The organism is Streptomyces sp. NPDC058701 (genome assembly GCF_042715295.1).
Lineage (GTDB): Bacteria > Actinomycetota > Actinomycetes > Streptomycetales > Streptomycetaceae > Streptomyces.
Genome location: NZ_JBHXSY010000014.1, coordinates 66001 through 123671 on the forward strand (window position 1 = coordinate 66001; position 57671 = coordinate 123671).

Genomic DNA, 57671 nt, shown 5'->3' on the forward strand with positions numbered 1-57671 from the left:
ATCATGCTCGTCACCAGGCGGGAGTCCGCGCAGGTCAGGAAGAGCTGCGAGGGTCGTTGACCCTCGCGGGCCAGCCGCGCCAGTTCGTCCCGTACGTGGGGCGCCGTGTCGCGCTGGAAGGCGCCGATCCCGCTGGCCAGCTGGCCGGCGCCGCGCCTGCGGGGCGCCGCGGGCGGGGACTGCGAGGTCCCCGCCGTCGCCGCCCCGGCGGTCTTCGCCGTCTCCGCGGCGGTCGGGGCCGTACGGCTTCCCGTGGTCCGGTGGTCGCAGTGGTTCTGCCAGGGCGTCCAGGGCCGGCAGCACTGGTGCCCCCCGCGCTGGGGCGAGCGCCGGGTCCGGTCCCGCTGGATGCGGTCGGCGAGACCCGCGCGGTCCGAGCGGTCGGTACGGCCCGCACGCCCGTCTGTGTCGCCGCCGGGGGCGTCGCCGTTGCCGTCGCCGTCGATACCGCCGTCGATGCCGGTGCCGGCCAGGAGGCCGACCCGGTCGGCCCGGTCGTCCTCGGAGGCGTGTGCCGCCGCCCCGGAGCGGCCGCTGACCTCCAGCGACCCCCCGTGCGCGAGGTGGGAGTCCTGCCAGTCCTGCAGCGTCTCGTAGGCCGCGTGGTCCATGAACGAGCCGTCCAGCTCGATCACCGCGTGCCGGTCGTGCGGGATCTGGTTCAGCACCCGGCTCAGCCGCGGCACCGCCAGGAAGGTCAGCTGGCCGCGCGCGCAGACCCGGTGGGTTCCGTTCTCCAGGTGCTCCAGGGTGATCCGGGTCCGGGCCAGCCGGTGCAGGGCCAGCGCCACCGCCACCGCGATGCCGATGGCCACGCCCTCCAGGACGCCGCCGAGCACCACGGCCGCGATGGTCGTCCCGTAGACGAGGACCTCCCGGTGCCGGGTGACGCTGCGCAGGTGCGTGATGCTGACCATCTGCACGCCGACGGCCATGACCAGTGCGGCCAGCGCGGCCAAGGGGATGAGGTCGAGGACGGGCACCAGCAGTCCGGCCGCGAGGAGCAGCCAGAAGCCGTGCATCATCGAGGACCTGCGGCTGGTCGCACCGGACTTGACGTTGGCCACGCTACGGACGGCGACACCCGTGATGGGCAGCCCTCCCAGGGCCCCGGACACGATGTTCGCGGCGCCCTGGCCGCGCAGTTCCCGGTTGAGGTCGGCGCGCGGCGGGCGGTTGGTCGTGCCCCGCTCGGAGGCGATCAGCTTGTCGGTGGCGACCGCCGACAGCAGGGACTCCACACTGCCGACGAGGGTGATGGTCAGTACGGCGGCGATGAGGCCGAGGACGGGGCCCTCGGGAAGCTCGGGCAGGGCGTGGCTGCGCCAGGACGGCAGGTCGACCCGGGGGAGGCTGAGCCCGGCCAGGGCGGCGAAGGCGGTGGCCGTCGCGACGGCGGCGAGCGCGGCCGGAACCTTGCGCAGGGCGCGGCCCGCCCGACCGGGCAGCCGCGGCCAGCCGAGCAGGACCACCAGGGTCAGTGCGCTGACGCCGAGCGCGGCCGGGTGCAGGTCCGCCAACTGGGCCGGCAACCCCTGCACGTTGGCCACGGCGGAACTCTGCGGGGTGCCGCCCAGCACGATGTGCAGCTGGGCGAGCGCGATGGTCACGCCGATGCCCGCGAGCATGCCGTGCACGATGGCCGGACTGACCATGAGTGCCGACCGGGCGGTGCGCAGCGCGGCGAGCCCGAGCTGGCAGCAGCCCGCGAGCACGGTGATCGCGCAGGTGGTGCGCCACCCGTAGTGCTGGATCAACTCGGCTGTGACGACGGTGAGTCCGGCCGCGGGCCCGCTCACCTGGAGCGGCGCGCCGCCGAGGCGGCCGGCGACGATGCCGCCGACCGCCGCGGCGACCAGGCCCGCCTGGAGCGGCGCGCCGGTGGCCAGGGCGATGCCGAGCGAGAGCGGCAGGGCGATCAGGAAGACGGCGATGGAGGCGGACAGGTCCGCGGAGAAGTCCTTGCGGGCCTTCTCGCGGGTGGGGGTGGGGGCAATGGCTGTCATAAGGTCCCGTCTCCTCGGGGGAGGTGTGTAGCGGCGGGAGTCTCAACACTCGGTAAATGGATGGTAATGGAGAGTAAAGGAGGGAGGTGGGCAATTGGGGCAAATAGTCGCGGAATTAGCACGCAAGGGTGAATAAGCATTTTGTCCGGCTTGTCATACCTTCCTCACGGTGGACCGCGTGGGACGTTGCGGCGCGGAAGTCCTGCGATGGAACTGCGAGGGAGAGGTGGGGCGGATGATCGCCGCCACGAAGAAGATCGCCGGCGGCCTGGTCGCCACGGCGCTTGTGCTGGGGGTGGCCGGCTGCAGCTCCTCGGAGCCCGCCAAACCCCCGGCCCCCGGGGCCCAGAACGCCAAGAAGGGCGTCGCCGCCCCGGAGGCTCCGGGTAGCGTCAACCGGCTCATCGGTGACGGCTCGACCGCGTACACCGGATCGCAGCCGAACGTACAGAAGCCGCAGAAGCTGAAGCCGGGCGAGAAGCCGCCCCAGTTCGTGGTGTTCTCATGGGACGGCGCCGGCGAGGACAGCCAGAAACTGTTCTCGCACTTTCGCAAGGTCGGCAAGCAGTACAACGCCCGGATGACGTACTTCCTCAGCGGCGTGTACATGCTCCCGGAGGAGAAGCGCTCCCTCTACACCGCCCCGCAGCACCCGGCGGGCCGTTCGGACATCGGCTTCGGCGACCTCCAGGGCATCAAGGACACCGCCACCCAGGTGCGCGGGGCCTGGCTGGAGGGCAACGAGATCGGCACCCACTTCAACGGGCACTTCTGCGGCCCCGAGGGCGGCGTGGGCACCTGGTCGGTGGAGGAGTGGAAGAGCGAGATCAACCAGGCCAAGTCCTTCGTCAAGAACTGGAAGACGAACGCGGGCCTGAAGGGCATGGAGCCGCTCCCCTTCGACTACGACAAGGAGCTCATCGGGGCCCGCACGCCGTGCCTCGAAGGTCAGAAGAACTTCATGCTGGCGGCCAAGGACATGGGGTTCCGCTACGACTCCAGCGGCATCAGCAAGCAGATCTGGCCCAAGAAGACCGACGGCCTCTGGGACCTTCCGCTGCAGCTGGTCCCCATGCCCGGCCGGGCGTTCGACACCCTGAGCATGGACTACAACTACATGGTCAACCAGTCCGGGACGACCTCGCAGGGCGACCCCTCGCAGCACCAGTACTGGGGCGACCAGATGCGCGACGGCCTGCGGCAGGCCTTCGACCGGGTCTACCAGGGCAACCGCGCGCCGCTGATCATCGGCAACCACTTCGAGTCCTGGAACGGCGGCACCTACATGCGTGCCATCGAGGAGTCGATCAAGGGCATGTGCACCAAGCCGGAGGTCCGGTGCGTGCCGTTCCGCGAACTGGCGGACTGGCTGGACGCGCAGGACCCGAAGGTCCTGGAGTGGATGCGCACCCTCGACGTCGGCGAGACGCCGGAGCAGGGCTGGGAGAAGTTCCTGACCGCAGGGCCGCCGGCGAAGCCGACCGCCCCCACGGACGTCAAGCCGGCTGCGGAGCAGGCTGAAGCGGCAGCGGACGAGGGCTGACCAGGGCCTCGGCGTCCTCCGCGTGCTCCGCTCCCTCGCGGAGCACGAAACCGGGGTCGACCTGGTCCGCCAGGTCGACCCCGGTCTTGGCGTTCCCCCAGCTCTGGGCGTTCTTCAGGTGGAACCGGACCATCTGCTCGGTGTACCGGTCCCAGTCGCGCAGCGCGTACGAGTCGTCGGCCGCGTCCTGGAGGGCCTGCAGGGCGAGCCGGTTGGTCGCCTCCAGCAGCTCGAAGGCGGCCGGGCGGCCCTTCTCCATCGCCCGTACCCAGTCCGAGTGCCCGACGGTGACCAGCAGGTCCTCGCCGACCTCGTCCTGCAGGAACTCGATGTCCTCCGGCCCCTGCACCTTGTTCCCGACGACCTTGAGCGCCACCCCGAAGTCCCGCGCGTACTCCTTGTACTGGCGGTATACGGAGATCCCCTTGCGGGTCGGCTCGGCCACGAGGAAGGTCACGTCGAAGCGGGTGAACATGCCCGAGGCGAAGGAGTCCGACCCGGCCGTCATGTCGACGACCACGTACTCGTCGGGACCGTCGACGAGGTGGTTCAGGCAGAGCTCGACCGCCCCGACCTTCGAGTGGTAGCAGGCCACCCCCAGGTCGGCCTCGGTGAACGGCCCGGTGGCCATGAGCCGTACGGGGTCGCCGTCGAGCAGCAGCGTGCGCGCGCAGGCCTCGTACACCGGGTTGTCGCCGGTGACGCGCAGCAGGCGCGAACCGCGGCCCGGCGGGGTGGTCTTGATCATCGTGTCGGCGGACGCGATCCGCGGGTTGGACCCCCGCAGGTACTCCTTGATCAGGGGCAGGTGCGCGCCCAGCGCGGGCAGTTCGGCCGCCTCGGCGTCGCCGAGGCCGAGCGCGGCGCCCAGGTGTTGGTTGATGTCGGCGTCCACCGCGACGACGGGCGCTTCATTGGCGGCGAGGTGGCGGATGAAGAGGGAGGACAGCGTGGTCTTGCCGCTGCCTCCCTTTCCCACGAAAGCGATCTTCATGTTCACCAAGCGTAGTGGAACGGTAGCCGCGTGTGGTCGGGGTGAGTGAAGAAGACCACTCCAAGGAGGGGTCGGTGCTACGGGTGGGCAGTGCGTAGGCTCCCTACCTATGAGTAGCGCTGCTGACCCGCTGGCCCCGCTGGCCGGTCTTCCGGGTGTCACCGGTTCCGTCGATTCCGTACGCAAGGCCGTGGACCGGGTCTACGGGCACCGGGTGATGCGCCGGCGCAGTGCGGAGATCACCTCGGAGGCCGCGCTGCGCGGCGCCCGTGGGAGCGCGGCGCTGTCCGGTGCCGACTGGGCGCTGGAGGAGGTGCGCCGCCGCACCGACTTCGGGTCGGAGCCGGAGGCGCTGACGCTGGGCGCGGCGCTGCGGCTCACGGCGGAGGCCGGCCAGCTGCTGAGCATCTGGCGCCAGTCGCCGCTTCGGGTCCTGGCGCGCCTTCATCTGGTGGCGTCGGGGTCCACGGCCGACGGGGACGTCGTGGGACGGCCCCGGCTCGCGGGCGAACCGGTGAACGAACCCCTGGTGGACCTTCCGCTGCCGAGCGCGGAGGAGGTTGCGGGGCGCCTCGACGGGCTGTCCCGGCTGATCATCGCGGGCGGACCGGCCCCGGCGCTGATCACGGCCGCGGTGGTGCACGGCGAGCTGCTGGCGCTGCGGCCCTTCGCCTCGTACAACGGTCTGGTGGCCCGGGCCGCCGAGCGCATCGTCCTGATCAACAGCGGACTGGACCCGAAGGCGATCTGCCCGGCGGAGGCCGGACACGCGGAGCAGGGCGGCGAGGCGTACCTGGACGCCTTCGCGGGCTACGTCTCGGGGACTGCGGAGGGGATGGCCGCCTGGATCGGGCACTGCGGCCGCGCGGTCGAACTCGGCGTCCGCGAGTCGACGGCGGTCTGTGAAGCCCTGCAGCGGGGCGCGGCCTGACGTCTCCCGGCAGGGCCCGGCCCCACATCTCCCCCGGACAGGGGTTGCGGCGACACCGTCTTGCCTTGGTGTCGCCGCTGACATGTGCGTCCAGTTACCAAGCGTCCTCGATGATTGCCCATCAGGTCGGGACTTTGCCCGTCACCTGGTGCGGCTGGCCCGTAATCGACGGGTCGACGTCGCGTGGGTACTCGGCGCTCATGCATCGGTCCGTGGGCCTTACTGCGTTTTAAAGATGATCCTCTCGGATGTTCTTTGGTCTCGCGGGCCGTTGATTCCTTTGTACTCCGCTTCGGAGATATCCGGAACCCCCGGCCCCACTTCTTTACTTTCCGGGACGAGCGCGGACGAATGGGGCACGGGTCGGGTCATTGGGAAGTGGCCAGGGCGCGCACGTCGGCCCGACGCCGGCTCGCGTACCAGACGAGCCCCGCGGCCGCCGCCGCTCCCACGGCCGCCGCTGCGACGAGTGCGGGGCGCGGCGGCATCGACAGTCCGGGGAACCGCTGCTTGAGCCGTACGGGGCGGTTGAAGACCAGGACGGGCCATTCTCGGGCCACGGCCTCCCGGCGGAGCGCCCGGTCGGGGTTGACCGCGTGCGGGTGTCCGACCGCCTCCAGCATCGGGACGTCGGTGGCGGAGTCGCTGTAGGCGTAGCACCGGGAGAGGTCGTAGCCCTCGGACTCCGCCAGCTCGCGGACGGCTTCCGCCTTGGTGGGTCCGTAGGCGTAGTAATCGATCTCGCCGGTGAAGCAGCCGTCGTCGCCCACGACCATGCGGGTGGCGACGACCCGGTCGGCACCGAGCATCTCCCCGATGGGCTCGACGACTTCCGCTCCGGAGGTCGAGACGATCACGACGTCGCGGCCGGCCGTGTGATGGGCCTCGATGAGGGACGCGGCCTCGTCGTAGATGATCGGGTCGATGAGGTCGTGCAGGGCTTCCGCGACGATCTCCCGCACCTGCTGCACGTTCCACCCCTTGCAGAGGGCGGACAGGTACTCCCGCATCCGTTCCATCTGGTCGTGGTCGGCTCCGCCGGCCAGGAAGATGAACTGCGTGTACGCGGTGCGCAGTACGGCTCGCCGGTTGATCAGGCCGCCCTGGTAGAAGGACTTGCTGAACGTCAGGGTGCTCGACTTCGCAATGACCGTCTTGTCCAGGTCGAAGAAGGCTGCGGTGCGAGGCGAGGAGTGCGGCAAGGGCTGATTTTCCACGCCCCGAGCATATGCGCCCACCATTCGGCGTAAGGTGTGGCGCGTGGGTTTGCCTGAGAAGGCTATCGGGTACACCATGGAAGTCACGGATCGTTCGCGACCGTGCTAACCCGGTCTGGCTCCTCCCCCCCGAGTCGGACCGTGGGGACGACCCCCGCTCTCCCCCCCGGCGGGGGTCGTCGCATGTCCGGACGCGGTTCGCGTCCCTGCCTTCGGCCCCAGATGACATCTCGCAACCCCTTTCCTGGCGACGGGGCCCGCGTGGCGAAGGCCCTCATCCCCCCCAACCGGTGACGCTGCGTAGTGGTTCCGCCGCGCTCTGGAACTCACCTCTGAGGGTGACCGGGATATCCACAGTCGGACCGGTGTCCACAGTTTTTCAGCAAGATCCACTTGATTTCCCCGATGGCTGCACCGTGATGAGGGCCGCGAAGTCCGCGGCGCTCGGATTTGTGGCGAGAAGGGGGCGGAGATCGTGGCGCGATCGAAGTCGTGTGAAGTGTCGGAAAACGCGGTGGCCGGGAAGCGGACCGGTTCGGGGCCCCGCTGGAAAGCGGGTGCGGCGGGCGGCGCCGTGCGGGGTCCGGCGAGCCGGCCCGCGAGCGGCCGGCCGCTGATCATCACCGAGGATCCCCTGCTGCTCGACGACCTGTTGCGGCTGTGCGCCGCGGCGGGGGCCGAGCCCCACGTGCACCACGCGCTGCCGGAGCGAACCGGCGCGCCGGGCGGGGCACGGGACGCGGACGGAGGCCGGGCCGACGCGGACGACGGGGGCGTCGGCTGGGAGTCGGCTCCGCTGGTGCTGGTCGGGGACGACGCGGCCCGGCGGGTGCGGGGCGCCCCGCGCCGCGACGGGGTGCTGCTCGTCGGCAGGGACCTGGACGACCCCCTGGTGTGGCAACGCGCGCTGGAGATCGGCGCCGAGGAGGTGCTCCGGCTCCCCGACGCGGAGAGCCGGCTCGTCGACCGCATCGCCGACGTGGTGGAAGGGGCCGGACGGCCGGCCCTCACCGTCGGGGTGATCGGCGGCAGCGGCGGCGCGGGGGCTTCCACCCTCGCGTGCGCGCTGGCCTTACGGGCGGCCCGTGCCGGGGAGCGGACCATCCTCATCGACGGCGACCCGCTCGGCGGGGGCATCGACGTCCTGCTCGGCGGCGAGTCCGTATAGGGTCTGCGCTGGCCGGACTTCGCGGCCTCGCGGGGCCGGGTCGCTGCCGGAGCGCTGGAGGAGTCCCTGCCCGAACTGCACGCGCTGCGGGTGCTCAGCTGGGACCGGGGGGACCGGGTGGCGGTGCCGCCCGCCGCGACGCGGTCGGTGGTCGCCGCCGCGCGCCGCCGGGGCGGGGTCGTCGTGGTCGACCTGCCCCGGCGCGTGGACGAGGCGGTCGCCGAGGTACTGGCCCAGCTGGACCTGGTGCTGATGGTGGTGCCGGGCGAGCTGCGTGCGGTCGCCGCCGCGGGGCGGGTCGCGGCCGGGGTGCGGATGGCGGCCCGGGACGTGCGCGTCGTCGTACGGGGCCGCTGTCCGGCGGGCCTCGATCCGCAGGACGTGGCCGGGCTGTTGGGGGTGCCGCTGGCCGGCGAGGTGCCGGTGGAGGTGGGGCTCCCCGGGCGGGTGGCCGAGGGGGAACCGCCGGGGGCGCAGGGGCGCGGAGCGCTGGCCCGGTTCTGCGACGGCTTCTGGCAGCGGGCGCTCGGTCCCGCCCAGGGGGTGCCGGCATGAGCGCCGTACTGCTGGACGCGGTGCGCCGGCGGCTCGCCGAGAGCGGGGCGGAGCCGACGCCGGCCAGGGTGGCGGCGGCCCTGCGGGCCCAGGGGCGGCTGCTGGGTGACGCGGAAGTGCTCGGTGTCGCGGCAGAGTTGCGATCCGAACTGGTCGGTGCGGGCCCGCTGGAGGCCCTGCTCGCCGACCCCGAGGTCACCGACGTGCTGGTCGCGGCTCCCGACCGGGTGTGGGTGGACCGGGGCGGTGGCCTGGAACTGACCGGAGTGACCTTCACCGGCGCCGATGCCGTGCGCCGGCTCGCCCAGCGGCTGGCCTCCGTGGCGGGGCGGCGGCTGGACGACGCGCGGCCCTGGGTGGACGCCCGAATGCCGGACGGCACGCGGCTGCACGCCGTGCTGCCGCCGGTCGCCGTCGGATCGGCCTGCCTCTCCCTGCGGGTGGTCCGCCCGCGGGCCTTCACCCTGGAGGAGCTCGTCGCGGCCGGGACGCTGCCGCCCGGCGGGCACCGACTGCTCCGGGAGATGGTCGAGGCCCGCCTGTCGTTCCTGGTCTCCGGCGGAACGGGCACCGGCAAGACCACTCTGCTCAGTGCACTGTTGGGGCTGGTCGGACCCGGTGAGCGGATCGTGCTGGCCGAGGACTCGGCCGAACTGCGGCCGGACCACCCGCACGTGGTGCGGCTGGAGACCCGCCCGGCCAACCAGGAGGGGGCCGGCCTGGTCACCCTGGCGGACCTGGTCCGGCAGGCGCTGCGGATGAGGCCCGACCGGCTCGTGGTCGGAGAGGTGCGGGGCGCCGAGGTGGCGGACCTGCTGGCAGCCCTGAACACCGGTCACGAGGGAGGCTGCGGAACGGTCCACGCGAACGCCGCCGCCCACGTTCCGGCCCGGCTGGAGGCGCTGGGAACGGCAGCCGGACTGGACCGGGCCTCCCTGCACAGCCAGTTGGCGGCCGCGCTGACCCTGGTGGTCCATTTGATCCGGGACCGCGAAGGGCGCCGCCGGGTGGCCGAGGTACACGTACTGGAACGGGATGCCGCCGGGCTGGTGGTCACCGTGCCGGCGCTGCGCTGGGGTGCGCGCGGCTTCGTACGGGAGCGGGGCTGGGAGCGGCTGCGTCCGCTGCTGCGGGGTGCCCGGTGAGCGCGGGGGCGGTGCTGTCGGTCCCGGTGTTCTCGGGGGTGCTGTGTGCGGGAGCGGCGGCCTGGCTGCTCGCCGGGGCGGACCGGGTGTCCCGGCGGACCCGGGTGGTACTGGCCGGGATCGGCCCGGCACGGGTGCGCGGGCCCTCCCGCCGCGATCGGGTGGCGGCGGCCGTACGGGTGCGAGCGGCGGCCCGCTGGCCGGAGTGGGCATGCCTCGGGGCCGGGCTGCTGCTCGCGGTGGCCGGCGCGTCGGTGATCCCGCTGGCGGCGGGGGCGGCCGCGGTGCCCCTGGTGCGCCGGTGGCTGCGGAACCGGGCGCGGGAGCGGGCCCGGTCGGCGCGGGCCGCCGAGGTGGTGGCGCTGTGCGGCGCGGCGGTGGGCGAGTTGCGGGCGGGCGCCCAGCCCGGGCAGGCGCTGACGGCGGCGATGCGGCGTACGGCGGCCGGGCCGGGAGGTCCGGGCGCGTCGGAGGCGGGGGTGCTGGCCGCCGCGGCGTTCGGCGGCGACGTACCGGGGGCGCTGCGCCACGCGGCCCGGGAGCCGGGTGCGGAGGGGCTGGCGGGGATGGCGGCCTGCTGGCGGGTGTCGGTCGACGGGGGCGCCGGACTGGCCGCCGGGCTGGACCGGCTGGAAGGGGCCCTGCGGGCCGAGCGGGACCGGCGGGAGTCGTTGCGGGCCCAGTTGGCGGGCGCCCGGTCGACGGCGGTGGTGCTCGCCCTGCTGCCCTTGGTGGGCCTGTTGATCGGCACCGGCTTGGGGGCGGATCCGCTGCGGGTCCTGCTGCACACCCCGATGGGCTGGGGCTGCCTGCTGGCGGGCGGGGTGCTGGAGGGGCTGGGGATCCTGTGGTGCCGGCGGATCGTGCGGACGGGGGAGCGGTGACGGCCGCCGCCGAGGTCCACAGGCTGGGGACGGCACTGTGCCTCGTGCCGGTGGCGGTGTGCGCGGCGTCGGCACTGACGGCAGGGGTCCGCGCCCGGACGGTGCGCCGCCGGGTGGCAGCCCTGCTGGGCGCGGAGCGGGCCCGCCGGCCGGCGCCCGTGTCGCGGCCGCGGCTGCTGGGGCTGTGGACGGTGTGGGCCGCCCCGGCCGGGGTGTCCCTCGCGGCGTGGGTGTTGATCGGCGGGGTCTGGGGCCCGGTCGCGGGGGCCGTGGCGGCGGTCGGGCTCTGGCGTCGGCAGGCCGGGCCGCGGCCGCAGACCGACGTCGACCCGGAGGATGCCGAACGTCAGCTGCCCATGGCGGCCGATCTGCTGGCGGCGTGCCTGGCGGCCGGGGCGGGGCCGGTGGAGGCGGCGGAGGTGGTGGGCGAGTCGCTCGGCGGCCCGGTGGGCGAGGCGCTGGCCCGGTCCGGGGCGGAGCTGCGACTGGGCGGCGAACCGGGCTCCGCATGGGGGAGGTTGTCCGCCATACCGGGCGCCCGGGCGCTCGCGGACTGCCTGGAGCGGGCGGCCCGGACGGGGGCTCCCGCGGCCGAACCGGTGTCCCGGATCGCCTCGGGCCTCCGAGAGGACCGGGCGAGGCAGGCGGGCGCGCGGGCCCAGCGGGCGGCGGTCCTCGTCACCGCGCCGGTGGGGCTGTGTTTCCTCCCCGCATTTCTCGCGATCGGGGTGGCGCCGGTGGTGATCGGAATGGCCTCCGGACTTCTCTCCGGCACCTGAGAACACATGGGTCACGTACGTCTACAACGGAAATCAAAGGGAGTTGTCATGATGATCATCTGGTGCCGTGTGCGGACGGCTTGGAGTGGCCGCGGGGGCGATGAGGGGATGTCCACCTCGGAATACGCCATGGGCACGATCGCGGCCTGTGCGTTCGCCGCGGTTCTGTACAAGGTGGTGACGAGCGAGGTGGTCTCGACGGCCCTTCAGTCGACCATCGGGAAGGCGCTCGATGTGCCGTTCTGAGGAGAACTCCGCCGTACGCGGAAAAGGGGCCGACCGGGGATATGTGACGGCGGAGACCGCCTTGGTGATCCCGGCGCTGGTGTTGTTCGCGGCGCTGCTGGTGTGGGCGCTGATGGCGGCGGCCGCGCAGATCCGGTGCGTGGACGCGGCCCGGGCCGGCGCCCGGGCGGCGGCCCGTTCGGAGCCGGTGGAGGTGGCGGTGGCCGCGGCGCGCGCGGCCGCCCCGCCGGGGGCCGAGGTGGAGCTGGAGCGGAGGGGCGATCTGTGGCAGGTGCGGGTGGCGGCTCCGGCGCCGGGGCCGGGCGGCCTGCCGGTACGGCTCGGGGCCCGGGCGGTGGCGCTGGCGGAGGACAGCGTGGGGCCGCCGCCGTGAGCCGGGACCGGGGCTCCGCCACGGTGTGGGCGACGCTGGTGACGACCGTGCTCAGCGCCGTGTTCGGGGGCGTGCTCCTGCTGGGGCAGGCCGTCGTGGCCCGCCACCGGGCCGCGGCGGCGGCCGACCTGGCGGTCCTCGCGGCGGCCGCGTCCTGGGCCCACGGACCGGAGGCCGCCTGTGCCGCGGCCGGGCGGGTGGCGCGGGCCCAGGACGCGGCGGTGAGCTCCTGCCGGGTCCTGGGCGAGGAGGCCGAGGTGAGCGCGCAGCCGGCCACCGGCACCTTCACCCCGACGATCCGGGCCCGCGCGGGCCCGCCCGCCGACCCCGGCCGCACGGGAGCGGGGGAGCCGTGACGGGAGCGGGCGGATCACCCGGACGGCCGCTCGGGCCCGCGGTTACGGAGAGGAAGGCTCGGGGGCGACCTCGGGGAGGGGCCCGGCCGGCGGCTGCGGGGGCCCCAGGGGCTCCGGCGGCTCCGGGGACTCGGCGAGGAGGCGGGTGAGGAGACGGACGGCGCCGCGCTTGTGGAGGGGATCGTTGCCGTTTCCGCACTTGGGGGACTGGATGCAGGACGGGCAGCCGGCCTCGCACTCGCAGGCGGCGATGGCGTCGCGGGTCGCGGTCAGCCAGGCGCGGGCCGTGTGGAAGGCCCGCTCGGCGAAGCCAGCGCCGCCGGGGTGGCCGTCGTAGACGAAGACCGTGGGGAGGAGGGTGTCGGGGTGCAGCGGCACGGAGACGCCGCCGATGTCCCAGCGGTCGCAGGTGGCGAACAGCGGGAGCAGGCCGATGGAGGCGTGCTCGGCGGCGTGCAGGGCGCCGCCGAGGATCTCCGGGTTGATCCGGGCCTCGTCGAGCTGGTCCTCGGTGACGGTCCACCAGACGGCCCGGGTGCGCAGGGTGCGGGGCGGCAGGTCGAGCTTGGCCTCGCCCAGGACCTCGCCGGTGATCAGCTTGCGGCGCAGATAGGAGACGACCTGGTTGGTGACCTCGACGGAGCCGAAGCAGAGCCGGGCCGAGCCCCACGGGATCTCGGTCTCGGTCTCCAGGATCGAGATGGCGGTGGTGTCGCGGGCGGTGGTGGAGAAGGGGGGGTTCGCCTCCTCGACGAGGGCGGCCGAGTCCTCGAGGTCGAGGTGCCTGACCAGGTAGGTGCGGCCCTGGTGGAGGTGGACAGCGCCCTCGTGGACGGCCGTGTGGGCGGCTTCCTCGTCGACCGTGCCCAGCAGCCGGCCGGTCGAGGCCTCGACGATCTGCACCGGGCGCCCGCCGCCGCCCCGGATGTCGGTCAGGTCGGAGGCCCGCTCCCGGCGGGTCCAGTGCCAGGCCGTCGCCCGGCGCCGCAGCAGCCTGGCCGCCTCGAGCTGCGGGAGGAGGTCTTCGGTGGCCGGGCCGAAGAGCTCCAGGTCGGCGTCGGTCAGGGGCAGCTCCGCCGCCGCCGCGCACAGGTGGGGGGCGAGGACGTACGGGTTGTCGGGGTCCAGGACCGTGGCCTCCACGGGCTGCTGGAACAGCGCCTCCGGGTGGTGGACCAGATAGGTGTCCAGCGGATCGTCCCGGGCGATCAGCACGGCCAGGGCGCCCTGCCCCGAGCGCCCGGCGCGGCCGGCCTGCTGCCACAGGGAGGCCCGCGTACCGGGGTACCCGGTGATCAGGACGGCGTCCAGGCCGGAGACGTCCACGCCCAGCTCCAGTGCGGTCGTGGCGGCCAGCCCCAGCAGCTCACCGGAGTGCAGGGCCCGCTCCAGCGCCCGGCGCTCCTCGGGCAGGTAGCCGCCCCGGTAGGCGGCCACCCGCCGGACCAGCGAGCGGTCCACCCCCGCGAGGCGCTCCTGGGCGATCACGGCGATCAGTTCGGCGCCGCGCCGGGAGCGGACGAAGGCGACCGTCCGGACTCCCTGCACGACCAGGTCGGTGAGCAGGTCGGCGGTCTCGGCCGTGGCCGTGCGGCGTACGGGCGCGCCCCTCTCGCCCCGCAGATCGGTGAGCGGGGGCTCCCAGAGGGCGAAGACGACCTCGCCGCGCGGGGAGGCGTCGTCGGTGATCTCGATCACGCGGGTTCCGGTCAGCCGGGAGGCGGCCGTGGCCGGATCGCTGGAGGTGGCGGAGGCCAGCAGGAAGACGGGATCGGAGCCGTAGCGGGCGCACAGCCGCCGCAGCCGTCGCAGGACCTGGGCCACGTGGGAGCCGAACACACCGCGGTAGGTGTGGCACTCGTCGATGACCACGTAGCGCAGGGCCCGCAGGAAGGAGGACCAGCGGGGGTGGGCGGGGAGGATCCCCCGGTGCAGCATGTCGGGGTTGGTGAGGACGTAGTTGGCGTACTGCCTCACCCATTCGCGCTCCTCGACGGGGGTGTCCCCGTCGTACACGGCGGGGCGTACGGCGTTGCCGAGCGGCGCGGCCAGTTCCCGTACGGCGCGGCGCTGGTCGGCCGCCAGGGCCTTGGTGGGGGCCAGGTACAGGGCGGTGGCCCCCCTGCCGTTGGGGGCCTCGGCGCCGTCCGCGAGGGCGGAGAGCACGGGCGCGAGGTAGGCCAGGGACTTGCCCGAGGCGGTGCCCGTGGCGACCACGACCGACTCGCCGTCCAGGGCGTGCTCGGCGGCCGCGGCCTGGTGCTCCCACGGATGTTCGATGCCGGCGGCCTGAATGGCGGCTACGACATCCGTTCGGATGCGATCGGGCCAGACCGCATGACGACCCGCCCGGGGGGGCAAGTGCTCCGTATGGGTGATGCGCGCAGCTCGGGAAGGCCCCCGTGACAGGCGGTCCAAGACCGTGTCCGGAGTGGGTCGAGGGTCCGCGGGTGCCGTGGGCCGACCGGTGCGGTGAGTATTGGCCATTGGAACCGAGTGTGTCACCGACGTGCGGGACAATGGTCCCAAGGCGTCGTGCGTCCCTGCCGGTAAGTGATTGAATGCCCTCGCGGCAGCCAATCCCTCGCCTACCTTCGGGTGGCGAGGCCCCTGGGGGGCGCCGCTCGATAGCAAGGTGCTGGAGGATCCGTGGACCTGTCCCTGTCGACTCGCACTGTCGGCGACCGAACGGTCGTAGAGGTCGGTGGCGAGATTGATGTGTATACCGCGCCCAAGCTGCGCGAGCAGTTGGTGGAGTTGGTGAACGACGGCAGCTACCACCTGGTTGTCGACATGGAGCGAGTGGACTTCCTCGACTCCACCGGACTCGGTGTGCTCGTGGGAGGCCTCAAACGCGTCCGCGCGCACGAGGGTTCGCTGCGCCTCGTGTGCAACCAGGAGCGCATCCTGAAGATCTTCCGCATTACCGGTCTGACCAAGGTGTTTCCCATCCACACCTCGGTGGAAGACGCCGTCAGCGCCACTGACTGACCGCTCCCGACGGCGAGCAGCCGGCAGGGAGAACGGGGGTACCGGGCCACGGTCGGCCCGGTCCCCTGTCAAGGCACGCCCGTAGTCCGAGGGGGACGCGCATGGCCACCGTTGAACTGCGCTTCAGCGCCCAGCCCGAACACGTCCGGACGGCCCGCCTGGTCGCGGCCGCCGTGGCGCGCCGGGCCGGTGTCGAGGAAGCCGTCCTCGACGAGGTCCGCCTCGCCGTGGGCGAGGCCTGTTCGCGTGCCGTCGGCCTGCACCGCGGCAACGGGCTGACCGCGCCCGTCCGGGTCGTCCTGACCGACGAGGAGAAGATGTTCTCCATCGAGGTCGCCGACGAGGTTCCCGGCCCGGCCGGCGGTCCCGTCGACGCCGTGTCCGGCATCGACGCCGTCCTGGACCCCGACATCGAGGGGGAGGACGAGATGGGCCTCGCCGTGATCAGCGGGCTCGTCGACGACGTCGAGGTGAGCAGTGGTGAATCGGGCGGGACCATCCGGATGAGCTGGCCCGTTTCGGGGACGTCCGAGCCGCACTAGATCCACCGGATCGACATTCCCTCGTATCGTCTGATCTTCAGTCAAGGCCCTGCTGAGCAGGGCCTTTTTAATTTCCCTTGATCGGTGATCGGCCGTCAATGCTTTTGCCCCATTACCACTTTCGAGGGTAATGGAGTGACGTGATCTATTGCTGAGGGGCACGTGCAGGCCAATTGCGTTTCCCGCGTACTGTTTTGATCGGGACGCGCTCCCTACAATCCGTCCACATCTTGAGCTCATCACGTCAAGGAGGACGAATGACGGGGCTCTTTACCCCTATCGCGCCGGATCGCGCCACTGATCTGGCTGCCGCAGTACTCACCGACGACAACCGGCTCATCGTGATCGTCATCGCGGCCGTGGCCGTGGCCGCGCTCGTCGTCGCGCAGATCCTGGTCCGCCAGGTCCTCGCCGCCGACGAGGGAACCGACCGCATGAAGGAAATCGCCGCCGCCGTACAGGAAGGCGCCAACGCCTACCTCGGACGGCAGCTGCGCACCCTCGCCGTCTTCGCCGTCGTGGTCTTCTTCCTGCTCTTCCTGCTCCCCGCCGACGACTGGTCGCAGCGGGCGGGACGGTCCGCGTTCTTCCTCGTCGGCGCCCTCTTCTCGGCGGGCACCGGTTACATCGGCATGCGTCTGGCGGTCCGCGCCAACGTGCGCGTCGCCGCGGCCGCGCGCGAGGCCACCCCGGCCGAGGGGGAGCCCGCCAAGGACCTCACCGAGGTCTCCCACAAGGCGATGAGGATCGCCTTCCGGACGGGCGGTGTGGTCGGCATGTTCACCGTCGGTCTGGGGCTCCTCGGCGCCTCGTCCGTCGTCCTGGTCTACGCCGCCGACGCCCCCAAGGTGCTGGAGGGCTTCGGCCTCGGAGCCGCCCTGATCGCGATGTTCATGCGCGTGGGCGGCGGAATCTTCACCAAGGCCGCCGACGTCGGCGCCGACCTGGTCGGCAAGGTCGAACAGGGCATTCCGGAGGACGACCCGCGCAATGCCGCGACTATCGCCGACAACGTGGGCGACAACGTCGGAGACTGCGCGGGCATGGCCGCGGACCTCTTCGAGTCGTACGCCGTCACCCTCGTGGCCGCACTCATCCTCGGCAAGGTGGCCTTCGGCGACCTGGGCCTCGCCTTCCCGCTGATCGTCCCCGCCATCGGCGTCGTCACCGCGATGATCGGCATCTTCGCCGTGTCCCCGCGCCGCTCCGACCGCAACGGCATGACCGCGATCAACCGGGGCTTCTTCATCTCCGCCGTGATCTCGCTCGTCCTGGTCGCGGTCGCCGTCTACGCCTACCTGCCCGCCACCTACAAGGAGCTCGTCGGCGTCGAGGACGCCGCGATCGCCGCCCACCCGGGCGACCCGCGCGTGCTGGCCGTCGTCGCCGTCGCCATCGGCATCGTGCTCGCGGCCCTGATCCAGCAGCTCACGGGCTACTTCACCGAGACCAGCCGCCGGCCCGTCCGGGACATCGGCAAGTCCTCCCTCACCGGCGCGGCCACCGTCGTCCTCGCCGGGATCTCCGTCGGCCTGGAGTCCGCCGTCTACACGGCGCTCCTCATCGGCCTCGGCGTCTACGGCGCGTTCCTGCTCGGCGGTACCTCGATCATGCTCGCGCTCTTCGCGGTGGCCCTGGCCGGCACGGGGCTGCTCACGACCGTGGGCGTCATCGTCGCCATGGACACCTTCGGGCCCGTCTCCGACAACGCCCAGGGCATCGCCGAGATGTCCGGTGACGTCGAGGGCGCCGGCGCGCAGGTGCTCACCGACCTGGACGCCGTGGGCAACACCACCAAGGCCATCACCAAGGGAATCGCGATCGCCACGGCCGTGCTCGCCGCCGCCGCGCTCTTCGGCTCGTACAACGACGCGATCGCGACCGCCGTCAAGGAGGTCGGCGCCAAGGCCGGGGAGATGAACCTCAGCCTGGACATCGGCCAGCCCAACAACCTGGTCGGGCTGATCCTGGGCGCCGCGGTCGTGTTCCTGTTCTCGGGCCTGGCCATCAACGCGGTCTCCCGCTCCGCGGGCGCCGTGGTCTACGAGGTGCGGCGGCAGTTCCGCGAGCACCCCGGGATCATGGACTACACCGAGAAGCCCGAGTACGGGCGCGTCGTGGACATCTGCACCAAGGACGCGCTGCGCGAGCTCGCGACACCCGGTCTGCTCGCCGTGCTCACCCCGATTGCGGTGGGCTTCTCCCTCGGAGTCGGGGCCCTCGGGTCCTTCCTGGCCGGCGCCATCGGCACGGGCACGCTGATGGCGGTCTTCCTCGCCAACTCCGGCGGAGCCTGGGACAACGCGAAGAAGTTGGTCGAGGACGGCCACCACGGCGGCAAGGGCAGCGATGCGCACGCCGCCGTCGTCATCGGCGACACGGTCGGCGACCCGTTCAAGGACACCGCCGGCCCCGCGATCAACCCGCTGCTCAAGGTCATGAACCTGGTGGCGCTGCTGATCGCACCGGCCGTCGTGCAGTTCAGCTACGGCGACGACGCCAGCCCGGTCGTACGGGCCGTCGTCGCGATCCTCGCGATCGGCGTCATCATCGGCGCGGTGTACGTCTCCAAGCGCCGCGGCATCGCCGTCGGGGACGGGGCCGAGGACGGGGCCGCCGAGCGGGTGGCCCAGTCGCCCGGCACGGCGGCGGTCTCCTGACGCGAGCCCGGGCCCGAGCCCGGCCCGAGTCCCGGCCCGGCCCGGGCGGCGGACGGGCAGGGCCGGGCAGGGCAGGCCGTACGCCCGAACGGCGGACAGGCGGTGCGTACTGACGCGCCGCCTGTCCGCCTTTGTGCATCCCCCGATGGCAGGCGTGTATCTTCCGGGCCGAGAGCCTTCGAAGGGACCAATCCGGTGAACAAGAAGCTTGCGGCCGCCTTCTCGGGCGGTGCGGTGCTGATGCTCGTCCTGTCCGGCTGCGGCGGGGACGACGGCGACAAGAAGGCCGACGCCTGGGCCAAGAAGGTCTGCGACCAGTGGCAGCCCGAACTCAAGAAGATCGAGACGGCCAACGCCGAGATCAAGCGCGTGGCGACGGAGAGCAGCAAGCCAGACGAAGTGCAGAAGACCGACTCGGCTGCCTTCGCGACCATGTCCGAGTCGTACAAGACGATGGGGACCGCCCTGCAGCAGGCGGGAGTCCCGCCGGTCAAGGACGGCCAGACGACCCAGGCCGCGGCGGTCAAGGGCTTCGAGGAGACCTCGAAGGGCTACTTCGACCTGAAGACCCAGATGGACGCCCTGGACGTCAACGACCAGACCAAGTTCGCCGAGGGCCTCAAGACCCTCGCGGGCGGCCTGGAGAACGCGACCAAGGGCGGCAAGGACGCCCTCACCCAGCTCAACGCGGGCGGTCTGGACAAGGCCATGAACGGCCAGAAGGGCTGCCAGGTCACGGTGCCGTCGGCGTCGCCCAAGTAGCCGGGCCGGACGGCCGACGCCGGCCGACGCCGGCCGACGCCGGCCGAGCGCCGTACGGCCCGCCGCGCGGCGCGCCGACAGGGCGGCGACAGGGCGGCCGGGGTCCCGGGAGGGGCCGCGGCCGCCCTGCCGTACGCCCGGACGCGGCCGTCCGGGCGCCGGTCCGGGCCCGTGCCGGCGCCCGGACCGCGCCGAGGCTCGCGCGCAGCACGGATCGGCGCCGCCAGCGGACACAATGGGCGGGTGAGTACCACCAGCCTCCCCTCGTCCGATCACGCCGCCGAGCTGCGCACCGCCCTTCTGGCCGCCGGTTTCACCGCCGACGGCCTGCTCGACCTGCTCGGTGCCCCCGCCTATGCCGCGCTGGCGCGCAGTGAGACGGTTCCCGCCCTGCGCGCCACCCGGCGCGGCGGCGACGGTCCGCTCGCGAGCCTGGTCCTGCTGTTCCTGCTCCAGGGCTCCGTGCCGTACGCACACGCCGCCGCCGCGCTGCCCGTCGAGGCCGCCCTGGCCGACGGCTGGCTGCGGCGCGAGGGCGACGAGGTGCGCGCGACCGTCGACGTGCGCCCGTACGGCGGCCCGGACGGCGAGGACTGGTTCATCGTCTCCGACCTCGGCTGCGCCGTCGGCGGGGCCGGCGGGATCGGCAGCCGGGAGGAGGGGGTGGTCCTCGGCGTCGGGGGCGCCTCCACCACGCTGGCCGGGATCACCGTCCGGATCCCGGTCGGCTCCGCGCTCGACGTCGGCACCGGCTCGGGCATCCAGGCGCTGCACGCCGCCCAGCACGCGACCCGGGTCACGGCGACGGACGTCAACCCCAGGGCGCTGGAGTTCACCCGTCTGACGTTGGCGCTGTCCGGGGCCCCGGAGGCCGAGCTGCTCACCGGGTCGCTGTTCGAGCCGGTCGGCGACGCCACGTACGACCTGATCGTGTCCAACCCGCCGTTCGTGATCTCGCCGGGCGCGCGCCTCACGTACCGGGACGGCGGCATGGGCGGCGACGACCTGTGCCGGACCCTGGTCCAGGAGGCCGGGGCGCGGCTCAACCCGGGCGGGTACGCGCAGTTCCTCGGCAACTGGCAGCACGTGGACGGCGAGGACTGGCACGACCGGCTGCGCTCCTGGGTGCCCCGGGGCTGCGACGCGTGGATCGTGCAGCGTGACGTGCAGGACGTGACGCAGTACGCGGAGCTGTGGCTGCGCGACGCGGGCGACCACCGCGACGACCCCGAGGCGTACGCGCGGCGGTACGAGGAGTGGCTCGACGAGTTCGAGGCGCGCAAGACCAGGGCCGTCGGCTTCGGCTGGATCACCCTGCGCCGGTCGGACGCGGCCGAGCCCTCGATCGTGGTCGAGGAGTGGCCCCACACGGTCGAGCAGCCCCTCGGCGAGACGGTCCTGGCTCATTTCGCCCGCCAGGACTACCTGCGGGACCACGACGACGCCGCGCTGCTGGAGGGCCACTTCCTGCTCGCCGCCGAGGTCGTGCAGGAGCAGGTGGGAGCCCCCGGCGCGGAGGATCCGGAGCACGTGGTGCTCCGCCAGAACCTCGGGATGCGGCGCGCCACCAAGGTCGACACGGTCGGCGCCGGATTCGCGGGAGTGTGTGACGGCTCACTGAGCGCGGGGCGAATTCTGGACGCGATCGCGCAGCTGGTCCAGGAGGACCCGATCGTCCTGCGCGACCGCACGCCGGATGCCATCAGGATGCTCGTCGAGCAGGGCTTCCTGGAGCCGGTGAGGAACCCCGCGGGCTGATCGGACCCTGGATGTAACCCGGGGTTCGCCCCCCGTATCCCCGTGCCTGCCAGGCTCCTGCGCAGCGGGATCCGGGGGGATCCCGGGAGCAGCCCGGGGGTGAGGGGAGCGGCATGGAAAACGGTCCGGCGGTCTTCGCGGCGGTCGTGTTCCTGCTGTTCGGGGCCGCTCTTCTCTTCTGGGCGGGGGCGTGCGCCCTGTACCGCGCGCCGGTGGCCGAAGGTGTGCGCCCCGCCGTCGCCGTACCGGTGACCCTGCTCACCGCCGGGGTGTTCCTTGCGCTCGGGCTGTGGTGCCTCGCCCGGCTCTGACGGAACGGCGCGGGGCGGCGTCCCGGCTGGGCGAACGCCGACGTCGGGAGGGGTCCGGCAGCGGGGCCAGACGGCCCCGCGGCCACCCGGCCCGGTGACCGGGAACGGTCCGGCGCGGCATCCGGGCGGCAGAAACCGCACTTGTCGGGTTACCGTTCGAGTGGCCGTTGCGGGCTTGTGCCGTTTGACACGGGGGCGGGTTGTACCGTCACACTCCGCAGCGTCGCCGTACTGCGACCGAGTGCCGACCGGAGAGAAGAGCCAAGTTGTCCCCGACTAGCGAGACCGCAAAGGGCGGCCGCCGACTCGTCATCGTCGAGTCCCCTGCCAAGGCGAAGACGATCAAGGGCTATCTCGGCCCCGGGTACGTCGTCGAGGCGAGCGTCGGGCACATCCGCGACCTCCCCAGCGGCGCGGCCGAGGTCCCCGACAAGTACACCGGTGAGGTCCGCCGCCTCGGCGTGGACGTCGAGCACGACTTCGCGCCGATCTACGTCGTCAACGCCGACAAGAAGGCCCAGGTCAGGAAGCTCAAGGAGCTGCTGGCCGAGTCCGACGAACTCTTCCTCGCCACCGATGAGGACCGCGAGGGCGAAGCCATCGCGTGGCACCTGCAGGAAGTGCTCAAGCCCAAGGTCCCCGTCCACCGAATGGTCTTCCACGAGATCACCAAGGACGCGATCCGCGACGCCGTCGCCAACCCGCGCGAGCTCAACCAGCGCATGGTCGACGCCCAGGAGACCCGCCGCATCCTCGACCGCCTCTACGGCTACGAGGTCTCGCCGGTCCTGTGGAAGAAGGTCATGCCGAAGCTGTCGGCGGGCCGCGTCCAGTCGGTGGCCACGCGCATGGTCGTCGAGAAGGAACGCGAGCGCATCGCCTTCCGCACCGCCGAGTACTGGGACCTGACCGGCACCTTCTCCACCGGCCGGGCCGGCGACGCGTCCGACCCGTCGACGCTGGTCGCCCGCCTGAACACGGTGGACGGCAAGCGCGTCGCCCAGGGGCGCGACTTCGGCTCGACCGGGACGCTCAAGAGCGAGGTGCTGCACCTCGACGAGGCGGGCGCCCGGGCGCTGGCCGCAGCGCTGGAGAGCGCCTCGTTCGCCGTCCGGTCGGTCGAGTCCAAGCCGTACCGCCGCTCCCCGTACGCCCCGTTCCGTACGACGACGCTCCAGCAGGAGGCCTCGCGCAAGCTGGGCTTCGGTGCCAAGGCGACCATGCAGGTGGCCCAGAAGCTGTACGAGAACGGCTTCATCACCTATATGCGTACGGACTCCACGACGCTCTCCGAGACGGCCGTCACGGCGGCCCGCGCGCAGGTCACCCAGCTCTACGGGGCCGACTACCTGCCGGAGAAGCCGCGGGTCTACGCGGGCAAGGTCAAGAACGCGCAGGAGGCGCACGAGGCGATCCGGCCTTCGGGCGATCGTTTCCGCACTCCGGCCGAGACGGGTCTGACCGGCGACCAGTTCCGCCTGTACGAGCTCATCTGGAAGCGCACCGTCGCCTCCCAGATGAAGGACGCGGTCGGCAACTCGGTCACCGTGAAGATCGGCGGCCGCGCCGCGGACGGCCGCGACGCCGAGTTCTCTGCCTCCGGCAAGACGATCACCTTCCACGGCTTCATGAAGGCCTACGTCGAGGGCGCGGACGACCCGAACGCCGAGCTCGACGACCGCGAGAAGCGGCTGCCGCAGGTCGCCGAGGGCGACGCGCTCTCCGCCGAGGAGATCACGGCGGACGGGCACTCGACCAAGCCGCCGGCCCGCTACACCGAGGCCTCGCTGGTCAAGGAGCTCGAAGAGCGCGAGATCGGCCGCCCGTCGACCTACGCGTCGATCATCGGCACCATCCTCGACCGCGGCTACGTCTTCAAGAAGGGCACCGCGCTCGTGCCGTCCTTCCTGTCGTTCGCCGTGGTGAACCTCCTGGAGACGCACTTCGGGCGCCTGGTCGACTACGACTTCACCGCGAAGATGGAGGACGACCTCGACCGCATCGCGCGGGGCGAGGCCCAGTCCGTGCCGTGGCTGAAGCGGTTCTACTTCGGCGCGGAGGACGCCTCCGAGGTCGTACCGGCCGACGGCGACCACCTCGGCGGCCTGAAGGAGCTGGTCACGGACCTGGGCGCGATCGACGCCCGGGAGATCTCCTCCTTCCCCGTGGGCGACGGGGTCGTACTGCGCGTCGGCCGCTACGGGCCGTACGTGGAGCGCGGCGAGAAGGACGCGGAGGGCCACCAGCGGGCGGACGTACCGGAGGACATGGCTCCTGACGAGCTGACGGTCGCGTACGCCGAGGAACTGTTCGCGAAGCCGAGCGGTGAGTTCGAGCTGGGCAAGGACCCGGTCAGCGGGAACGAGATCGTCGCCAAGGACGGCCGCTACGGCCCGTACGTGACGGAGATCCTGCCCGAGGGCACGCCGAAGACGGGCAAGAACGCGGTCAAGCCGCGGACGGCCTCGCTCTTCCAGTCCATGTCCCTGGACACGGTCACGCTCGACGACGCGCTCAAGCTGATGTCGCTGCCGCGGGTCGTCGGGGTGGACGCGGAGGGCGTGGAGATCACGGCCCAGAACGGCCGCTACGGCCCGTACCTGAAGAAGGGCACGGACTCGCGGTCGCTGGAGACCGAGGACCAGCTGTTCTCGATCACGCTGGACGAGGCCCTCGCCATCTACGCGCAGCCGAAGCAGCGGGGCCGCGCGGCGGCCAAGCCGCCACTGAAGGAACTGGGCACCGACCCGGTGAGCGAGAAGCCGGTGGTGGTCAAGGACGGCCGCTTCGGACCGTACGTGACGGACGGCGAGACGAACGCGACGCTGCGGCGGGACGACGACGTCGAGACGATCACGCCGGAGCGGGGCTACGAGCTGCTCGCGGAGAAGCGGGCGAAGGGCCCGGCCAAGAAGGTCGCGAAGAAGGCCCCCGCGAAGAAGGCCCCGGCCGCGAAGAAGGCCCCTGCCAAGAAGGCGACGGCGAAGAAGACGACGGCGGCGACCAAGACCGCCGCCGCGAAGAAGACCACGGCGAAGAAGACGGTGGCGAAGAAGACGGCCACCGCCACGGCGGACGAATAGCCGCCCCGGTCGGGCGCGGGCTGTCGAGGCCCCGTCCGTCGGTTGCGTACGAGGGGCCCCGCGCGGAAGCGTGCGGGGCCCCTCGCCGTGTCCGGACCGGGCGGCGCCGGGGTCGGGACGGCGTGACGGCACGGTGCGGCGGGGGCTGCCGGACCCTCGGACGGGGCCGCGGACGGGGCCGCCGCGGGGGTTGTCCACAGGCCTTCCGCACCCCGCAGGCGCAGCGGATAGGCTGGGCGGATGACGCGAGCCGAGCAGCCAACGGTCGTGACCGCCCCGGCGAAGCCGACCTACGACGAAGCCCTAGCAGCGGACTCCCGCGAGCGGGCGGTGCGCGCACTGCTGCGCACCCCCAGGCTGCGGCGACTGTGGAGCGCCCAGCTGATGAGCGGCATCGGCGACGCCCTCGCCCTCCTGGTGCTGGTGCTGCTGGCCCTGCAGGCGGCCGTCTCCGAAGCGGCCTTCGGCGGCGGCTACCGCGGAGCGGCCCTCGCCGTCGCCACGGTCTTCGGCGTCCGGATCCTCGCGACCCTCCTCTTCGGCGCGGTCCTCCTCGGTCCCTTGGCCGGACTCGTCGGCTCCGGGGGCAGGCTCGACCGCCGCTGGACGATGATCGGCGCCGACGGGGTCCGCCTCGCGCTCTTCGTCGTCGCCCCGCTGTGGCTCGACTGGATCCCGGCCCACGCGCTCACGGCGCTGCTGGCCACCGTCTTCGTCTCCGGCGCCGCCGAGCGGCTGTGGACGCTGGCCAAGGAGAGCGCCGCGCCCGCGCTGTTGCCGGCGCCGCCGCCCGAGGGGGCGACCGTACGGCCGCTCCCGGACCACCTGGACGCCCTGCGCCGGCTGACGCTGCGGACGGCCTTCGCGGCGCTGCCCGTCGCCGCCGCCGCGCTGCTGGCCGCGACCCTGATCGGCAAGGCCCTCGGCCTCGGCATCGACTGGTTCGCCGGCAACCAGGCCGCCCTCGGCTCGTACGTGGCCGCCGGCCTGTTCGCCGCGTCGATCTCGCTGCTGCTCCCGCTGGTGTTGCCGGACGGCAAGACCCCGCGCCCCCGCTCGCCCCTGGAGGGCCTGCGGGCCCCCAAGGCGGCCGACCGCCCCGACACGGGCCGTACGGGCGCAGTCCCGCTGCTGGTGCTGGCCTGCGCCGCGGTCGCCGGTGCGGTGTCCTGCGCGGCCGCCGTGGCCGTGCTGCACGCCTTCGACCTCGGCGGCGGCCCCGCCGCCTTCGCGCTGTTCGTCCTCGCGCTGGTCGGCGGCACGGCCGCCGGGATCCGCGCCAACCAGGCCGGCAAGGTGCTCCCCGCCCTCTCCCGCCGCCGTCTGCTGGCGCTGGCCATAGCGGTGACCGGCGTCGCGCTGCTGCTGGCCGGCCTGGTGCCGGACACGGCGACCGTCCTGTTCCTGTCGCTGCTCGCCGGTACCGCCGCGGGCGTCGCGGCCAACACCGGGCACACCCTGATCGACCAGGAGACCGAGGAGTTCCGCCGGTCCCGGGTCACCGAGCACCTCCAGGCCGTCGTACGGGTGGCCGTGGCCGTCGGGTCGGTCGCCGCCCCCGTGCTGGCCGCCCTGATCGGCCCCCACCGCCTCACCGGTGGGGAGGTCGTCTTCGCCCACGGCGGCGCCGCCTTCACGCTGATGCTGGTCGGCGCCCTGCTGCTGCCGGTCGCCGCGGTGGTGCTGGCCAAGGCCGACGACCGCAGCGGCGTACCGCTGCGGCGCGACCTGCGCGAGGCGCTGCGCGGCGGCGAGCCGGTGCAGTCGGCCTCCGACGCCGGATTCTTCATCGCCCTGGAGGGCGGCGACGGCGCCGGCAAGTCCACCCAGGTGGAAGCGCTGGCCGACTGGATACGGAGCAAGGGCCACGAGGTCGTCGTGACCCGCGAGCCGGGGGCCACCCCGGTCGGCAAGCGGCTCCGCTCGATCCTGCTGGACGTGTCCTCCGCCGGGCTGTCGAACCGCGCCGAGGCCCTGCTGTACGCCGCCGACCGCGCGGAGCACGTGGACACCGTGGTGCGCCCGGCGCTGGAGCGCGGGGCGGTCGTCATCTCGGACCGTTACATCGACTCCTCGGTGGCCTACCAGGGCGCGGGCCGCGACCTGTCGCCGACCGAGATCGCCCGCATCTCGCGCTGGGCCACCGACGGGCTCGTACCGAACCTGACCGTGCTCCTCGACGTGTCGCCGGAGGCGGCGCGGGAGCGCTTCACGGAGGCGCCGGACCGGCTGGAGTCGGAGCCGGCGGAGTTCCACCAGCGGGTGCGGTCCGGCTTCCTGACACTGGCGGCCTCCGACCCCGGTCGCTACCTGGTGGTCGACGCGGGCCAGGACCCGGACGCGGTGACCACGGTCGTACGCCACCGGCTGGACCGGATGCTGCCGCTCTCCGAGACCGAGGTCGCCGCGCGTGCCGAGGCCCGGCGCCTCGCCGAGGAGGAGGCCCGGCGCAAGGCCGAGGAAGAAGCCGCGCGCAAAGCGGAGGAAGCGCGGCTGAAGGCCGAGGAGGAGGCCCGCCTGGCCCGCGAGGCCGAGGAGGCCCGCATCAAGGCCGAAGCGGAGGCCGCCCGCAGGGCCGCGGAGGAGCGGCAGCGCGCCGAGGAGGAGGCCCGGGCCCGGGCCGAGGCCGAGCGGCTGCGCGCGGAGGCCGAGGAGAAGGCCCGCGCCGCCGAGGCGGAGCGGCTGCGACGGCAGCACGAGGAGGAGGCCCGGCTGCGGGCCGAGGCCGAGGAGCGGCGGCTGGAGAAGCAGCGGCGCGCGGAGGAGTCCCTGCTGAAGGCGGAGGAGGCGCGCCGTCTGGCGGCGGCCGCCGCGGCCGAGGCGGCGGCGAGCGCGGCCGCGGCGGCGGCGGCATCCGAGGCGGCTTCGGCGAAGGCCGCGGCCGCGCCTCCCGCGCCCGCGCCGGCGGCTCCCTCCGCGCGTCCCGCGCCCGCGCCGGCTCCGGCGGCTCCCGCCGCGCATCCCGCGTCCCCCGCTCCTTCCGGGGCCGGAGCCGTGCCCCGGCACGCGGACGACGCGGTGACCGTGGAGACGCCCCTGATCAAGCGGGTCGTCCGGCCCGACGACGTCACCCAGACGGTCCCCGTGCCGAAGGTGGACCCGTCCGCGGCGCCCTCCGCGGACGCGGCGGAGACGGCGGTGCTGCCGCCGGTGCGCGCGACCGACGAGACGGCCGTGCTGCCGCCCGTACGGCCGGACGGCGGCCAGGAGGGCCGGGCCCGGTCGGACCGCGGCTCCCGCCCCGACGGCCCGCAGGCGGCGGCCGGACCGGCCCGGTCCGCGTCGCGGCCGACGGCCCAGCGCCCGCCGGAGAACCCGGCCGACCGGGTGCCCCCGGGCATCTTCCGGGACTCCGACAACGACCGGACGCGCGAGCTCCCGGTGGTCGGCGAGGACGGCGCCCCGGGCCGCCGGCGCTCGGACTGGGCCGAGGAGACCCCGCTGGACGACCTGCCGACGCTGGCCGACGAACTGCTGGGCCGCCACCACGAGCCCGGCGACGACGAGGACGACGGCAGGAGCCCGCGCCGCCGCCGCTGAGCGGCCGCGGGACTGGATTGTCGGTGGCGCCCGCCACAATGGGTGCACGGAGAGCGAAAGGTGGTGGGCGGGATGCCCGTATGGGACGACCTGGTGGGACAGGAGCGTGTCCAGACGCAGCTGGCCGCCGCCGCCCGCGATGCGGACGCCCTGGTCACGGCCGTCACGGACGGGACCGAGCCGCCCGCCGCGAACAAGATGACGCACGCCTGGCTGTTCACCGGCCCGCCCGGTTCCGGGCGGTCCACCGCCGCCCGCGCCTTCGCGGCCGCCCTGCAGTGCACCAGCCCCGACCGCGCCCTCGGCGGCGAACCGGGCTGCGGGTTCTGCGACGGCTGCCACACCACCGTGGTCGGCACCCACTCCGACGTGCAGATCATCCGTACCGACCTGCTGTCCATCGGTGTGAAGGAGACCCGCGACCTGGTCCGCAAGGCGCAGCTCTCCCCGGCCGTCGGCCGCTGGCAGGTCATCATCATGGAGGACGCCGACCGGCTCACGGAGGGCGCGGGCAACGTGCTCCTGAAGGCCGTCGAGGAACCCGCTCCGCGCACGGTGTGGCTGCTCTGCGCGCCCTCGCTGGAAGACGTACTGCCCACGATCCGCTCCCGTTGCCGGCACCTGACCCTGCGCACCCCCTCCGTCGAGGCGGTAGCGGAGGTCCTGGTCCGGCGCGACGGCATCGAACCCGCCGCCGCCGCGGCGGCCGCCCGCGCGACCCAGGGGCACATCGGCCGGGCCCGCCGGCTGGCCACCGACGCGGCCGCGCGCGCCCGCCGGGCCGCCGTGCTGAAGCTCCCGCTGCGCGTCGAGGACGTGGGCGGCTGCCTCAAGGCCGCGCAGGAGCTGGTCGACGCCGCCGCCGAGGACGCCAAGCAGGTCGCGGAAGAGGTCGACGGCAAGGAGACCGAGGACCTGCGGGCCGCGCTCGGCGCCGGAGCGGGCGCCGGGAGCCGGATGCCGCGCGGCACCGCGGGCGTGATGAAGGAGCTGGAGGACCGGCAGAAGCGCCGGCGCACGCGTACCCAGCGCGACAGCCTCGACCTGGCCCTCACCGAGCTGACCGGCTTCTACCGGGACGTGCTGGCCCTACAGCTCGGGTCTTCCGTGGCCATCGCCAACGAGGAGATACGACCGGACCTCGACCGGATCGCCCGTGCGTCGGGTCCGGAGCGGACCCTGCGGCGCATCGAGTCGATCATCGTCTGCCGGGACGCCCTCGACCGCAACGTGGCCCCGCTGCTGGCGGTCGAGGCGATGACGATGTCGCTGCGGGCGGGCTGACAGCCCACCGGAGCGGTACGCGTAGGGGCGTGCGGTTGACGGGCTCACCCGTACGGGCGGTCCGCCGCAGGGGCCGGGACGGGCCCGCCCCGTGCCCGGTCCGGCGCGGGCCACGGAAGGCGCGCGGCCGTCCGGGGCAGGAGCGCCCCTGGACCCCGGCCGGCAGGACGTAGGCTCCGGGAATGGACACCAGCCGCCTGCTGCGTACGACCGGGACCGTGATCGCAGCCGCCGGGCTGCTGCTCTCCGGGTGCACTTCCGGCGGGTCGGGGGAACCACAGGCCTCCGCGATCCCCGGGTCGTCATCGGGGGCCGGCTCCGCGACGGACCCGGCCCGTTCGGCGTCCCCCGCGGCGCGGCCGTCGCCCGACCCGGTCGCGCTGCGCCCGTACTACGAGCAGAAGCTGACCTGGCGCGACTGCGGTGTCCCCGGGTTCCAGTGCTCCACGATGAAGGCCCCGCTGGACTACGCCTCCCCCGGCTCCGGACAGGACGTAGACATCGCGGTGGCCCGCCGCAAGGCCACCGGTCCGGGCAAGCGGCTCGGCTCGCTGGTGGTCAACCCCGGCGGTCCCGGCGGCTCCGGGATCGGGTACCTCCAGGCGTACGCGGGCGTCGGCTATCCGGCGCCGGTCCGCGCCCAGTACGACATGGTCTCCTTCGACCCGCGGGGGGTGGACCGCAGCACCCCCGTGAAGTGTCTGAGCGGCCCCGCCATGGACAAGTTCACCCAGGTGGACCAGACGCCGGACGACGCGGCCGAGCGGGCCCGGCTGGTGGCCGCGTTCAAGGAGTTCGCGGCGGCCTGCAAGCAGCGATCGCAGCGGATCCTCCCGCACGTGTCCACCGTGGACGCCGCCCGCGACATGGACCTGCTGCGCGCGGTGCTGGGCGACGAGAAGCTCACGTACGTCGGGGCCTCGTACGGGACGTTCCTCGGCGCGACGTACGCGGACCTCTTCCCGAGCCGTGTCGGGCGCCTCGTCCTGGACGGGGCGATGGACCCCTCGCGTCCGGCGCTCGACCTGAACCGGGACCAGACGGCCGGCTTCGAGACCGCCTTCAACGCCTTCGCCGAGGACTGCGCGCAGCAGACCGACTGCCCGCTGGGTACGGGCGACCCGAAGGCGGTGGCGGCACGCCTGAAGGAGTTCTTCGCGAAGGTCGACGCGCAGCCCGTGCCGACCGGCGACGCGGGCCGCCCGCTCGGCGAGTCCCTGGCGACGACCGGGGTGATCGCCGCGCTGTACGACGAGAGCGCCTGGCCGCAGCTGCGCGATGCGCTCGGATCGGCCATGAACGGTGACGGGGCCTCCCTGCTGGCCCTCGCCGACAGCTACTACGAGCGTGCACCGGACGGTACGTACGCGAACCTGATGTTCGCCAACGCCGCCGTCAACTGCATCGACCAGCCCGCGGCGTTCAGCGGCCCGGAGGCGGTGGACGCGGCGCTCCCGTCGTTCCGCAAGGCGTCGCCGGTCTTCGGCGAGGGGCTGGCGTGGGCGTCGCTGAACTGCGGGTACTGGCCGGTGAAGGCGACGGGCACGGCGCAGAAGCTGGCGGCGAAGGGCGCCCCGCCGATCGTGGTGGTGGGCACGACCCGGGACCCGGCGACCCCGTACAAGTGGGCCCAGGCCCTGGCGGGGCAGCTCGAATCGGGCACCCTGCTGACGTACGAGGGCGACGGCCACACGGCGTACGGGCGCGGCAGCGACTGCATCGACACCTCGATCAACCGGTACCTGCTGGAGGGCAAGGCACCGGAGGACGGCAAACGATGCGAGCCTTCGGACGCGACCCAGTGAGCCGGACGCCCCGGACCCCTGCACGCCAGATGTCGCGATTTGTGACGTACGCCCCACTTCCGAAATCCTGGTTCGGGGCACCCGTCCACACCCTGTAGACTTGGCGCCGCTGCTGATGAGAGCACCTCTTCGAGGGAATACTTGTCTGACCAGCGGTGCCGCCTTAGCTCAGTTGGCCAGAGCAACGCACTCGTAATGCGTAGGTCTCGGGTTCGAATCCCGAAGGCGGCTCTGTAGAACCCCCAGGACTCACTCGCCGTGACCTGGGGGTTTTGCTATTTACCGGATCTTGCGCCGCCGCCGCGCGCGGGCGGCCCGGGTGCTCTCGGTCTCAGTTCTGGTCTCAGACACGGGATCGGGGCCCGGCATGAACGCCTCTCCCATGCGCCGCATCGCCTCGCGGGAGGGCTCGGAGCGGCCCTTCACGTAACGCCGGGTCTGGCTGATCTGGGTGTGCCGGAGGATCTCCATGATGGTGGGCATGTCGACCCCCGGCTCGTTCAGGATCGTGCCGGCCGTGTGACGGCTCCCGTCGTGCTGGGGCCGGTCGCTGATGCCCGCCTCGTCGAACAGTTCCTCCTCCCATAGCTCCCCGGCGGCCTGGCGCTGCTCGTCCTGCTTCGCCCGGTGCTCCAGGAGATAGGGCAGCGGGCCTCACCGTGGGGCACCGTGGCGGCGGTTGCCTCGGAGGCGTCGGCCACCTGCGTGGTCATTATGGACTGAGGATGTGGTGGGTGACGGAGGCCTCACTGTGGCCGAGGGTCTCATACGCGATCTTGACGTCGAGGTCGACGTCGACGATGAGCGAGGCGGCGATGTGCCGCAGGTCGGGCAGCCGGATCTGCGGCAGTCCGGCGAGCTCGACGAGCTTCGCGAACTGTTCCGTCAGCCAAGCCGGGTTGATCCACTTCCCACATTCAGGAAGAGGCACTTAATCAAGCGCTTGAGCTGATCGGCACGTCCCCTGACAGTTCGGCGATGCTTGCGTGGCGGGCGGTCGAGGCCGAGTTGCGACGAGTTACCGGCACGCTGGCACGCGAAATCGACCTCCGTATCTGGAGCACGGCTGAGGTGCTTCGTGAGGCTGCACGCCGCGGCTCCCTGCCCGCGCCGAATCGCTGACACGGCGTTGCGGCTAGTACTCCAGCTGTAGATCGTGATCTTTGCGTTGTTGGGCTGCTTGGCGCTGGTAGTGGCCGGCACGGGCTGGCTCGGTCTGGTGCGGTCGCGCCAGTCGTCGGCGGGTCACGCCGTCGTGTCCGCCGGATGGCCGGACTCGGCGAAGGGCCCCCGGTCGGGGCGCAGCGAATAGAGCACCTCGTACACCTCGCGGCGGACCTCTACCGCTTCGTACGCGGCAGGGATTGTGCGGGCGAGCTCGGTCTCCCGGAACGCGTCGAGCGCCTCGCGGCTCTCGAAGAAGTAGATGCCGCACACGTCGCCGGTTGCGCTGTCGCGGCCGTAGACCTTCTGCAGGAGACCGGGTACGTCATGGAAGCGGGGCCGCCGCTCCAGCAGGCGCCGCTCGAACTCCTGCGCATCGAGTCCGGATGTGATCCGGACGAAGAGGATGGCGGGCATGGAGTCATCTCCGTCCTTGAGATGCCCCCTGAGTCGAGTATAGCCAGCAGGCACATGGACAGTGATCTCGCTGGTCAGGGCCTGTGCGGACACAGGTGCGGCCACCGTTGATCATCGTGAGTTGTGTGGACTGACGAAGAGACGGTGGCCGCAGGTCACAGCATAGATCCCACCCGTTGGCGGGGTGCGTTCGAGGCCCTGATGGGCAGGATCGCGGGCCGCTTCGCACGGGTTGAACCCCGGCGCCGGGCCGGGTGGCTGGTGCTCGGTCTGCTGGCGGACCTGCCGCGCAAGAACTGCTGGACGATCGCGGAGTGGGCCGGGGATCCCACTCCGCACGGTTTGCAGCACTTGCTGTCCCGGGCGTCCTGGGATGCGGACACGGTCCGTGATGACGTCCGTGACTACGTGGTCGAGCATCTGCGTGATGACGCGGCGGTGCTGGTTGTCGACGAGACCGGCGACGTGAAGAAGGGCACGCACACCGCCGGGGTCCAGCGGCAGTACACCGGCACCGCGGGCCGGATCGAGAACTCCCAGGTCGCCGTCTACCTCGTCTACGCCAGCAGCCGCGGGCACGCCGCTGTGGACCGAGAGCTGTACGTTCCGTGCGCGTGGACCACCGATCCCGACCGCTGCCAGGCCGCGGGCGTCCCAGAGGAACGGGCCTTCGCGACCAAGCCGGAACTGGCCGCCGTGATGATCGAACGGTTCCTGGACGCCGGGCACCACGCCGCCTGGGCGGCCGGGGACGAGGTCTACGGCGGCAACCCGAAACTGCGGGCCGCACTGGAAACACGCGGCATGGGCTACGTCCTCGCCGTCGCCTGCTCAGCCGGAATCACCACCCAGGCAGGCAAGTTCAGGGCCGACGCCCTGGCCGGCAAGCTGCCCAGGCGGGCCTGGCAGAAGCTGTCCGCCGGGGCCGGCGCGAAGGGGCACCGGTTTTACGACTGGGCCGTCATCGACACCGTCGACCCCAGCCCCGGGCACCGTCAGTTGCTGATCCGCCGCAACCGTGCCACCGGCGAACTCGCCTACTACCGCTGCTATTCGCCCGGGGCCGTGCCGCTGACCACCCTGGTCAGGGTCGCCGGATCAAGGTGGCGGGTGGAGGAGACCTTCCAGGCCGGAAAGGGTCTGGCCGGACTTGATGAGCATCAGGTCCGACGATTCGTGTCCTGGACCCGCTGGGTCACTCTGGCGATGCTCGCCCATGCCTTCCTCGCCGTCGTCCGGGCCGACGAACACGACCGGGCCGCCGACCCCGCCGACCTGATCCCGCTGTCCTGCAACGAAGTACAGCGACTGTTCATCGCCATCGTCGTCCAGTCCGTCCACAACACCGCCCACCGTCTCGCCTGGTCCAACTGGCGACGTCGCCATCAGGCCCGATCCCAGACCAGCCACTACCGGCGACAAGCCGCAACGCAGACATGAAGATCACGATCTACAGCTGGAGTACTAGCCAGACTTCGGGCGCGGGTTACGCACGGCGAGCACACGGTTCTGCCGGATGCAGCATTGGATTACGTCGCAAGTTGCGAGCTGCTGCTACAGCACCTTGTTCTGGTTCCGCTGCCCGAGGCCGATCCCTCCTGAGCGCAGCACGCCCGAATGCGCGGTCCCAGTCATCGGTCCATTCCACCGTGCGAAGGCGATTCAGCACGGCAGGTGGCGTGCGGTCGGTCACTTCAGCTCGATTCCTTTCGATCACCTGCTTGTCCAGCACCGCCGGGTTGCCGTCGTAACGGGTGCCGCCGCCTACCCGAATACGGTATCGGTGAGGTCCGGCCCACGCCCGTCGATGATGTCGGGAGCCTGGAGCCCGTAGCCCTCGGCTCGACCGTAGTACGTCGGCTCGCCGGGCTCCGCCTCGATCCCCAGCAGTTGGTCGAGCTCCTGCAGGGCTGACGCGAGCCTCGGCGCATTGTTGGCGTGGATGGCCGGGTGCGGCTCGCCTCGGAAGTCACACTGACCCCATACGTCGTGGTACACGGTCAGTTCCGCCGAGGGGCCGATCTCGTCGGGTGACACCATGAGTTCGACCAGGCGGTACTCGTTGTGGCGTGTTCCGCTCGCGTCGAACCAGGTGCCCGATCCCAGCACGAGGATTCCGCCCATCTCTGCCTGCGGATGGCCGCCCGGCTGACAGGCGCGGAGGTCACCGGGCAGTGCCGGATCATCGAGCGAACGCTTGCTGAGATCCAGGCGGCTGTGGATGCCGAGGCCGCCCATGCCGACCTGGAACCAGTTCCACTCGAGTGAGGCCGGCTCCAGCAAAGCGTGCTTCTGAAGCACCGCACCCATGCGCGCCGCAGTCCTGAGCGCGGATTCCAGACCGGGCTCCGCCACGTCGTCCAGGTCCCAGAACCACGAGCCGCACTCCTTCGGCGCGCGCATCAGCATCGACATCTACTTCCTTACGACTTGGTGGCATTAGTGGGAAATATGGTGACGGACCCGTCGTTGAATCGTAGCTCGAAGGAGGCGTTGCTCCGGTCAGCGGCCCTTTGGACGGCCTGGATTTCACGCTCCGTGAGCTCGCTCCTGAGGCCCCTGATATCCAGAAGTGCGTGCTTGACGTCAACTCCGGGCCCGCCGAGCTGCTTCTCCGCGATCTTCTTGACTGCCGACTTGATGCCCGCGACGCTGTCCACGTCCTTGAGTTGAGCGCCATATTCGATGCGCCCGTCGGGGGTGCGGACCAGCACGTCCAGGTCGAGCTTCTGGGCGGGAAGCTTCAGCTCGAACTCGATGTTTTTGATTCCCTTGGACTGGAGATCGGCGGCGTGCTCCATCGCCTGGTGCACAGCGGGAATCATGCCGTTCTGCTTGACCTGGAACAGAAGGCCCTCTGGCTTCTTGAATCCGGGGGTGTCCGCAAATCGGCCGCTCGCGATGTATTCCGCAACTGCTGCCCCGTATTCCGATTTCTTCAGCTGCACGAGCATGCGGCCCTGGTCCACCGGCGGAACCTTGGCGTCCTTGAGAGCTTCCGTCACGGCGGCTTCCCGCTCAGGGGCCATGGGCCCACTGGGCTGCTGGCCGATCCGGGAACCCTCCAGAATGACCGGAGGCTGCTGCTCAGGCATCCCGGGGCCGCTCCCGGGACCGTCACCGGTCCCACCCCCGCCACCCGGTGTCTCCGGGCCGCCGCCGGTGGACGGGGTCTCCGGCCCGCCGCCAGTCGTCGACGGCGTATCCGTGTGGTCGGCGCTCGTGGTCGGGGCGTCCGAGCGGGGGCCAGGGGCGGACGGGTCGTGGGTGTCTGCGCTGTTGCGCGGCATGTTGTCCGGGGCGTGGCCGCCCGGGCCGTCGCCCGCGCGGCCCGTGGGGGTGTTGTCGATGCCGCCCGGGGCGTGCGCGCCGTTGTCCACCGCACCGACCGGGGGCGAGGTGTCGGAGCCGAGGCGGACGATGTCGTCGGTCCCGCGGGCGCCGACGCCGGCCAGTTCGCGTTCCGGGACCCTGGCGGTGACCGGGGCGTCCGGCTTCGGGGCTTCGACGCGGGGGGTGTTCGCGTCCGCGTCCGGCGAGGGCTCCTGCTTGGCGGCCTTTCCGCTCTGCTCCAGGGAGCCGTCGGCCTTGTAGATGTTGCCGTCGAGGTCCATGAACCGCGGCCCGTCGGGCGTCGGGAGCTTGACCGTGCCGGGCGGGAGGGTCGTCGTGCCCTCGGGCAGCTTGATGGTGCCGTCGGGGAGCTTCGTCGCGCCGTCGGGGACGGTCGCGCCGGAGGGGAGGTGGATCGCACCGTCCGGCAGCAGTACCGCGCCGTCGGGGAGGGCGACCGCACCGTCCACGTTGATGCTGGGGACCTCGAACCTGCCGGCGCCCTTGAGGCCGGCCATCACGTCGCCGATCTTGGCGAACCCCGCCCCGGCGCCCTTGAACATGTACGTCGTCGGGTCGATCGCCCGACCCGCCTTGCCGGCGAACGACAGGGTCTTGGCGACCGCGCCCGCCTTGCCGGCGCCCGAGACCGCACCGCCCGCGCCGCCGGTGAACACCGTGGTCAGGACGTTGAAGGTGACCGCGCCCGCGGCACGGGAAGGGTTGGAGCCCCATTGGTCCCAGGCCAGGAGGGCCTTGCCGGTCTCCTTCATGGCGGTGCGGGAGTCGCGGAGCCAGGACGGGAGCTTGTCGTCGGGGGCGGCGAGGAAGAGGGGGCCCACGCCGGGGACCGCCAGGATGGCGAGGCCGGTACCCAGCTTGGCCAGGCCGGTCCAGGACTGCTTGAACACGTCCCAGCCCTGGAGCCCCACCAGACCGCCGAGGCCCTTGAGGGTGCCCCAGACGCCGTCGACGACGACGCCCTTGCCGAACTCCCAGGCGTGTTCCCACACCTGCCAGGCCGGGATGGACTCCTCGACCGCGTCGCCCCAGGGCAGGGACTTGGACTGCTTCATCGCCTCGGCGTCGTAGCCGTACATGTCCTTGCCGTTGGAGCCGTCGTTGACCTTCAGCGGTTTCCCGCCGACCAGGGCGACGATCTTTCCGTAGGCGGCCCGCTCCACTTCCTGGAACTCGGCCCAGACTTCGGCGATCTTGTTGCGGCGCTCGAGGTTCTCGTCGATCAGATCGCCGTCCTCACGCCACTTCTCGTCCTTGTCCGTCTCCGTGCGGAACGCCTGCGCCTCCGCCTTCAGGTTCTCCAGCTTCTTGACGATCGGCGCGGCGTCGCGCGAGTACGTGCCCAGCGCGCCGGCGATCGTGCACATGTCGGAGCTGAGCTTGAGCCCGAGGTCGGAGACGGGCTTCGTCGTCGCGAACAGCTGGTCGGCTTCCGGGGCCTGGTAGAAGGCCTGGAGGCCACCGAAGCTGGTGTGGACGTCCGAGGTCTTCGTCGCGACCGCGGCCCCGCCCGACGAGATGGCCTTGACCTTCGCGTCCAGGAGGGCCAGGTTCCCCGTGAAGACCGGCACCTCGGCCGGATCGACCGGCGCGTTCCCGCTCACTTCTTGCCCCCCGGCTTCTCGCGCAGGACGTCGAGGTTGACGGCCCTGGCCGCGTCCTGGGCGGCCTTGGCCTGCTCCAGGTCGCCTTCCAGGTACTCGTTCGTCGCCTTCACCGCACCGAGGACGCAGGCCTCGATCCGCTCCGCCATCGACGTGAACTCCGGCTTGCGTGCCGTCAGGTACTCACCGAGCGCGGCCGCGACCGGGCCCATCGCCTTCTGGCTCAGATGCGGCTGGCCGACCGGCACCGGTCCTGCCAGCTTGGTCTCCGCCTGCGAACCGGGCACGGCCGTCCCCGCGGCCTGCGCCGCCTCCGACATGGCCGTGAGCAGGGCGTTGAGCGCCTTCTCCAGCTCACCGGCATGCGTGCCGACGGTCTTCAACTGGCCCTGCACACCCTGCGGCTTGATGTCCCACGACGTCATCAGCGAACCCCCGTACTACCCCGACCAACCGTCCCGCGTCCCCGCTCGTTCAGCCGATGTTGTCGACCGCGGCCTTCGCCCGCTGCAGCGTCTGGTGCGCCGTCGCGTCGTTCTTCTCCAGCGTCGTGTTCAGCAGCTGGATGATGTTCTTGACCTCCTGCGAGGCGTTCTTCCACCGCAGCTCCTTGGCGTGGTAGTCGTCCGCCACACCGTCCGCCGCGAAGTCCGCCATCGCCGACGCGACCTGCGCCTCACGTGCTGCGATGACCTGCTCCAGCTGGCCGATCACCGCCTTGATACCGCCCTGCACCTCCGTCGAGGCACCCACGTCGTACGCACGACGGTCCGTCCCACCTGCCACTACAACCACACTCCCCGTGAAGAAGAACCATCAGAAGAAGGACCGGCGGCCTCAGCGGCCGCGGAAGCGGGCGGCGTCGAAGTTCGCCGCACCCTGCGTCTGCCGCGCGTTCTCGCCCTGCTCCTGGTCACCCGAGCCGAAGGCCTGCTCCATCCCCGACTGGCCGCCCAGGATGGCCGCCAGCGAAGCGTTCAGCTCCTTCGCGATCCCGTCCGCGCGCAGCTTGAACGAGTCGAACGCGACCTTGCCCTGGCCCTGGAACTTGCCCTCCAACGGCTGCGCCGCGGTCACCAGCTGCTTGATCAGCGACCCCAGGTCCGTATTGGAGTTGCGCGACCCGGACATCAGGTTCGTCAGGACCTGCGTCCCCATGTCGAACTTCATCTCACTCCCCCGTACATCCGATCGAACATAAGTATGTCCATCTTCATCAATCCCCGTCGCGCCTGCAACCGGCAAAGCTGCTGTTGTGACTCATCCATGACAATCCACCAGCGCTTTTCACGCGCCCTTCAGATGGCCCATCAGCCGCTCGAAGACGGCCCATCCCGAGAGGTCCGAAGGGTCCCCGGGCATCGCGTAGTAGTAGGCGGGGCGGGACTTGGGGCCCAGCCGCAGCGGCTGTTCGGCCAGCGGGGTGCGCCGGGCGCGGTCGTCGGGCATGGCCCGGACCTCCTCCGCGCCCAGGACGAAGGCGAGCGGCACGCCCGGCCCCTCGAAGCGCGGTGGTACCAGCAGATCGCGGCGCGCTTTGCGGAGCTGTACGAGCATGGACTGGAGGCGGTGCCGGGTGACGAGCGCCTCCGCCGTGCGCGGCAGGGCGTCCAGCGGTGGTTCCTCGCCGGCGCCGTAGCCGAGGGCCAGGGTCACGGTCTCCTCGACGCCCGCCTTCGTGCGGTTGATCCGCACCGTGGCGAGGCCGGGCCGCTCGGGGCTGCCCACCACCACGAACCAGGTCGGATCGGGTGCCCGGGCGAAGGCGACGTCGGTCAGCCGGCCGGGCGACCACGGCAGGTTGGCCGGCTCGGCCGTGCCCCAGCCCGCCGGGGGCGCGCCGGTCAGTTCGCGCCACACCGTCTCCAGGGCGCCTCCGAGGACCAGCCGGTCGTCCGCGGGGTGGACGGTGCGGAAGGTGACGGCCAGCTGTCGTTCGGCCGTTTCCGTGACCTCCTGGTACGAGGCGGCCACCGGAGTCCGCGGGTCGTCCTCGGTGGCGTGCTCGGACACCACGGTGGCGAACATGCCCTCCTGCCAGCGCAGTACCGCGCCCGAGAGTCCGTCGTAGTAGCCGTCCCGCTCGTCCCGCACGACCCACCGCGACGGCCAGTCCGGCATGTTGGCCAGCACCGCCGGCGACATCGGCGTCCCGGGCGGAGTGACGACCTGCAGGCCCCGCTCGCCCGCCGCCGCGGCCCGGAAGGCGTCGGAGAGCCAGGCCGTCATGGCGAGGACCGGGCGGTCCATGATGACCACCGCGACGTTGGGGGTCAGCACGTCCACGGCGGGCTGCGCCGCCGCGGGCGCGGGCGCGACGCCGACCCCGTCGGTCCGCACCACGCCCAGGGAGCCGGCCGCCTCCGGTGGCCATGCGCTCCCGCCCGCCAGGTCGGCGAGCCGGGCCGCGAAGGTCCCGGCGAGGCGCTCGGCGTCGGGTACGCCGGTGGTGGCGCGCGCCTCCGTCCACCAGAACGGAACGCGCGGCGGGGTGGCCCCCAGGAGCCGCTCGGCCTCCCCCTCGACCTGGACCAGCAGGGGTGCCTCGACCGAGACCAGCGGCCGCCCCTGCTCGTCGCAGAGCTGTACGACCGCGCCCTCGCCCGCCGTGTTCACCAGTTTGTCGGGGCCCCCGGAGAGGAGGCCGGCGAGCACCACCCACGGATCGGGCATCCGCGGGGTGAGGGCGATGACGTCCTTGGTCATGAGGTCGTACGGTCCTTCGCAGTCCGGTTCGGGGAGGGGTGGCGGGTGGGTGGCCGGGGTGTCACCCGGGCGACGTGTACACGGTCTGGATCAGGCGGTTGGTCTGGCCCCTGCGGACGAGGACACCGCGGCCGGCGGGCTGCTGGGAGGCGTACACCCCCGGGAACAGCTGGCCTTCGCCGCGGTCTCCCGCCATGACGATCGCCGAGGCTCCCGACTCGCGCAGGCCCTGCACCAGTGGTTCGTACATCCCGCGCGAGGCGCCCGCGACGCGGCGGGTCAGGACGAAGTGCAGCCCGATGTCCATCGCCGCCGGGATGTACGGGACGAACGGGGCGAGCGGCGACTGTCCCGCGGTGGTGAGCACGTCGTAGTCGTCGACGAGCACGACGATCCGCGGGCCGCCGCCCCAGCTGCCGGGTTCCAGGTCGTCCAGGGGGGCGCTGTCGTCGGGCAGCCGCCGCTCCAGTTCGGTGGCGATCCCCGCGGCCAGCCCGGCGCACATCTTGCTGTTGTAGGCGTAGCCGCCGTTGAACTCCTCCGGGACCACACCGCGCAGGCTTCGCCGCGGGTCCATGATGGCGAAGACCAGTTCCTCCTCGCCGTAGCGGTCGATGAGGCCGCCGGCGACGGTCTTGAGCAGGTTCGTCTTGCCGCACTCGCTGTCGCCCATGACCAGCAGGTGCTGGTCGTGCCGGAAGAGGTCGAGGAGCACGGGCGCCAGCCCGTTCTGGTCGAGGCCGATCGGCACCCGCGCGGGCTCTGCCGCCGGTCCCGGCAGCAGACGGGGCTCCAGCAGGTGCGGCAGTACGCGTACCGGCTGGGCGGTCTCTCCGCTCCAGGTGGCCCGGACGGTACCGGCGGTGCGCTCCAGCACCGCGCCGAGTTCCGAGGTGTCGCGGAGCCCGTCGGTGCGGGGGAGTGCCACCTGCGCGAAGAGCTTGCCGTCGGTGAGGACACGGCCGGGTTCGGCGGGGGACAGGGTCTCGGCCAGTTTGCGGTCGACGCTGGACTCGCCGGGGTCGTTGAGGCGCAGTTCGACGCGCGTGCCGAAGTTCGACTGGGTGGCGATGCGGACGTCGTTCCAGCGGAGCATGCCCGCGACGACGTGGATGCCGTAGCCGCCGCCGCGCTTGAGGATGTCGACGACGGCGTCGTCGAGCTCCTCGAAGTCGTCGCGCAGCGCGCCGAAGCCGTCGATGACGAGGACGATCTCGGCGGAGGCGAGCTGGGGCAGCCGGCCGGCCGCGTGCAGTGCGCGCAGTTGCTCGACGGAGTCGATGCCGTGTTCCCGGAAGAGGTCCTCGCGGGTCGCGAGCATGGTGCGCACCTCTTCGAGGGTGCGGGCCGCGCGCTCGCGGTCGGCGCGTCCCGCGACTCCGCCGACATGTGGCAGGCCCGCCAGGGCCTGGAGGCCGCCGCCGACCAGGTCGAGGCCGTAGACACCGACCTCCTGCGGGGTGTGGGTGAGCGCGAGGGACAGGACGAGGGTGCGCAGCAGGGTGGTCTTGCCGGACTGCGGGCCGCCGATGACGGCGGCGTGGCCGCCCGCGACGGTGAGGTCGAGGTACCACTCGCCCTGCCGCTGCCTGGTCGGGTCGTCGATCAGGCCCAGCGGTACCGTGAGCCGGCCGCGCCGTTTGGAGAGCTGCATGCCGCGCGCGCCGACGTCGAGGGGACCGGCGACCTCGTCCAGGGGGATCGCGTCGGGCAGCGGGGGCAGCCAGATGCGGCGGACGGGGGCGGCGGCGTCGCGCAGCTGCTCGACGATGACGCCCATCTCGGTCGGTCCGGTCTCGCGGCGCCGGGCGGCGGGCTCCCGGTTTCCGGTGGTGTCGGGCTTGGACAGGGTGTTGAAGGCCTCGTACTCCAGGGCGAGGGGTCCGCTGTCCTCGTCCTCGGCGCGCTGTACGGGGCCCCGGTAGGCGCCCGAGACGTAGCTCGCCTTGAACCGCTCGTAGTGGCTGGTGTCGACCTTGAGGTAGCCGAAGCCGGGCAGCGGCGGGAGGTGGAAGGCGTCGGTGGTGTCCAGGACCGTGCGGGACTCGTCGGCGGAGAAGGTGCGCAGGCCCAGCCGGTACGAGAGGTACGTGTCCAGGCCCTTGAGCTTGCCGCCCTCGATGCGCTGGCTGGACAGCAGCAGGTGGACCCCGATGGAGCGGCCGATGCGGCCGATGGACAGGAACAGGTCGATGAAGTCCGGCTTCGCGGTGAGCAGTTCGCCGAACTCGTCGATGACGACGAACAGGTGCGGCAGCGGGTCCAGGTCGGGGCGGCGTTCGGCGCGCAGCGCGGCGTAGTCACCGATGTCGGCGATGTTGCCGGCTTCCTTCAGGACCTGCTGGCGGCGCTTGACCTCGCCGGCGAGCGAGGCGTGGACGCGCTCGACGAGACCGGCCTGGTTCTCCAGGTTGGTGATGACGCCCGCGACGTGCGGCAGGTCCGCGAACGGCGCGAAGGTGGCGCCGCCCTTGTAGTCGACGAGGACCAGGGCGAGGTCCTCCGGGGGGTGCGTGGCGACCAGGGAGAGGACCAGGGTGCGCAGGAGCTCGGACTTTCCGGAGCCGGTGGCGCCGACGCACAGGCCGTGGGGGCCCATGCCCAGTTCGGAGGATTCCTTGAGGTCCAGCAGTACGGGCCCGTGGGAGTCGCTGATGCCGATGGGTACGCGCAGGAAAGCGCGTTCGCCGCGCGGGGCCCACAGGCTCGCCAGGTCCAGCCGGGCCACGTCGTCGATGCCGAGCAGGTCGGCGAAGTCGACGGGGCCGGACAGGGGGGCGTCGACGAGGGATTCGGCGGACAGGCGCAGGGGGGCGAGCATCCGGGCGAGGCCCTCGGCGAAGGGGACGCCCACTTCGTCCACGGTTCCGTGGGCGCTGATGGGCTGGTCCTCGCGCAGGTCCTCGATGAGCACCCGGTCCCCGTCGGCGGTGATGCGCACGCCCACGTGTCCCGGTTCCTGGATCCGCTGTTCGAGGAGGTGGATGACGGTGGTGCCCATCTCGCGCAGGCCGACCGCTTCGTCGGGGCGGGGCAGTTCGGCGGCGTCCTCGCCGTGCCCGTCGGCCACGACGAGCAGGCGGGACGTCATGGCCAGGGCGTCCTTGCCGGACAGCCCTCGGCGCACTTCGGCGGCGTAGGAGGCGCGGCGACGCAGTTCCGGGCCGATCTGCCGGGCGAGCTGGTCCAGGGAGGGGGCGATGCGGCGGGCGGCGACGGGGCCGTCGAGCTGCTCGGTGTCGAGGAGGTGCGGCATCCACTTGGCCCAGTCCCAGTCGGGGAGCCGGTCGCCGGGGACGGCCAGTGCGATCGCCACGTCGTCGGGGGCGTGCAGGGCGGCGGCCTGGACCAGCAGGGCACGGGCGACGCGCAGGCAGTCCTCGCGCGGGCCGATGACGCTGATGTTGCCGACGCGGTCGAGCGGGACGGTGAGCGGGAGGTCGGTGCCGTTGCGGAACCGGGCGGTCAGCGCCGATGCCTCGTTGAGCATGAACTGGTCGGGCGGGGTGAGGACGGTGGAGCTCTGCTGGCCGATCTGCAGGTCGCGCACGGGCATCTCGCCGGTGCCGACGCGCACGCGCAGGAAGTCGCCGTCGACGCGGCGGCGCTCCCAGAGCCGGGCCGGGTCGCGGACGATGTCGTACAGGGCGTGGGGCGACGGGTTGAGGACGTCGGCCCGTTCGCCGCGCTCGCGTTCCTCGCCGGTGAGATCCTCGCGCAGATCCTCCAGGTAGGCGAGGTAGGCCTCGCGCTGCGTGCGGCGCGTCCGCTGGGCCTTGCCCCGCTGGGAGAAGACGAGCGCGAGGGATCCGACGATGGTGACGACGAGGATCAGCGCGCCGAGAGCGGCGAACTGGCTGTTGCGGACGACCGTCATCATCACGACGGACGACATGACGCCGGCCACGGGCAGCAGCGACATGGCGATGTTGCCCGCCTTGCCCTCGGGCAGGTTGGGCGGGGCCTCGATGATGCGGGCGGCGGGGGCGGCCGGGGGCTTGATGGTTCTGGCCGGGCGGTGGACCAGTCGGGTGCTCATCGTCGTCGTCCGTCATTCGCGGTCGGGCTCGGCACGGTCGGGCTCGGCATGTCGGTCAGTGGCGCTTCTGGGAGAGCTGGAAGGCGTCCGCGGCGATCCGGGTGGCGGTCTGCCTGGTCGAGCGGGCCAGCAGCTCGGGGCTGATGGGGCCGCCGGCCGCCAGGTGCCGGTCGTACGGCAGGACGTGGACGGTGGTCCCGGCGGCCTTGAGGGTGCGGGCCGCCTCGGCGAGGTCGATCCCCGAGTGCGGTGTCTGCTCGGTGAGCACGACGACCGTGCCGGCGATCATGTGCGGGGGCAGCCCCCGCATCCACTGGAGGACCGCGTACGTACTGGCGACGCCGTCGAGGGTCGCGGGGGTGGTGAGGACGCGGGCCTGGGCGGCGGAGAGCGCGACGCGGGCGACCTCGGCGGGCAGGGTCTCGCAGTCGACGACGGTCACGCCGAAGTAGCGGCGGAGCGCGACCATGGCCCGCTCGTAGGACCGGGTGTCGAGCATCGCGCCGATCTGTCCCTGGCTGCCGGGAAGCAGCCAGGCGTTGTCGCGGAGCTGGACGAGGTAGCCGGTGACGTCGAGGAGCGACATCTGGGGTTCGACGATGTCCGCGACGTCGCCGGTGGTCCAGCGCAGGGTCTCGGCGCCGAGGCGGACGGGCAGGGAGCCGAGGGCGGGGTCGGCCTCGACGAAGAGGACGGGGTCCTGCCGGTAGTGGGCGTACGTCGTGCCGAGCAGGGCGGCGACCGTGGACTTGCCGGCGCCGCCGCGGATGGAGGTGACGGCGATCTGGCGGCCGGTGGTGACGGGCTGCTGGAGCAGTTCGGCGGTCCGGGTGGCTTCGGCGACCTCGTGGGCGACGGATGAGGAAACGATTCGCCGTACGGCGCGCGCGGCGCGGGCGGCGAAGGGCTCACCGTGGCGGGGCTTGCGGCCCGCCCCGGCCAGGTCCCTGTCGACCGCGGGCCGGGAGCCGGGGGTGCGGGTCTGCGGGGACGCCGGCTGACGCCGCGGCGCGGGGCCGGGGGGCGCCGTCCGCGGGGCGGGCTGCGCGGCGCCTCCGGGGGCCGGGGCGTACTCCCGGCCGCCGGGCGCGGGCGCGGCGGGCGCCGGGTCCGGGCTGCCGTGGACCGGGTCGCCGGACCGCCGGGCCGGGAGGCCGGCGCCCGGCGGCGGCTGCGCGGCGCCCGGCGGCGGCTGCGCGGCGGCCGGGGGCTGTGGGCGAGCCGCCGGCTGCGGCGGCTGTGGTCCGGCCGGGCCCTGCGACGCCGGCCGGGCGCCGGTCGCCGCGGCGCCGGACCCCAGGTCGCGCAGGACGTCGCCCTGCCAGTTGTCTCCGCTCGGCATCCCTGCCCCGCCCCTCTTGATTCCGTCCTGCCGCCCCGCCCGGAGCGCCTGCGCGTTGACTCAGAACTTGTCGAGCAGTTGCCCGTACACACCGAACACCCCGACGGCGATCGGGAACAGCCCCACCATGCCGACCGACTCGACGAGGTCGGCGGTGCGCCGCAACCGCACCCGCACGTGCTCCGGCGGCTGTACCGCGAGCACGACCAGCGGCAGCAGCGCCGCCACGGCGAGGACGGCGAGAGGGCCGGCGCCCTCGCCGTGCTCGGTCCACAGCATCACCAGGCGTACGACGAGCAGCGCCGCGGCGGCGAACAGCGCCACCACCTCGGCGACCAGGGGGAAGGCGCGCGCTCGCGACAGGAGCACCACCGCGCCGAGCGTCGGCAGCACCACCGTCCACACGGTCGGCCTCTCGGCCAGCGTCAGCAGCCAGCCGGCCGCCGCCGCCGAGATCGCCGTGACGATCGTCGCGAGGGCGAGCCCGCGGTGCGTGGCGGCGAGGGCGTTGCCCACCTCGTGGCGGCTGACCGAGGCGCCCCCCGAGCGGCGGTCGTCGAGCGCGGTGAGCCCCGAGGCCATCAGGGCGAGCCGCGGCAGCAGGCCGAGCAGCACCACGGAGAAGAGGAGCATGACCGCGCCGAGCCGGGCCGGATCGCCCTGGACGGCGGCGACGGCTTCCCACACGGCGGTGATCACGGCGGTGACCACGGCGCCGATGAGTCCGCCCCGGCCGAGGGGCGAGAAGTAGCCGAGCAGCACCAGCGTCAGGACGAGCGCGCCCGCGACGGCGGCGAGCCGTGCGCCGCCCGACCAGTGGTGGGCGTCCGCGGCGGTCCACGCGGTGAGCACGCCCAGCGTGCCGGAGGCGAGCAGGAGGGCGGTCGCCAGGCCCCGGTTGCCCTGACCGATCCGGGCGACGAGCGCGCCGGCCACCAGCAGGGCCAGGGTGACGGCGCCGAGGGCGAGGGCCAGCGCGTCGAGCGCGAACTCGCGGCGGGCGAGCAGCGCGGCCGTCACCGCGAAGGCGACGGTCGCCACGCCCGCACTGCGCCGGCGGGCGGCCGGGCGCCAGCGCCAGGCCCGCAGATCGAGGTCGTCGGCCACCAGGTCGGTGACGTCGTGGACGACGGGCGCGGGGGGCGCGGAGTGCGACCGCACGAGCCGCAGGACGGCGCCGTCGGCTATCCCGGCCGACGCGAGCGTGCTGTCGTGCGGCAGCGCGGAACCGTCCGGCGCGATCAGCTGACGCGTCATCGGGCGCGACGCGGTCCGGTCGTCGAGCAGATGCAGTATGTCCGGGAGCAGTTGCCCGATCGGAGTGTCGGAGGGCAGGACCATGTCGGCCCGGCGCCGCTCGCCGACCAGGGTCACCCGGCTCAGTTGCGCGCGGGAAGTCGTTGCTGTGCTCACCACTTACCGGAACCTATCATCGCGGAATTGCGACCTTTCGGGGCCAAGGGGACATAGTTCTGCTGTGGGGCGGCGAGCTTTCCCGGATCTGCACACGGCTGCGTCCCCCGTGCCCCTACGCCTGTGTCGGCTTGGGTGACGTGGACGTACGCGCGGGCGGGGGCGACTTCTGCGGTTTCTGCGACGGCGACGGACGGGGCGCCGCGGAAGGGTGCGGCGCCGCCGCGGACGGGCCCGTCGGCAGCGGCGACTTCGCCGGCCCCCCGAACTGCTCCACGCGGTTCTGCTGTTGTCGCTGCTGCTCGGCCTTCTGCTTGGCGAGCGTGTGCTGGATGAAGGACCACCCGACGCAGCCCGCGCACAGGACGGCCGTGATGGCGAGGCCCGCGAACAGCTTCCCGAGCCGTCCGTCCGCCGTGCGCCGCGCCCGCTGCGCGCCGAACAGCAGCGCGTCCCCCATCCTGCGTCGGCGTACCGTCACCGATTCCAGGAGCTGGCTGTCGTAGTCCCTTGCCATCCGTCGTCCGTCGCCTCAGTCCCGACTCGTCGAGCGCGGCAACCGCTCCGGGGCGCGGATGCTGCGCCTGGGCCATGCGAAATCCCCCGTGTTTTGCCTCTGCAACATAAGGCATGGAACAACCCCGGGCACACCCCCGTCCGGGGAGGGGCGCTCCGATCCCCTCACGCGCGCGGGCACGGCCCCGGCGGCCCCCGGCGCGGTCGCCTGCGGGCAGGGGCGCGGTTACGTTGGAGGGACCGGTCCTTGTCGGCTCCGCGGGAGGCCCGTCATGGCGACACGTTGGCGCAGCGCGGCGATGGCGGCCGCCGCGGTCGGGCTCGTGGTGGCGCCGCTGGGCGGGCCCGCGGCCCAGGCCCGGAGCGCGCAGGCCCCCGCCGGGGCGGTCGCGGCCACCGATCCCGCGGCGGACGCCTTCCCGCGGCTGACCCCGGCCGTGGCCGCGCGACTCGACGGAGCGATCCGGGGGGTCATGGACGAGGCCCAGGTGCCGGGGGTGCTGGTGTCCCTGTCGGCGCCGGGCAAGGGGGAGTACGTACGGGCCTTCGGCGTCGCGGACAAGGCGACGGGCGCGCCGATGGCGACCGACCTCGCCATGCGGATGGGCAGCGAGACCAAGACCTTCACCGTGACCGCCCTGCTCCAGCTCGTGGACGACGGCCGGGTCGGCCTGGACGATCCGATCGGCAGGTACGTCTCCGGCGTGCCCAACGGCGACCGGATCACCTTGCGCGAGCTGGCCGGGATGCGCAGCGGGCTGTTCAACTACTCCGAGGACGAGGGCTTCTTCACCGCGCTGACCAGCGATCCCCGGGGGAACTTCACCCCGCGGGAGCTGCTCGCGTTCTCCTTCTCGCACCCGGTGCAGTTCGCGCCCGGCGCGCAGTTCCAGTACTGCAACACGAACCTGATCCTGCTCGGTCTGGTGGTGGAGAAGGTCACCGGCACCCCGCTCGCCGAGTACGTCAACGAGGAGGTCGTCGCGCCCGCCGGGCTGAAGCACACGCTCTTCCCCCGGGGCGCGGAGTTCCCCTCGCCGCACGCCCACGGCTACACGAACCAGACGGCCTCGGGGAAGACCGAGGACGCCACCGACTGGAATCCCTCGTGGGCATGGGCGGCCGGCGCCATGATCTCCGACCTCGCCGACCTCAAGGTGTGGGCGAAGAGCCTGGCCACCGGCCAATTGCTGACCCCGGCCACCCAGGCGCAGCGGCTGAAGACCACCCCGGCGGGGAACCTGCCCGACACCGGGTACGGCCTCGGCATCTTCGACGCGGAGGGCTGGATCGGGCACAACGGCTCGCTGCCCGGCTACCAGTCGCTGACCGTGTACCTGCCCGAGGCACAGGCCACGATGGTGGTGCTGCTCAACACCGACATCGCCCACGAAGGGGCCGAGCCCAGCTCCCTGTTCGGCGAGGCGATCACCCAGGTCGTGACACCGGACCACGTGTTCAAGCTGCCCGTCCAGCCGGCCGCGGGCAAGGAATAGCCGCCCGGGGCGCCCACCCCCCGGCCTCCCTCGGCGTCCCGCACACAATGGGCTTCCGCACGGGACGCCGACAGAGGGAGAGACGACGTACATGAACGCTCAGGCATCGCAGGGGCAGCACCCGGGCACCGGGGTCGTGCTCCGCACCGCCGGGGAGCCGGACCTCGACGCGGCCGCCGTGCTGTTCCGGAGCTACCTCGACTTCTACGAGGTGGAGGTCGAGGACCCGGACCGCCCGCGGGCGTTCCTCGCCGAGCGGATCGCCAACGACGAGTCCCTGGTGTTGCTCGCCGAGGTGCCGGGGGCGGGGACGGTCGGGTTCGCGCAGGTCTACCGCACGTTCTCCTCCCTCGCCCTGCGTCCGGCCTGGATCCTCAGCGACCTGTACGTGGCCCCGGCCGGGCGCCGTACGGGCGCGGCGACGGCGCTGCTGCGCGAGGTGCTGCGGCGCGCCGCAGCGTCGGGGGCGGCCGCGGTGCAGCTGGACACGGCGTACGACAACCACGTCGCGCAGGGGCTGTACGAGGCGGAGGGCTTCGTCCGCGACGAGTTCCACATCTACGTCCACGCGCTGGAGGGCCTGGCCTGAGCCCGGCCCCGGCCCCGGCGCGGGTCACGGTCCGGGTCCGGGCCCCGGTCCGGGGTCACTTGGCGTCGGCGTAGCACTCCACGACCGCCGTCGTGAACGGGAACCGGACCGGGGTGTCGCCGAAGGCGATCCGCCCGGCCCGGTCCCCGGCGGCGCGGATCGCCTCGGCGACGGCCGCGGCCTCCTCGGCCGGGCAGTGCACGATCACCTCGTCGTGCTGGAAGAACACCAGCTCGGCCCGCAGCCCGGCGGTCGCCTGCCGCAGGGCGGCGAGGAGCAGCAGGGCCCAGTCGGCGGCGCTGCCCTGCACCACGAAGTTGCGCGTGAAGCGGCCGCGGGCCCGGGAGTTGGTCGAGGCGTAGCTCGGGGTCCAGGCGTCGTCGCGCTCCTGCGGGAGTCCGGCCTCGCCGCCCTCCCCGCCGCCGGTCCCGGTGCCGTCCGCGCCCCCCTCCCCGTCCGCGTCCGCCGAGGTGGCGGGGGGCGGGCTGGTGCGGCCCAGCCAGGTCCGTACGAGCCGTCCCTCCTCGCCCGCCCGGGCGGCGTCGTCCACGTACGCCACGGCGCGGGGGAAGCGGCGGCGCAGGGCGGCGAGGTTCTTCAGGCCGTCTCCGGAGGTCTGCCCGTAGACGGCGCCGAGGACGGCGAGCTTCGCCTTGTCCCGGTCGCCGGAGAAGCCGTGGCGGGAGACGGCGGTGTAGAGGTCCTCGGGCCGGCCGGCCACCTCCATGAACGCGGGGTCGCGGGAGATCGCGGCCAGGACGCGCGGCTCCATCTGGTCGGCGTCGGCCACCACCAGCCGCCACCCGGGGTCGGCGACGACCGCCCGGCGGATCACCTTCGGGATCTGCAGGGCCCCGCCGCCGTTGGTGACCCAGCGGCCGGTCAGGGTCCCCCCGGGGATGAACTCCGGGCGGAAGCGGCCGTCGTGGACCCAGTCGGCGAGCCAGCTCCAGCCGTGGGCGGTGTAGATCCGGTACAGCTTCTTGTACGCGATCAGCGGCTCGACGGCGGGGTGGTCGAGCTCCTGGATCTCCCAGCGGCGGGTGGACTTGAGCTTGATCCCGGCTTCGGCGAAGGCCCTGATCACGTCGGCGGGCAGGTCGGGGCGCACGCGGCGGCCGAACGCGTCGGACACCTCGTCGGCGAGTTCGGCGAGCCGGCGGGGTTCGCCGCCGCCGGCGTACCGCTCACCGAGCAGGTCGGTGAGGAGGGCGCGGTGGACGTCGGCCCGCCAGGGCAGTCCCGCGCGGTTCATCTCGGCGGCGACGAGGAAGGCCGCGGACTCGGCGGCGACGAGCAGCCGCATCCGGTCGGGATGGGCGGTGGCGCCGAGACGGTGCACCTGGTCGGCGTGGACCGCGAGCAGGGCGTCGAGGGGGACGGGGGCGGGCTGGGGGTCGAAGAGGGAGTCCTGCGTACCGGGCACGGCGGCCCGCTGCGGCGGATCGGGCGGTACGGGCTCGTTCCTGAGGCGGGCCCAGGCGGCCGCCGCCGACCGGGGCTCCCCGAACCGGCCCTCGTGGCCGAGGAGCAGCAGCTCGGCGTCCTCGATGTCGTGGCACCGCTCGACGCGGGCGCCGGCGGCGAGCAGGCGGGGGTACACCGCGGCGGTGGACCGCCACACCCACCGCGTCCCGGCGGGCGCGGCCCGTACCGCCTCGGCGGGGTCGCGGACGCGGAGCCGGGGCCCGGCGGGGCCGGGCGGGGCCCCGGTCCCAGGCGCGGTCCCGGTCCCGGTCCCGGCCCCGACGGCGGTCGGGGGCCCGGGAGTGACGGGCGCGGCGTGCCACCACCCGTCGGCGTCCTCGGCGAGGGCCCACCGGCCGGCGTTTTCGCTCACGGGTGCGAGTGTCCCACCGGGGTCTGACAGGGGGGCGGCGCCGTGCCGGGTCCCGTGCCCGGTCCCGTGCCGGGGGCTCGGTGGGTTCGGGCGGGCGGGGGAGTCGGGGTCGGGCGCCGCGCCGTTGCCGGGGCTCCGCCCCGGACCCCGCGCCTCAAACGCCGGCGGGGCTGGATCGGGCCCGCCTCGGGCCCTGCGCCTCAAACGCCGGCGGGGCTGGATCGGGCCCGCCCCGGGCCCTGCGCCTGGAAGGGTTCGGGGGGTGGGTGGGGGGCGTGCCAAGCTGGAAGGTGTGAGAGACCTTGCCGAGACCGTCGACCGCGCCTTCGCCGCCGCCCTCTACGCCCAGGACGACACCGGGCTGGACACCGGCGCGTCCGTGCTCGTCGCCGAGCCTGCGCTGTGGCCGGGGGTGGGGCAGGAGCTGCTCGCGCGCGGGGAGGCGTACGTGCGGCAGGGCTGGGAGCGCGGCTGGCAGCCGGCCGACGTGCTGCGGCTGGTGCGCCGGGACCTCGACGAGCGGCACCTGAGGATCACCGGGGACCTGATCGCCGCCGAGGCGCGCCGCTACGCCCGGCTACCCGCCCGGTGGACGGACGCCGAGGCGTGGTGGGGGAGCGACGGGGAGTACGCCGACCGGCTGGCGCAGCGGGAGCGGACGGACCGGTTCACGCTGGCCGGTGCCTTCCTGGAAGTGCTGCGGCTGCTGATCCGGCTGCCCTCGATCGAGCCCGTGGGCCCGCTGCCGGGCGACCCGGCGGACCTCGGGGAGCACGCGCACATCGAGCCGCGGATGCTCGGCCGCATCCGGGCCCTGCTCGCCAAGGCCGAGGCGACCACCTTCCCGGAGGAGGCGGAGGCGCTCAGCGCCAAGGCCCAGGAGCTGATGGCCCGGCACACCGTGGACGAGGCGCTGCTGGTGGCGCGCGGCGGCGGGCCCACGCGGGTGCCGGGGGCGTGCCGGATCGGTGTCGAGCCGCCGTACGAGGAGGCCAAGGCGGTCCTGCTCGACGCGGTGGCCACCGCCAACCGCTGCCGGGCGGTGTGGAACAGCGGCTTCGAGTTCTCGACGGTGGTCGGCTTCGAGAGCGACCTGGAGGCGGTGGAGCTGCTGTACACCTCGCTGCTCGTGCAGGGCACGGCGGCGATGACCCGGGCGGAGGCCGCGCAGCGCTCCGGCGGACGCAAGCGGACGAAGACCTTCAGGCAGTCCTTCCTGCTCGCGTACGCCAGCCGGCTCGGGCAGCGGCTCGCCGAGACGGCCGAGCACACGGCCGCCGAGGCCCCGGACAACCTGCCGGCCCTGGTGGCCCGCGACGTGGCGGTCACCTCCCGGGCGGACGAGATGTTCCCCCGGACCACGACGACCCGGCTGCGCGGGGCCACGGATCATGCGGGCTGGGAGGACGGCACGGCGGCCGCCGACCGCGCGCACATGGGCGGCCGACGCCACCCGCTGCCCCGCTAGGCCGTCTCCGGGCCCCCGCCGTCCCCGCCGGCCGCGGGCCCGGCTGCCGAACAGCGATCGGGATGATGATCGGACCCGTGGAACAGCCGCGGACGGGTGCAGGACATATCCGTAGAAGTCCTGAAAGCCGAAGCGCCCGTCGCGCGGTTACGCTCGACGCCATGAGCTGGCTCCGGGCGCTGAAGGACACCGCCCGGTCGGGCGTGACGGTGGAGCGGACGCGCCTGGAACCCCTGGTCGCCCTGCGCGCCGCCGCCGGTCTCGCGATCGTCATCGGCGCCGGACTCGTGTTCCTCGGTCCCGGGGCCGCCGCCAGTTCCGCGTTCGGCGCCTTCATGGCCGCCATCGCCACCTTCCAGCAGAGCTGGCGGCCCCGGCCCGTCCTCGCCCTCGCCTCCGGCCTGACCCTGGCCGTCTCCACCTTCGTGGGCTATCTCGTCGGCTCCTCGCACACCGCACTCTTCCTCGCGCTCCTCGCCGTCTGGACCTTCGCCGCGAGCCTGATGTGGGCGGCCGGCCCCACCGCCGGGATCATCGCCTCGGGCAATGTCGCGATCATGCTGGTCACCGTCACCCTGCCGACCTCCGTCCCGCAGGCCGCCGGGCACGCCGCGATGATCGCCGCAGGCGGAGTGGTCCAGGCACTGCTGATCGTCCTCTTCCCCATCCGCCGCTGGGGCGCCCAGCGCGACGCCCTGGCCGACGCGCTCGCCGCCGAGGCGGACTACGTCCGGCGGCTGCGCCACGACCCCCACGCGCCCTTCGACCCGCAGCCGCTGATGCGGGCCCGGGCCGCCGCCACCGTCACCGCCCGGCAGGCCCGGCGCCGCCCCGCCGAGCTGCACGGGGCGCGGGGGCTCGCCGAGCGGATCCGGCCCGTGCTGGCCTCCCTCGCCGACCCTGCCGTGGGGGCGCCCGCCGAGGGGCCGGCGCGGGACCGGGTGCGGGAGCTGCTCGCCGCCGCCGCGTCGGTGCTCGACGCCGCCGCGCGGGCGATCCGGCACGGGGAGCCGGTCCGGCCGCCCGCTCCGGCCCTCGCCGTGCTGGTGTCCCCCGACACGGCGGACCTCCTCACCGGCGCGCCGCTGCGGGCCGCGCGCCGGCTCGCCGCCCTGCTGGACGACGTACGGGAGACGGCCGGGCCGGGCTCGGGGCGCACCGCCGACCCGGGGGAGTCGATGCTGCGGCCCACTCTGTGGCGGCTGGCGCCGCTGGTCCTGAAGGCCGTACGGGCGGAGCTGCGGCCCGGGTCGCCCGTCCTGCGGCACGCCCTGCGCGTCGCCGCCGTGGCCTGCGCGGGCCTGGTGATCGGGCTGGCGCTGCCGCTCGGGCACGCCTACTGGGCCCCGATGGCCTCGGTGATGGTGATGCGGCCCGACTTCACCCAGACGTACTCCCGGGCCGTCGCGCGCTTCGCGGGGACCCTGGTCGGGGTCGCCGCCGCCACCGGCATCGTGCAGCTCGCCCACCCGGGGATGTACCTGTCGGGCCTGCTGGCGGTGGTCAGTGCGGGCCTGATGTACGTCCTGATGCGCACCGGATACGCCGTCGCGCAGCTCTTCGTCTCCGCGTACGTCGTCTTCCTGCTCGGCATGGGCGGGGTCCGCTGGGACCAGACGGTGCCCGACCGGGTGGCGCTCACGCTGGTCGGCGGGCTGCTCGCGATGGCCGCCTACGCCCTCTATCCGGCCTGGGAGACCCCGCGGCTGCGCACCCGCCTCGCCGACTGGCTGGCCGCGGACGGGCGGTACGCGGCCGCCGTGCTGCGCCAGTACGCCGACCCGGCCGGGACCCGCCGGGCCGACGTCCGCGCGGCCCTGCTGGACACCCGCGACGCCCGCATCGCCTGGCAGGACGCGGTCGCGCGGGCGGCGGGGGAGCCGGTGCGCCACCGCGGCCTGTCCCGGGCGGCGGCCGAGGGGGCCGGCGACGCCCTGGCGGCGCTGGGCCGCCACGCGATGCTCCTGGAGGCTCACCCCCCGGACCGGGACGGGGCCCCGGTGCCGGGGGCGGCGGAGTTCGCCGAGGCGCTGCGCGCCGCGACGGAGGCGGGCGCCAAGGCCGTACGGGAGCGCCGCGTCCCGCAATGGGGCGGCGTACGGGCCCTGCTGACGGCCTGGGACACGCTCCCGCCGGGAGTGCTGCGAGGGGCCGCCGAGCAGCTCGTGGACTCCCTCGACGAGGTGTCCGAAGCCCTCCGGCCCTGAAGGGGCCCTTGTTTGTGATCAGTGGGCCACCCTCCGTGCACGTGCATCTGCCCATGCAGGCGCTTATGAACACAGCTATGATCCGGTGCAGTTGACATCTGCACTATCGGGGGCTTCCTGTGGACCACGCGTACAACGGGATGGCAGCTGCAGAACTCGCTTCCTTGTTTGAGCTGACGTGGCAGAAGAGCAGACACAGCAACTCTCAGGGCTCTTGTGTGGAGTTCGCGAGACTGCCCGGCGGCGATGTCGCCATGCGCAATTCGCGCTTCCCCGACGGACCGGCGCTCGTGTACACGCCGGCCGAGATAGAGGCGCTGCTCCTGGGAGTCAAGGACGGCGAGTTCGATCACTTGATCGGCTGACGGAACAGCGCACTCGTACAAGCCATGCACGTGCAGCGGCCGGGATTGATCGCAGTGATCAATCCCGGCCGATTGGCGTGTAAGGAGCGGGCCGTCCGCCCTCTCCGGCGACGGTCCGCGGCTCAGTCGTGGAGCAGGAACAGCGCCCAGACCACCTTGCCGGTGAGCCGTCCCGCGAGCGGGTGCCAACCCCAGCTGTCGCTGTAGGAGTCGACGAGGAACAGCCCGCGGCCGGACTCCAGGTCGACGTTCTCCTCCGTGCGCTCCGGTGAGAAGGCCCCGCCGGGCCGGTCCTCGCTGGGGTCGCGCACCGCGCACACGAGCCGCGTGCTCCACCGCATCAGATGCAGCCGCACCGGAGGCTCCGCCTCGGCGCACGCACCCCGCGCGTCCTCGGGCAGGGCATGGCGCAGCGCGTTGGTGACGAGCTCGGAGACGACCAGCGACACGTCGTCGAAGCGGTCGTCGAGACTCCACCGGGACAGTGTCGAGCGGGTGAAACTGCGGGCGCCCCGCACCGCCTCGAAGCGGGCGGGCAGAGCGCAGGAGGCGGACCCGGAGACAGCCGTGGGGTCGACCGGGGGAAGCCCCTGCCGTAACGGCTCGAGCATGGTCGATCCATTCGTCCCCATGCGAGGCACTCCCGGGATTCGCGGACGAAGCGGCGGCCTCGTCCAAAGAGAACTGCGGGGTGGGTCCGTGCTCCGGCGCGAACAGCACGCAGGTGCGCGGGGACCATCGTTCCGAATGGCGGAGCCGGATGCAAGGGCAGATGCACGTGCACGCGCCGGACCTGTCCACTCCCGTGACGGTTCTTGCTCATTTCTTCCTACGCATACGGACGGACTTCTTTCCGCGCTGGCGGGATTCCGTTACAGAACGAGTACGGGCCGATGCGTTTTGGTGGCAGACTGCGGCCCCTGGGGTCGGGGGCCCCGCTGGCTGTCCCGCCCGCACGCGAGTGCGGAAGGGGCGAACATCCATCGCGATGGGGAGGGCAGGACTAGTGACCGCAGAAGCCAGCGGTTCTGTGGTGCGCCGAATCCTCCTGGGCTCGCAGCTCAGGCGACTCCGTGAATCCCGCGGCATCACCCGCGAGGCGGCCGGCTACTCGATCCGCGCATCCGAATCGAAGATCAGCCGCTTGGAGTTGGGAAGGGTGAGCTTCAAGGCACGGGACGTCGAGGACCTCCTCACGCTCTACGGGGTCACGGACGACGCGGAGCGCGAATCCCTCCTGGGGCTGGTCCGCGAGGCCAACGCCACCGGCTGGTGGCACAGTTACGGAGACGTGCTGCCCGGGTGGTTCCAGACGTACATCGGTCTGGAGGGTGCCGCCTCGCACATCCGCATCTACGAGGTGCAGTTCGTCCACGGCCTGCTCCAGACCGAGGCGTACGCCCAGGCGGTCGTCCGCCGCGGCATGCCCGGCGCCACCGCGGCCGAGATCGACCGGCGCGTCGCGCTGCGCCTGGAGCGCCAGAAGGTCCTCGTCTCCGAAAGCGCCCCGGTCTTCCACGCCGTGCTCGACGAGGCCGCCCTGCGCCGCCCGTACGGTGACCGCGACGTCATGCGCGGGCAGTTGGAGCACCTCATCGAGATCTCCCAGCGGCCCAACGTGCAGCTCCAGGTGATGCCGTTCTCCTTCGGCGGCCACGCGGGCGAGAGCGGGGCCTTCACCCTGCTCCGCTTCCCCGAGTCGGACCTGCAGGACATCGTGTATCTGGAACAGCTCACCAGCGCCCTCTACCTGGACAAGGACGAGGAAGTGGGGCAGTACGGCAGGGCCATGGAGCGACTTCAGGCCGACTGCCCGGACCCGGGCCAGACCAGGGATCTTCTTCGCGGCCTGCTCCAACTGTCTTGATTCGCACGTACTATGACGTCTGATCAGTGCATGATGACCGATCGGTCTCCGGTGCAGCGCACGGGTGCGCGCTCGCAGTAAGGGATGGCATGTCCATATTCAGCGACCTGGCTCACCAGTACATCGACGGCGAATGGCTGGCCGGTACCGGTTCGTGGGACATCATCGACGTCAACCCGTACAACGGGGAGAAGCTCGCCGCCATCACCGTGGCCACGGTCGAGCAGGTGGACCAGGCCTACCGCGGCGCCGAGCGCGCCCAGCGCGAGTGGGCGGCCACCAGCCCCTACACCAGACGCGCGGTCCTGGAGCGCGCCCTGCGGATCACCGAGGAGCGCGAGAAGGAGATCG

General features: G+C 72.9%; 43 protein-coding genes, 1 tRNA gene and 3 pseudogenes (2 of these 47 only partly in view). 28 read left to right on the plus strand and 19 right to left on the minus strand.

Annotated elements, in window-relative coordinates:
* Window positions 1–2006, minus strand: partial view of a bifunctional SulP family inorganic anion transporter/carbonic anhydrase gene (locus ACFWW8_RS17545; RefSeq protein WP_386529686.1) — the 5' portion only. The gene continues 535 nt to the left of window position 1, outside the view; only the first 2006 of its 2541 coding nucleotides appear in the window; it begins with the start codon at window positions 2004–2006; its stop codon lies beyond the left edge, outside the window.
* 235 nt (window positions 2007–2241) lie between these two features.
* On the opposite strand from ACFWW8_RS17545, the gene ACFWW8_RS17550 reads away from it, so the two are divergent.
* The gene (locus ACFWW8_RS17550) at window positions 2242–3549 is read left to right on the plus strand and encodes a hypothetical protein (protein WP_386529688.1); all 1308 of its coding nucleotides are present in this window, start codon (window positions 2242–2244) and stop codon (window positions 3547–3549) included.
* On the opposite strand, the gene ACFWW8_RS17555 is transcribed toward ACFWW8_RS17550, so the two are convergent.
* Window positions 3503–4543: an ATP-binding protein gene (locus ACFWW8_RS17555; protein WP_386529690.1), complete on the minus strand. Its 1041-nt coding sequence runs from the start codon at window positions 4541–4543 to the stop codon at window positions 3503–3505. The genes ACFWW8_RS17550 and ACFWW8_RS17555 overlap by 47 nt on opposite strands.
* Before the next feature lie 109 nt (window positions 4544–4652).
* On the opposite strand from ACFWW8_RS17555, the gene ACFWW8_RS17560 reads away from it, so the two are divergent.
* Window positions 4653–5474 carry an oxidoreductase gene (locus ACFWW8_RS17560; protein WP_386529691.1) on the plus strand — a complete coding sequence of 274 codons (822 nt, stop codon included), beginning with the start codon at window positions 4653–4655 and terminating at the stop codon, window positions 5472–5474.
* 368 nt (window positions 5475–5842) lie between these two features.
* Here the strand turns inward: ACFWW8_RS17560 and ACFWW8_RS17565 are convergent, their stop codons facing one another.
* Complete coding sequence (locus ACFWW8_RS17565; RefSeq protein ID WP_386529693.1) at window positions 5843–6715, minus strand: HAD family hydrolase; 873 nt, start codon at window positions 6713–6715, stop codon at window positions 5843–5845.
* 550 nt (window positions 6716–7265) lie between these two features.
* On the opposite strand from ACFWW8_RS17565, the pseudogene ssd reads away from it, so the two are divergent.
* The 7 genes and pseudogenes from ssd (at window position 7266) to ACFWW8_RS17600 (ending at window position 12197) form a co-directional block, all read left to right on the plus strand.
* Window positions 7266–8414 (plus strand): annotated as a pseudogene (ssd, locus tag ACFWW8_RS17570) (septum site-determining protein Ssd).
* Complete coding sequence (locus tag ACFWW8_RS17575) at window positions 8411–9559, plus strand: TadA family conjugal transfer-associated ATPase (protein WP_386529694.1); 1149 nt, start codon at window positions 8411–8413, stop codon at window positions 9557–9559. Before ssd ends, ACFWW8_RS17575 begins: the two are co-directional and overlap by 4 nt.
* Window positions 9556–10443 (plus strand): type II secretion system F family protein, encoded by an 888-nt coding sequence (locus tag ACFWW8_RS17580; protein ID WP_386529695.1) that lies wholly within the window; start codon window positions 9556–9558, stop codon window positions 10441–10443. The genes ACFWW8_RS17575 and ACFWW8_RS17580 overlap by 4 nt, the downstream gene beginning before the upstream one ends.
* Complete coding sequence (locus tag ACFWW8_RS17585; protein WP_386529697.1) at window positions 10410–11222, plus strand: type II secretion system F family protein; 813 nt, start codon at window positions 10410–10412, stop codon at window positions 11220–11222. The genes ACFWW8_RS17580 and ACFWW8_RS17585 overlap by 34 nt, the downstream gene beginning before the upstream one ends.
* Window positions 11223–11270: 48 nt before the next feature.
* Window positions 11271–11468, plus strand: coding sequence for a DUF4244 domain-containing protein (locus tag ACFWW8_RS17590; protein WP_386529699.1), 198 nt, complete (start codon window positions 11271–11273; stop codon window positions 11466–11468).
* Complete coding sequence (locus ACFWW8_RS17595) at window positions 11455–11841, plus strand: TadE family type IV pilus minor pilin (protein ID WP_386529700.1); 387 nt, start codon at window positions 11455–11457, stop codon at window positions 11839–11841. The genes ACFWW8_RS17590 and ACFWW8_RS17595 overlap by 14 nt, the downstream gene beginning before the upstream one ends.
* Window positions 11838–12197 carry an Rv3654c family TadE-like protein gene (locus ACFWW8_RS17600; RefSeq protein ID WP_386529702.1) on the plus strand — a complete coding sequence of 120 codons (360 nt, stop codon included), beginning with the start codon at window positions 11838–11840 and terminating at the stop codon, window positions 12195–12197. Before ACFWW8_RS17595 ends, ACFWW8_RS17600 begins: the two co-directional genes overlap by 4 nt.
* A 42-nt stretch (window positions 12198–12239) precedes the next feature.
* Here the strand turns inward: ACFWW8_RS17600 and ACFWW8_RS17605 are convergent, their stop codons facing one another.
* Window positions 12240–14684 (minus strand): DEAD/DEAH box helicase, encoded by a 2445-nt coding sequence (locus tag ACFWW8_RS17605; protein ID WP_386529704.1) that lies wholly within the window; start codon window positions 14682–14684, stop codon window positions 12240–12242.
* A 162-nt stretch (window positions 14685–14846) separates the two neighbouring features.
* On the opposite strand from ACFWW8_RS17605, the gene bldG reads away from it, so the two are divergent.
* The 11 genes from bldG to ACFWW8_RS17660 all read left to right on the plus strand — a co-directional run bounded on the left by bldG (window position 14847) and on the right by ACFWW8_RS17660 (window position 31164).
* Window positions 14847–15188, plus strand: coding sequence for an anti-sigma factor antagonist BldG (gene bldG, locus ACFWW8_RS17610; protein WP_267751850.1), 342 nt, complete (start codon window positions 14847–14849; stop codon window positions 15186–15188).
* A gap of 101 nt (window positions 15189–15289) precedes the next feature.
* The gene (locus ACFWW8_RS17615; protein ID WP_386529706.1) at window positions 15290–15730 is read left to right on the plus strand and encodes an ATP-binding protein; all 441 of its coding nucleotides are present in this window, start codon (window positions 15290–15292) and stop codon (window positions 15728–15730) included.
* A gap of 257 nt (window positions 15731–15987) precedes the next feature.
* Window positions 15988–18390: a sodium-translocating pyrophosphatase gene (locus tag ACFWW8_RS17620; RefSeq protein ID WP_386529707.1), complete on the plus strand. Its 2403-nt coding sequence runs from the start codon at window positions 15988–15990 to the stop codon at window positions 18388–18390.
* Window positions 18391–18585: 195 nt separating this feature from the next.
* The gene (locus ACFWW8_RS17625) at window positions 18586–19152 is read left to right on the plus strand and encodes a small secreted protein (RefSeq protein ID WP_386529708.1); all 567 of its coding nucleotides are present in this window, start codon (window positions 18586–18588) and stop codon (window positions 19150–19152) included.
* 243 nt (window positions 19153–19395) lie between these two features.
* Window positions 19396–20910, plus strand: a complete 1515-nt coding sequence (locus ACFWW8_RS17630) for a methyltransferase (protein ID WP_386529710.1) — start codon at window positions 19396–19398, stop codon at window positions 20908–20910.
* A gap of 113 nt (window positions 20911–21023) precedes the next feature.
* Window positions 21024–21221: a hypothetical protein gene (locus ACFWW8_RS17635; RefSeq protein ID WP_386529712.1), complete on the plus strand. Its 198-nt coding sequence runs from the start codon at window positions 21024–21026 to the stop codon at window positions 21219–21221.
* 266 nt (window positions 21222–21487) lie between these two features.
* On the plus strand, window positions 21488–24304 hold the full coding sequence (topA, locus tag ACFWW8_RS17640) for a type I DNA topoisomerase (protein ID WP_386529713.1): 2817 nt from the start codon (window positions 21488–21490) through the stop codon (window positions 24302–24304).
* A gap of 240 nt (window positions 24305–24544) precedes the next feature.
* Window positions 24545–27844, plus strand: a complete 3300-nt coding sequence (tmk, locus tag ACFWW8_RS17645) for a dTMP kinase (protein ID WP_386529715.1) — start codon at window positions 24545–24547, stop codon at window positions 27842–27844.
* A gap of 72 nt (window positions 27845–27916) precedes the next feature.
* Window positions 27917–29128 (plus strand): DNA polymerase III subunit delta', encoded by a 1212-nt coding sequence (locus ACFWW8_RS17650; RefSeq protein WP_386529716.1) that lies wholly within the window; start codon window positions 27917–27919, stop codon window positions 29126–29128.
* A 182-nt stretch (window positions 29129–29310) separates the two neighbouring features.
* Complete coding sequence (locus tag ACFWW8_RS17655) at window positions 29311–30933, plus strand: alpha/beta hydrolase (RefSeq protein WP_386529717.1); 1623 nt, start codon at window positions 29311–29313, stop codon at window positions 30931–30933.
* Window positions 30934–31090: 157 nt separating this feature from the next.
* Window positions 31091–31164: transfer RNA gene (locus ACFWW8_RS17660), tRNA-Thr, on the plus strand.
* A gap of 48 nt (window positions 31165–31212) precedes the next feature.
* Here the strand turns inward: ACFWW8_RS17660 and ACFWW8_RS17665 are convergent.
* The 3 genes and pseudogenes from ACFWW8_RS17665 to ACFWW8_RS17675 form a co-directional block, all read right to left on the minus strand.
* A pseudogene (locus ACFWW8_RS17665) lies at window positions 31213–31581 on the minus strand (tyrosine-type recombinase/integrase); the annotation flags it as partial.
* 64 nt (window positions 31582–31645) lie between these two features.
* The gene (locus ACFWW8_RS17670) at window positions 31646–31864 is read right to left on the minus strand and encodes a hypothetical protein (protein ID WP_386529719.1); all 219 of its coding nucleotides are present in this window, start codon (window positions 31862–31864) and stop codon (window positions 31646–31648) included.
* Between the two features lie 314 nt (window positions 31865–32178).
* Window positions 32179–32514: a YdhR family protein gene (locus ACFWW8_RS17675; RefSeq protein ID WP_249764215.1), complete on the minus strand. Its 336-nt coding sequence runs from the start codon at window positions 32512–32514 to the stop codon at window positions 32179–32181.
* A gap of 201 nt (window positions 32515–32715) precedes the next feature.
* Between ACFWW8_RS17675 and ACFWW8_RS17680 the strand changes: the two genes are divergently transcribed.
* Window positions 32716–33954 (plus strand): IS701 family transposase, encoded by a 1239-nt coding sequence (locus tag ACFWW8_RS17680; RefSeq protein ID WP_386529863.1) that lies wholly within the window; start codon window positions 32716–32718, stop codon window positions 33952–33954.
* Window positions 33955–34278: 324 nt separating this feature from the next.
* Here ACFWW8_RS17680 and ACFWW8_RS17685 read toward each other — a convergent pair whose 3' ends face one another.
* The 10 genes and pseudogenes from ACFWW8_RS17685 to ACFWW8_RS17730 form a co-directional block, all read right to left on the minus strand.
* Window positions 34279–34923 carry a hypothetical protein gene (locus ACFWW8_RS17685; RefSeq protein ID WP_386529865.1) on the minus strand — a complete coding sequence of 215 codons (645 nt, stop codon included), beginning with the start codon at window positions 34921–34923 and terminating at the stop codon, window positions 34279–34281.
* Window positions 34924–34937: 14 nt separating this feature from the next.
* Window positions 34938–37472, minus strand: coding sequence for a hypothetical protein (locus ACFWW8_RS17690; protein ID WP_386529720.1), 2535 nt, complete (start codon window positions 37470–37472; stop codon window positions 34938–34940).
* Window positions 37469–37897 (minus strand): DUF6507 family protein, encoded by a 429-nt coding sequence (locus tag ACFWW8_RS17695; protein WP_386529722.1) that lies wholly within the window; start codon window positions 37895–37897, stop codon window positions 37469–37471. Before ACFWW8_RS17695 ends, ACFWW8_RS17690 begins: the two co-directional genes overlap by 4 nt.
* Before the next feature lie 49 nt (window positions 37898–37946).
* Window positions 37947–38258, minus strand: a complete 312-nt coding sequence (locus ACFWW8_RS17700) for a pore-forming ESAT-6 family protein (protein ID WP_267843840.1) — start codon at window positions 38256–38258, stop codon at window positions 37947–37949.
* A gap of 51 nt (window positions 38259–38309) precedes the next feature.
* On the minus strand, window positions 38310–38642 hold the full coding sequence (locus ACFWW8_RS17705; protein ID WP_267723108.1) for a hypothetical protein: 333 nt from the start codon (window positions 38640–38642) through the stop codon (window positions 38310–38312).
* Between the two features lie 117 nt (window positions 38643–38759).
* The gene (locus tag ACFWW8_RS17710; protein ID WP_386529726.1) at window positions 38760–40178 is read right to left on the minus strand and encodes a DUF6177 family protein; all 1419 of its coding nucleotides are present in this window, start codon (window positions 40176–40178) and stop codon (window positions 38760–38762) included.
* A 61-nt stretch (window positions 40179–40239) separates the two neighbouring features.
* Entirely contained in the window at window positions 40240–44217 is a 3978-nt protein-coding gene (eccCa, locus tag ACFWW8_RS17715; RefSeq protein ID WP_386529727.1) for a type VII secretion protein EccCa, read from the minus strand.
* A 55-nt stretch (window positions 44218–44272) separates the two neighbouring features.
* Window positions 44273–45559 carry a MinD/ParA family protein gene (locus tag ACFWW8_RS17720; protein ID WP_386529729.1) on the minus strand — a complete coding sequence of 429 codons (1287 nt, stop codon included), beginning with the start codon at window positions 45557–45559 and terminating at the stop codon, window positions 44273–44275.
* A 60-nt stretch (window positions 45560–45619) separates the two neighbouring features.
* Complete coding sequence (gene eccD / locus ACFWW8_RS17725) at window positions 45620–46975, minus strand: type VII secretion integral membrane protein EccD (protein WP_386529731.1); 1356 nt, start codon at window positions 46973–46975, stop codon at window positions 45620–45622.
* Between the two features lie 250 nt (window positions 46976–47225).
* Window positions 47226–47489: pseudogene (locus tag ACFWW8_RS17730) on the minus strand (hypothetical protein); the annotation flags it as partial.
* A gap of 271 nt (window positions 47490–47760) precedes the next feature.
* On the opposite strand from ACFWW8_RS17730, the gene ACFWW8_RS17735 reads away from it, so the two are divergent.
* Together ACFWW8_RS17735 and ACFWW8_RS17740 are read left to right on the plus strand one after the other, a co-directional pair.
* Window positions 47761–48984, plus strand: a complete 1224-nt coding sequence (locus tag ACFWW8_RS17735; RefSeq protein ID WP_386529732.1) for a serine hydrolase domain-containing protein — start codon at window positions 47761–47763, stop codon at window positions 48982–48984.
* A 91-nt stretch (window positions 48985–49075) separates the two neighbouring features.
* Window positions 49076–49573: a GNAT family N-acetyltransferase gene (locus ACFWW8_RS17740; protein WP_386529734.1), complete on the plus strand. Its 498-nt coding sequence runs from the start codon at window positions 49076–49078 to the stop codon at window positions 49571–49573.
* Between the two features lie 55 nt (window positions 49574–49628).
* Here the strand turns inward: ACFWW8_RS17740 and ACFWW8_RS17745 are convergent, their stop codons facing one another.
* Entirely contained in the window at window positions 49629–51413 is a 1785-nt protein-coding gene (locus ACFWW8_RS17745) for a bifunctional 3'-5' exonuclease/DNA polymerase (RefSeq protein WP_386529735.1), read from the minus strand.
* Between the two features lie 292 nt (window positions 51414–51705).
* Between ACFWW8_RS17745 and ACFWW8_RS17750 the strand changes: the two genes are divergently transcribed.
* The 3 genes from ACFWW8_RS17750 to ACFWW8_RS17760 all read left to right on the plus strand — a co-directional run bounded on the left by ACFWW8_RS17750 (window position 51706) and on the right by ACFWW8_RS17760 (window position 55453).
* Entirely contained in the window at window positions 51706–52881 is a 1176-nt protein-coding gene (locus ACFWW8_RS17750) for a DUF2786 domain-containing protein (protein ID WP_386529737.1), read from the plus strand.
* 161 nt (window positions 52882–53042) lie between these two features.
* On the plus strand, window positions 53043–55088 hold the full coding sequence (locus ACFWW8_RS17755) for an FUSC family protein (RefSeq protein WP_386529739.1): 2046 nt from the start codon (window positions 53043–53045) through the stop codon (window positions 55086–55088).
* 119 nt (window positions 55089–55207) lie between these two features.
* Window positions 55208–55453 (plus strand): DUF397 domain-containing protein, encoded by a 246-nt coding sequence (locus tag ACFWW8_RS17760; protein ID WP_069920830.1) that lies wholly within the window; start codon window positions 55208–55210, stop codon window positions 55451–55453.
* Window positions 55454–55575: 122 nt separating this feature from the next.
* Here ACFWW8_RS17760 and ACFWW8_RS17765 read toward each other — a convergent pair whose 3' ends face one another.
* A complete protein-coding gene (locus tag ACFWW8_RS17765) occupies window positions 55576–56085 on the minus strand; it encodes an ATP-binding protein (RefSeq protein WP_386529740.1) in 510 nt (169 codons plus the stop codon).
* Between the two features lie 356 nt (window positions 56086–56441).
* On the opposite strand from ACFWW8_RS17765, the gene ACFWW8_RS17770 reads away from it, so the two are divergent.
* Both ACFWW8_RS17770 and ACFWW8_RS17775 read left to right on the plus strand, forming a co-directional pair.
* Complete coding sequence (locus tag ACFWW8_RS17770; RefSeq protein ID WP_383918086.1) at window positions 56442–57320, plus strand: helix-turn-helix domain-containing protein; 879 nt, start codon at window positions 56442–56444, stop codon at window positions 57318–57320.
* 89 nt (window positions 57321–57409) lie between these two features.
* A protein-coding gene (locus ACFWW8_RS17775; protein WP_386529741.1) for an aldehyde dehydrogenase family protein crosses the window boundary here: on the plus strand, window positions 57410–57671 show its 5' portion. 1196 nt of this gene lie beyond the right edge of the window; only the first 262 of its 1458 coding nucleotides appear in the window; it begins with the start codon at window positions 57410–57412; the stop codon falls past the right edge of the window.

Excerpts from the sequence above, each read along its gene's own strand:
- ACFWW8_RS17550 (WP_386529688.1), top strand. The coding sequence starts at position 2,242 with ATGATCGCCGCCACGAAGAAGATCGCCGGCGGCCTGGTCGCCACGGCG.
- ACFWW8_RS17555 (WP_386529690.1), bottom strand. The coding sequence starts at position 4,543 with ATGAAGATCGCTTTCGTGGGAAAGGGAGGCAGCGGCAAGACCACGCTG.
- ACFWW8_RS17560 (WP_386529691.1), top strand. The coding sequence starts at position 4,653 with ATGAGTAGCGCTGCTGACCCGCTGGCCCCGCTGGCCGGTCTTCCGGGT.
- ACFWW8_RS17565 (WP_386529693.1), bottom strand. The coding sequence starts at position 6,715 with ATGGTGGGCGCATATGCTCGGGGCGTGGAAAATCAGCCCTTGCCGCAC.
- ACFWW8_RS17575 (WP_386529694.1), top strand. The coding sequence starts at position 8,411 with ATGAGCGCCGTACTGCTGGACGCGGTGCGCCGGCGGCTCGCCGAGAGC.
- ACFWW8_RS17590 (WP_386529699.1), top strand. The coding sequence starts at position 11,271 with ATGATGATCATCTGGTGCCGTGTGCGGACGGCTTGGAGTGGCCGCGGG.
- ACFWW8_RS17595 (WP_386529700.1), top strand. The coding sequence starts at position 11,455 with ATGTGCCGTTCTGAGGAGAACTCCGCCGTACGCGGAAAAGGGGCCGAC.
- ACFWW8_RS17605 (WP_386529704.1), bottom strand. The coding sequence starts at position 14,684 with ATGGCCAATACTCACCGCACCGGTCGGCCCACGGCACCCGCGGACCCT.
- ACFWW8_RS17615 (WP_386529706.1), top strand. The coding sequence starts at position 15,290 with ATGGCCACCGTTGAACTGCGCTTCAGCGCCCAGCCCGAACACGTCCGG.
- ACFWW8_RS17620 (WP_386529707.1), top strand. The coding sequence starts at position 15,988 with ATGACGGGGCTCTTTACCCCTATCGCGCCGGATCGCGCCACTGATCTG.
- ACFWW8_RS17635 (WP_386529712.1), top strand. The coding sequence starts at position 21,024 with ATGGAAAACGGTCCGGCGGTCTTCGCGGCGGTCGTGTTCCTGCTGTTC.
- tmk (WP_386529715.1), top strand. The coding sequence starts at position 24,545 with ATGACGCGAGCCGAGCAGCCAACGGTCGTGACCGCCCCGGCGAAGCCG.
- ACFWW8_RS17650 (WP_386529716.1), top strand. The coding sequence starts at position 27,917 with ATGCCCGTATGGGACGACCTGGTGGGACAGGAGCGTGTCCAGACGCAG.
- ACFWW8_RS17655 (WP_386529717.1), top strand. The coding sequence starts at position 29,311 with ATGGACACCAGCCGCCTGCTGCGTACGACCGGGACCGTGATCGCAGCC.
- ACFWW8_RS17675 (WP_249764215.1), bottom strand. The coding sequence starts at position 32,514 with ATGCCCGCCATCCTCTTCGTCCGGATCACATCCGGACTCGATGCGCAG.
- ACFWW8_RS17680 (WP_386529863.1), top strand. The coding sequence starts at position 32,716 with ATGGGCAGGATCGCGGGCCGCTTCGCACGGGTTGAACCCCGGCGCCGG.
- ACFWW8_RS17685 (WP_386529865.1), bottom strand. The coding sequence starts at position 34,923 with ATGCTGATGCGCGCGCCGAAGGAGTGCGGCTCGTGGTTCTGGGACCTG.
- ACFWW8_RS17695 (WP_386529722.1), bottom strand. The coding sequence starts at position 37,897 with ATGACGTCGTGGGACATCAAGCCGCAGGGTGTGCAGGGCCAGTTGAAG.
- ACFWW8_RS17705 (WP_267723108.1), bottom strand. The coding sequence starts at position 38,642 with ATGAAGTTCGACATGGGGACGCAGGTCCTGACGAACCTGATGTCCGGG.
- ACFWW8_RS17710 (WP_386529726.1), bottom strand. The coding sequence starts at position 40,178 with ATGACCAAGGACGTCATCGCCCTCACCCCGCGGATGCCCGATCCGTGG.
- eccCa (WP_386529727.1), bottom strand. The coding sequence starts at position 44,217 with ATGAGCACCCGACTGGTCCACCGCCCGGCCAGAACCATCAAGCCCCCG.
- ACFWW8_RS17720 (WP_386529729.1), bottom strand. The coding sequence starts at position 45,559 with ATGCCGAGCGGAGACAACTGGCAGGGCGACGTCCTGCGCGACCTGGGG.
- ACFWW8_RS17735 (WP_386529732.1), top strand. The coding sequence starts at position 47,761 with ATGGCGACACGTTGGCGCAGCGCGGCGATGGCGGCCGCCGCGGTCGGG.
- ACFWW8_RS17740 (WP_386529734.1), top strand. The coding sequence starts at position 49,076 with ATGAACGCTCAGGCATCGCAGGGGCAGCACCCGGGCACCGGGGTCGTG.
- ACFWW8_RS17755 (WP_386529739.1), top strand. The coding sequence starts at position 53,043 with ATGAGCTGGCTCCGGGCGCTGAAGGACACCGCCCGGTCGGGCGTGACG.
- ACFWW8_RS17765 (WP_386529740.1), bottom strand. The coding sequence starts at position 56,085 with ATGGGGACGAATGGATCGACCATGCTCGAGCCGTTACGGCAGGGGCTT.
- ACFWW8_RS17770 (WP_383918086.1), top strand. The coding sequence starts at position 56,442 with ATGGGGAGGGCAGGACTAGTGACCGCAGAAGCCAGCGGTTCTGTGGTG.